This is a genomic window from Azospirillum sp. UENF 112521, assembly GCF_058780665.1.
Genome location: NZ_JBSNCI010000003.1, coordinates 935,001 through 992,671, shown reverse-complemented (window position 1 = coordinate 992,671; position 57,671 = coordinate 935,001). Strand labels below are relative to the sequence as shown.

The 57,671-nt window shown below is 69.4% G+C and carries 45 protein-coding genes and 1 pseudogene (2 of these 46 cut by a window edge); 15 read left to right on the top strand and 31 right to left on the bottom strand.

Features of this window, described 5'->3' with window-relative positions:
- The 3 genes in view from ACWPN8_RS20105 to ACWPN8_RS20095 are tightly spaced (at most 34 nt apart) and all read left to right on the top strand, a layout consistent with a single transcriptional unit that may run on beyond the window.
- On the top strand, positions 1-602 hold the 3' portion of the coding sequence (locus tag ACWPN8_RS20105) for an efflux RND transporter permease subunit (protein ID WP_492242004.1). 2,512 nt of this gene lie to the left of the window's left edge; the window shows 602 of its 3,114 coding nt (coding positions 2,513-3,114); its start codon lies off the left edge, out of view; the stop codon is at positions 600-602.
- 34 nt (positions 603-636) lie between these two features.
- Entirely contained in the window at positions 637-873 is a 237-nt protein-coding gene (locus ACWPN8_RS20100) for a hypothetical protein (protein WP_109451626.1), read from the top strand.
- Entirely contained in the window at positions 870-1,724 is an 855-nt protein-coding gene (locus tag ACWPN8_RS20095; RefSeq protein ID WP_492242003.1) for an SH3 domain-containing protein, read from the top strand. The genes ACWPN8_RS20100 and ACWPN8_RS20095 overlap by 4 nt, the downstream gene beginning before the upstream one ends.
- A gap of 82 nt (positions 1,725-1,806) precedes the next feature.
- Here the strand turns inward: ACWPN8_RS20095 and ACWPN8_RS20090 are convergent, their stop codons facing one another.
- The 21 genes and pseudogenes from ACWPN8_RS20090 to ACWPN8_RS19990 all read right to left on the bottom strand — a co-directional run bounded on the left by ACWPN8_RS20090 (position 1,807) and on the right by ACWPN8_RS19990 (position 32,943).
- The gene (locus ACWPN8_RS20090) at positions 1,807-3,516 is read right to left on the bottom strand and encodes an AMP-binding protein (protein WP_492242002.1); all 1,710 of its coding nucleotides are present in this window, start codon (positions 3,514-3,516) and stop codon (positions 1,807-1,809) included.
- A gap of 376 nt (positions 3,517-3,892) precedes the next feature.
- Positions 3,893-5,080 carry a porin gene (locus ACWPN8_RS20085; RefSeq protein WP_492242001.1) on the bottom strand — a complete coding sequence of 396 codons (1,188 nt, stop codon included), beginning with the start codon at positions 5,078-5,080 and terminating at the stop codon, positions 3,893-3,895.
- A 42-nt stretch (positions 5,081-5,122) separates the two neighbouring features.
- Positions 5,123-5,869 carry a hypothetical protein gene (locus ACWPN8_RS20080; RefSeq protein ID WP_492242000.1) on the bottom strand — a complete coding sequence of 249 codons (747 nt, stop codon included), beginning with the start codon at positions 5,867-5,869 and terminating at the stop codon, positions 5,123-5,125.
- Positions 5,866-6,309: an SET domain-containing protein gene (locus tag ACWPN8_RS20075; RefSeq protein ID WP_492241999.1), complete on the bottom strand. Its 444-nt coding sequence runs from the start codon at positions 6,307-6,309 to the stop codon at positions 5,866-5,868. Before ACWPN8_RS20075 ends, ACWPN8_RS20080 begins: the two co-directional genes overlap by 4 nt.
- A 31-nt stretch (positions 6,310-6,340) precedes the next feature.
- Positions 6,341-7,495 (bottom strand): SDR family oxidoreductase, encoded by a 1,155-nt coding sequence (locus ACWPN8_RS20070; RefSeq protein ID WP_109451740.1) that lies wholly within the window; start codon positions 7,493-7,495, stop codon positions 6,341-6,343.
- A 75-nt stretch (positions 7,496-7,570) separates the two neighbouring features.
- On the bottom strand, positions 7,571-9,244 hold the full coding sequence (locus ACWPN8_RS20065) for an ATP-binding cassette domain-containing protein (RefSeq protein ID WP_109451738.1): 1,674 nt from the start codon (positions 9,242-9,244) through the stop codon (positions 7,571-7,573).
- Positions 9,245-9,251: 7 nt separating this feature from the next.
- Entirely contained in the window at positions 9,252-10,553 is a 1,302-nt protein-coding gene (locus tag ACWPN8_RS20060) for a prohibitin family protein (RefSeq protein WP_109451736.1), read from the bottom strand.
- Position 10,554: 1 nt separating this feature from the next.
- Positions 10,555-12,336: an ATP-binding cassette domain-containing protein gene (locus ACWPN8_RS20055; RefSeq protein WP_492241998.1), complete on the bottom strand. Its 1,782-nt coding sequence runs from the start codon at positions 12,334-12,336 to the stop codon at positions 10,555-10,557.
- Between the two features lie 7 nt (positions 12,337-12,343).
- Positions 12,344-12,676, bottom strand: a complete 333-nt coding sequence (locus tag ACWPN8_RS20050; protein WP_492242110.1) for a substrate-binding periplasmic protein — start codon at positions 12,674-12,676, stop codon at positions 12,344-12,346.
- A gap of 64 nt (positions 12,677-12,740) precedes the next feature.
- A pseudogene (locus ACWPN8_RS20045) lies at positions 12,741-13,097 on the bottom strand (substrate-binding periplasmic protein); the annotation flags it as partial.
- Positions 13,098-13,111: 14 nt separating this feature from the next.
- Positions 13,112-13,282 carry a hypothetical protein gene (locus tag ACWPN8_RS20040; protein WP_199237734.1) on the bottom strand — a complete coding sequence of 57 codons (171 nt, stop codon included), beginning with the start codon at positions 13,280-13,282 and terminating at the stop codon, positions 13,112-13,114.
- 34 nt (positions 13,283-13,316) lie between these two features.
- Complete coding sequence (locus ACWPN8_RS20035; RefSeq protein WP_109051142.1) at positions 13,317-13,820, bottom strand: YcjF family protein; 504 nt, start codon at positions 13,818-13,820, stop codon at positions 13,317-13,319.
- 390 nt (positions 13,821-14,210) lie between these two features.
- The gene (locus tag ACWPN8_RS20030) at positions 14,211-17,534 is read right to left on the bottom strand and encodes a type VI secretion protein IcmF/TssM N-terminal domain-containing protein (protein ID WP_492241997.1); all 3,324 of its coding nucleotides are present in this window, start codon (positions 17,532-17,534) and stop codon (positions 14,211-14,213) included.
- Positions 17,522-18,283, bottom strand: a complete 762-nt coding sequence (locus ACWPN8_RS20025) for a hypothetical protein (protein WP_492241996.1) — start codon at positions 18,281-18,283, stop codon at positions 17,522-17,524. Before ACWPN8_RS20025 ends, ACWPN8_RS20030 begins: the two co-directional genes overlap by 13 nt.
- Positions 18,280-18,756: a hypothetical protein gene (locus ACWPN8_RS20020; RefSeq protein WP_492241995.1), complete on the bottom strand. Its 477-nt coding sequence runs from the start codon at positions 18,754-18,756 to the stop codon at positions 18,280-18,282. Before ACWPN8_RS20020 ends, ACWPN8_RS20025 begins: the two co-directional genes overlap by 4 nt.
- Before the next feature lie 2 nt (positions 18,757-18,758).
- Positions 18,759-19,178 (bottom strand): hypothetical protein, encoded by a 420-nt coding sequence (locus tag ACWPN8_RS20015; protein ID WP_492241994.1) that lies wholly within the window; start codon positions 19,176-19,178, stop codon positions 18,759-18,761.
- A gap of 14 nt (positions 19,179-19,192) precedes the next feature.
- Positions 19,193-22,282 (bottom strand): ABC transporter substrate-binding protein, encoded by a 3,090-nt coding sequence (locus tag ACWPN8_RS20010; protein WP_492241993.1) that lies wholly within the window; start codon positions 22,280-22,282, stop codon positions 19,193-19,195.
- 46 nt (positions 22,283-22,328) lie between these two features.
- Positions 22,329-23,738, bottom strand: coding sequence for an HlyD family type I secretion periplasmic adaptor subunit (locus ACWPN8_RS20005; RefSeq protein ID WP_492241992.1), 1,410 nt, complete (start codon positions 23,736-23,738; stop codon positions 22,329-22,331).
- Complete coding sequence (locus tag ACWPN8_RS20000; RefSeq protein WP_492241991.1) at positions 23,735-25,417, bottom strand: ATP-binding cassette domain-containing protein; 1,683 nt, start codon at positions 25,415-25,417, stop codon at positions 23,735-23,737. The genes ACWPN8_RS20005 and ACWPN8_RS20000 overlap by 4 nt, the downstream gene beginning before the upstream one ends.
- Positions 25,414-26,751, bottom strand: coding sequence for a TolC family protein (locus ACWPN8_RS19995; RefSeq protein WP_492241990.1), 1,338 nt, complete (start codon positions 26,749-26,751; stop codon positions 25,414-25,416). The genes ACWPN8_RS20000 and ACWPN8_RS19995 overlap by 4 nt, the downstream gene beginning before the upstream one ends.
- Positions 26,752-26,973: 222 nt before the next feature.
- Positions 26,974-32,943, bottom strand: coding sequence for an SPM autocatalytic domain-containing protein (locus ACWPN8_RS19990; RefSeq protein ID WP_492241989.1), 5,970 nt, complete (start codon positions 32,941-32,943; stop codon positions 26,974-26,976).
- Positions 32,944-33,245: 302 nt separating this feature from the next.
- Between ACWPN8_RS19990 and ACWPN8_RS19985 the strand changes: the two genes are divergently transcribed.
- The 11 genes from ACWPN8_RS19985 to ACWPN8_RS19935 all read left to right on the top strand — a co-directional run bounded on the left by ACWPN8_RS19985 (position 33,246) and on the right by ACWPN8_RS19935 (position 45,719).
- The gene (locus ACWPN8_RS19985; protein WP_492241988.1) at positions 33,246-34,121 is read left to right on the top strand and encodes an AraC family transcriptional regulator; all 876 of its coding nucleotides are present in this window, start codon (positions 33,246-33,248) and stop codon (positions 34,119-34,121) included.
- Positions 34,122-34,245: 124 nt separating this feature from the next.
- Positions 34,246-37,293, top strand: a complete 3,048-nt coding sequence (locus ACWPN8_RS19980; RefSeq protein WP_492241987.1) for a xanthine dehydrogenase family protein molybdopterin-binding subunit — start codon at positions 34,246-34,248, stop codon at positions 37,291-37,293.
- Positions 37,290-38,126, top strand: coding sequence for an FAD binding domain-containing protein (locus ACWPN8_RS19975; protein WP_492241986.1), 837 nt, complete (start codon positions 37,290-37,292; stop codon positions 38,124-38,126). The genes ACWPN8_RS19980 and ACWPN8_RS19975 overlap by 4 nt, the downstream gene beginning before the upstream one ends.
- Positions 38,114-38,644: a (2Fe-2S)-binding protein gene (locus ACWPN8_RS19970; protein WP_492241985.1), complete on the top strand. Its 531-nt coding sequence runs from the start codon at positions 38,114-38,116 to the stop codon at positions 38,642-38,644. The genes ACWPN8_RS19975 and ACWPN8_RS19970 overlap by 13 nt, the downstream gene beginning before the upstream one ends.
- The gene (locus tag ACWPN8_RS19965) at positions 38,637-40,208 is read left to right on the top strand and encodes an AMP-binding protein (RefSeq protein ID WP_492241984.1); all 1,572 of its coding nucleotides are present in this window, start codon (positions 38,637-38,639) and stop codon (positions 40,206-40,208) included. The genes ACWPN8_RS19970 and ACWPN8_RS19965 overlap by 8 nt, the downstream gene beginning before the upstream one ends.
- A gap of 30 nt (positions 40,209-40,238) precedes the next feature.
- Positions 40,239-41,048 carry an enoyl-CoA hydratase/isomerase family protein gene (locus tag ACWPN8_RS19960; RefSeq protein WP_492241983.1) on the top strand — a complete coding sequence of 270 codons (810 nt, stop codon included), beginning with the start codon at positions 40,239-40,241 and terminating at the stop codon, positions 41,046-41,048.
- Positions 41,049-41,092: 44 nt separating this feature from the next.
- Positions 41,093-42,277 carry an ABC transporter substrate-binding protein gene (locus ACWPN8_RS19955; RefSeq protein ID WP_492241982.1) on the top strand — a complete coding sequence of 395 codons (1,185 nt, stop codon included), beginning with the start codon at positions 41,093-41,095 and terminating at the stop codon, positions 42,275-42,277.
- Between the two features lie 26 nt (positions 42,278-42,303).
- Entirely contained in the window at positions 42,304-43,197 is an 894-nt protein-coding gene (locus ACWPN8_RS19950; RefSeq protein ID WP_492241981.1) for a branched-chain amino acid ABC transporter permease, read from the top strand.
- Complete coding sequence (locus tag ACWPN8_RS19945; RefSeq protein WP_492241980.1) at positions 43,190-44,230, top strand: branched-chain amino acid ABC transporter permease; 1,041 nt, start codon at positions 43,190-43,192, stop codon at positions 44,228-44,230. The genes ACWPN8_RS19950 and ACWPN8_RS19945 overlap by 8 nt, the downstream gene beginning before the upstream one ends.
- Positions 44,227-45,006: an ABC transporter ATP-binding protein gene (locus tag ACWPN8_RS19940; protein ID WP_492241979.1), complete on the top strand. Its 780-nt coding sequence runs from the start codon at positions 44,227-44,229 to the stop codon at positions 45,004-45,006. The genes ACWPN8_RS19945 and ACWPN8_RS19940 overlap by 4 nt, the downstream gene beginning before the upstream one ends.
- A gap of 5 nt (positions 45,007-45,011) precedes the next feature.
- Positions 45,012-45,719, top strand: a complete 708-nt coding sequence (locus tag ACWPN8_RS19935) for an ABC transporter ATP-binding protein (protein ID WP_376962692.1) — start codon at positions 45,012-45,014, stop codon at positions 45,717-45,719.
- Between the two features lie 48 nt (positions 45,720-45,767).
- Here ACWPN8_RS19935 and argE read toward each other — a convergent pair whose 3' ends face one another.
- From argE to ACWPN8_RS19885, 10 genes are all read right to left on the bottom strand, one after another.
- Positions 45,768-46,931, bottom strand: coding sequence for an acetylornithine deacetylase (gene argE / locus ACWPN8_RS19930; protein ID WP_492241978.1), 1,164 nt, complete (start codon positions 46,929-46,931; stop codon positions 45,768-45,770).
- A gap of 30 nt (positions 46,932-46,961) precedes the next feature.
- A complete protein-coding gene (locus ACWPN8_RS19925) occupies positions 46,962-48,359 on the bottom strand; it encodes a formimidoylglutamate deiminase (protein ID WP_492241977.1) in 1,398 nt (465 codons plus the stop codon).
- A 36-nt stretch (positions 48,360-48,395) separates the two neighbouring features.
- Positions 48,396-49,355 carry an agmatinase gene (locus ACWPN8_RS19920; RefSeq protein WP_492241976.1) on the bottom strand — a complete coding sequence of 320 codons (960 nt, stop codon included), beginning with the start codon at positions 49,353-49,355 and terminating at the stop codon, positions 48,396-48,398.
- A gap of 53 nt (positions 49,356-49,408) precedes the next feature.
- The gene (locus ACWPN8_RS19915; RefSeq protein ID WP_109451692.1) at positions 49,409-49,828 is read right to left on the bottom strand and encodes a RidA family protein; all 420 of its coding nucleotides are present in this window, start codon (positions 49,826-49,828) and stop codon (positions 49,409-49,411) included.
- A 109-nt stretch (positions 49,829-49,937) separates the two neighbouring features.
- Positions 49,938-51,608, bottom strand: coding sequence for a dipeptide ABC transporter ATP-binding protein (locus ACWPN8_RS19910; protein WP_492241975.1), 1,671 nt, complete (start codon positions 51,606-51,608; stop codon positions 49,938-49,940).
- Positions 51,509-52,066 (bottom strand): ATP-binding cassette domain-containing protein, encoded by a 558-nt coding sequence (locus tag ACWPN8_RS19905; RefSeq protein ID WP_492241974.1) that lies wholly within the window; start codon positions 52,064-52,066, stop codon positions 51,509-51,511. The genes ACWPN8_RS19910 and ACWPN8_RS19905 overlap by 100 nt, the downstream gene beginning before the upstream one ends.
- 1 nt (position 52,067) lies before the next feature.
- Positions 52,068-52,928, bottom strand: a complete 861-nt coding sequence (locus ACWPN8_RS19900; RefSeq protein ID WP_109451687.1) for an ABC transporter permease — start codon at positions 52,926-52,928, stop codon at positions 52,068-52,070.
- 1 nt (position 52,929) lies between these two features.
- Entirely contained in the window at positions 52,930-53,886 is a 957-nt protein-coding gene (locus ACWPN8_RS19895; RefSeq protein ID WP_098738323.1) for an ABC transporter permease, read from the bottom strand.
- Positions 53,887-53,959: 73 nt separating this feature from the next.
- Positions 53,960-55,462, bottom strand: a complete 1,503-nt coding sequence (locus ACWPN8_RS19890) for an ABC transporter substrate-binding protein (RefSeq protein ID WP_492241973.1) — start codon at positions 55,460-55,462, stop codon at positions 53,960-53,962.
- Between the two features lie 291 nt (positions 55,463-55,753).
- Complete coding sequence (locus ACWPN8_RS19885; protein WP_492241972.1) at positions 55,754-57,163, bottom strand: MmgE/PrpD family protein; 1,410 nt, start codon at positions 57,161-57,163, stop codon at positions 55,754-55,756.
- Positions 57,164-57,329: 166 nt separating this feature from the next.
- On the opposite strand from ACWPN8_RS19885, the gene ACWPN8_RS19880 reads away from it, so the two are divergent.
- Positions 57,330-57,671 carry the beginning of a LysR family transcriptional regulator gene (locus tag ACWPN8_RS19880; RefSeq protein WP_098738325.1) on the top strand. It continues 615 nt past the right edge of the window, so the window shows 342 of its 957 coding nt (coding positions 1-342); it begins with the start codon at positions 57,330-57,332; its stop codon lies off the right edge, out of view.

Genomic DNA, 57,671 nt, shown 5'->3' with positions numbered 1-57,671 from the left:
CCGGCTACAACACGCTGCTGGAGGGCAGCTTCCGCCAGGAGGAGGAAAGCCGTCCGGTGATGGCCGGGCTGTGTGCGGTTTCCATCGCCCTGGTGTTCCTGGTCCTGTACCAGCGCTACCGCTCGGTGGTGCTGAGCCTGATCGTGATGGCGAACATTCCGCTCGCCCTGATCGGCTGTGTCGCCGCCCTGGTCGTTTTCGGCCAGGATCTGAGCCTTGCCGCCATGATCGGCTTCATCGCGGTGACCGGCGTCGCGGTGCGCAACGGCGTGCTCAAGATCAGCCATTTCATCAATCTCGCCCTGCATGAGGGGGTTCCGACCGGCCGGGTGCTGATCATGCGCGGCTGCGAGGAGCGGCTGACGCCGGTGCTGATGACGGCGCTGTCCGCCGGGCTGGCACTGATCCCGCTGCTGTTCTCGTCCGACATGCCGGGGACGGAAATCCTGCATCCGGTGGCGGTCGCCATCTTCGGCGGGCTGATCAGCTCCACCCTGCTGGACACCCTGACCACCCCGGTGCTGTTCCAGTGCTTCGGCCAGGAGGCGCTGGAACGGTTGCGGGTGGTGGCCGAGGGCGACCTCGCCAGCGAGACCTTCTGACCCGAGACCTTCTGACCCGCGAGGAGACAGCATCATGGAGCCGACCTCCCTGACCGTCCTGGTCGTCACCGCGTCGCTGCTTGGCGGCGTCGCCATGGACGTGGGCATGAACACGCTCCAGAACTGGTACGACACCTTTTATCAGGACGCCTTCTGGAGCAGCCGGAAGGTCAGCCCGGAGCTGGAGGCCCAGCTCGCCCGCGAAGAGGCGGAGATCGACCGGCTGATCAGGGCCAGTGACTTTGTGAACGAGGAAAGCGCGAAACCATGAATTCGACCCGTCCGGCTCTTCGTCCGCTTCCCCAGGACGCCTTGGCCCTGGCCGCCTTGGCCCTGTTCCTCCTGGCCTCGCCGCCGACGGCCGGGGCGCAGAGCGCGCGTGACACGCCGCCGGCGCAGGTGACGCCGCTGGACGGGGACTTCGTGGCGACCGCGCGGATCAATGTGCGCGAGCAGCCCTCGGCGAAGGCGGCGCGCATCGAGCTGGTCGATGGCGGAAGCCGCCTGCGGGTGACCGGCAAGGTGGCCGACGCCCCCTGGTACAGCGTGGTGACGCAGAGCGGCCGGACCGGTTTCGTCTCGGCCGACCTGCTGCGCGCGGCTGCTCCGGCGGCCGGCGGCGCCTCCGGCCCGGCAAACGCCCCGGTTCCGGTCTCCACGCCGGTTGCCGCTGCCGCGGCGTCCACTCCCGCGCCGGCACCCGCCGATCCGGCCCTGCTGGAGCGGCTTGACAAACTCCAGGCCCGGCTCGACGAGATCGAGCGGAAGCTGGCGGCGATGCCCGACCTCCAGGCCCTCGCGGAACGCGGTAGCGGAGATGCGTCTCGGATGGAGACGCTGAACGCCACCATCGAGATGGCGAAGGGAATGATGGAGACCCTGTCCGCATTGCAGGAACAGGCATCGACCCGGCTGAGCGCGGAGCGTGAGGAGTTCGGAAAATTCAGCGACCGTCTGAAGTCGGTCGAAGAGGACATGCAGCCGGCCGTCGAGTGGGTCAAGCAGTGGAAGGACAAGGCCCCGCCGCTGGCGGAGGAGGCGAAGGGATGGTTCTCGACCGCCACCGGGGCCGTTTATGGCTGGATCGGCGCCTGGTTGCCATGGGGCGGGCGGGCGTCATGACACCTGTCGCCCCGGCGTTGCCGGCAGGCGCATGAAGCAGGGACTCCCCCGGCCGGCAGGCCGCCGGCCGGGGCAGTGTGCGTCAGGCGGTGCGGTCCTGGGACAGGTTCAGCTCCCCGATCATGGTCTGGCGCATGACGAATTTCTGGATCTTGCCGGTGACGGTCATCGGGAATTCTTCGACGAAGCGGATGTATTTCGGGATCTTGTAATGGGCGATGTTGCCCTGGCAGAAGGCGGTCACCTGCTGTTCGGTAAGCGCCGTTCCCGGCTTCGGCCGGATCCAGGCGCAGAGCTGTTCGCCGTATTGCTGGTCGGGAACGCCGAACACCTGCACGTCGGCGATGTCGGGGTGGGTGTAGAGGAACTCCTCCACCTCGCGGGGATAGATGTTCTCGCCGCCGCGGATCACCAGATCCTTCAGCCGGCCGACGATGTTGCAGTAGCCCTCCCCGTCGATGGTGGCGAGGTCGCCGGTGTGCATCCAGCCGGCTTCGTCGATGGCCCTGGCGGTCTGCTCGGCGTCGCCCCAATAGCCGCGCATCACCGAATAGCCGCGGGTCAGCAGTTCCCCTGGCGTGCCCGGCGGGACGATGCGCCCCTCCGCATCGACGATCTTCACCTCCAGATGCGGCTGGATGCGCCCGACGGTGGAGACGCGCCGTTCGAGCGGATCGTCGGTGGAGCTTTGGAAGCTGACCGGACTGGTCTCGGTCATGCCGTAGGCGATGGTGATCTCGCGCTGGTTCATTTCGGAGACCACGCGCTTCATCACCTCGATCGGGCAGGGCGAGCCGGCCATGATGCCGGTGCGCAGGCTCGACAGGTCGTAGCGCGCGAAGTCGGGATGGTCGAGCAGGGCGATGAACATGGTCGGCACGCCGTGCAGCCCGGTGCAGCGCTCTTCCTGCACCGCGCTCAGCACGGCGACGGGGTCGAAGCCCTCGCCCGGAATCACCATGCAGGCCCGGTGGGTGACGCAGGCGAGGTTGCCCAGCACCATGCCGAAGCAATGATAGAAGGGGACCGGGATGCACAGCCGGTCCTGTTCGGTCAGGCGCATCGCCTCGCCGACGGAAAAGCCGTTGTTCAGGATGTTGTGGTGGGTCAGCGTTGCGCCCTTCGGGCTGCCGGTGGTGCCGCTGGTGAACTGGATGTTCACCGGATCGTCGAATTGCAGGATGCCGGCCAGCCGTCCCAGCTCCGCCACGTCGGCCGGGCGGGCCAGCGCCGGCAGGTCGTCGAAATTCAGCATGCCCGGCGTCTTCTCCGCCCCCAGGCGGATCAGGTGGCGCAAGGTCGGCAGCCGTTGCAGCGACAGGGGCTTGTCGGCGGCCGCCTGCGCCAGTTCCGGCGCCAGCTTGGCCATCATGCCGAGATAGTCGCTGGACTTGAAGGATGGCGACAGGATCAGGGCGGCGCAGCCGACCTTGTTGATGGCGTATTCCAGCTCGTGCAGGCGGTAGGCCGGGTTGATGTTGACCAGGATGAGCCCGGCCTTGGCGGTGGCGAACTGGGTCACCACCCATTCGGCGTTGTTCTGCGACCAGATGCCGATGCGCTCGCCCGGCTTCAGCCCCAGCGCCACCAGCCCCGCCGCCGTCCGGTCGACGGTGCGCTTGAAATCCGCATAGGTCCAGCGGACGTCCTGGTGCCGGACGATCAGGGCGGGCCGGTCGGGGGACAGCGCCGCCATGCGGTCGAGATGCGCGCCGATGGTCTCGCCCAGCAACGGGGTGTTGCTTACACCGTGAACATAGCTCTGGGTCAGCGACGTGGTGTCCGTACTCAAGGCTGCTTTCCTTCCCCGGATGATCAGTGGACCATGGTCTTATGGACCGGCGGTCCTTTATGGGCACCGCCCCCGGCGGGAGCTGTGCGCTCCCCCTACTGAACCCGTGCCGAGGCGGTCTGTCGATCCCCCGTTCGGCTAGTCGGCCCGGTCGACGGGAGACCGAGGCGTCACGCCAGGAAGCGCCTGGGGCGGGATGTGACAAGCCTGAATTTGAGACGGTACAGGAAGCTGTTAAATCCACTTTGATGATGCGAAATGGAAAGACCAGACTTCACTGGTTCCTGCAATCGCGAGGCCCGCGGACCGATGCGTGTTCATGCAACGGTCCGGAGACTTCGGCGGGCCGGCTGCCAGGGAGTGCTCGTCCGGAGCCTCAGAATGCCAGACGGGTGTCCAGCATCAGGATGTGCGCGCGGTCGGTCAGGTCGCCGCCGCTGGCCGCAGCGCCCGACAGGGTCGAGCGGACATAATCATACTCCAGCCCGGTGGTCAGGCCGGGGGCGACGGTCCAGGTGACGCCGCCCTGCCAGACGTCGGCCTTGGCCGGCGTCGTCATGGTCGCCATGTCGTTGCCCAGCGCGCGCATGTAGTTGGCGGCGAACAGCAGCGGGCCGCTGGTGTATTGGGCGCCGACGATCAGGTTCTGCTGGTCGCGCGACTGCGCGGTCCCCTTGGCATAGCCGCTGTCGCCGCTGTAGGCGTAGCTGACGCCGACCTTCGCCGGCCCATAGCCGACATTGACGCCGACATGGAACGAGTTCAGATCCTCGAAGGACTGGCTGGCGATGCCGTCGCTCTGCCGCACCGCCTTGCCGGTCTGGTAGAAGGCGCTGGCCTCCACCGTCACGTCGCCGAAGGCGTTCTGGAAGGCGGCACCCGCTTCGACCACGTCGCGGAAGGCGAGCGCATCGCCCAGCGCATCCACCTTGCGGCGGTTGATCGACGTGTTGGAATCGCCGGTGCGCGGGGTGTAGGACACCGCGGCCTGCAAACCGCCGAAGCTGGGGCTGATGTAGATGAACTTGGTCCCGGTGTCGTAGGACACCAGCGTGCGCAGGCTGGTCGCCGCCAGGGGCAGGGCGGCGTAGGTCGACGAGCCGTGGAGGAACAGGATGCCGTTGCTGTCCGGGCTGCCGGCGATGCCCTCGGTGTTGGGGCCGATCATGCCGTATTCGTCGGACAGCCCGTTGATGACGCCGGCCTGGATGGTGCCGAAGGACCCGTTGGCGAAGAGGAAGGCACGGTCGTTCTCCACCGTCCGGCTCGACACCGAGGGGTCGCCGTTGCCGGAGACCAGACGCAGCCGGGCGCCATAGGTCAGCCCGTTGTCGGTGGTGGCCGACGGGGTGACGGTCAGGCGCAGGCGGTTGGAGAATTCGGTCGAGCGCAGCCCGTCGTCCTGCTTCTGGCTGACATAGGCGCCCTGGAAATAGGCGTCGCCGCCGATGGTCAGGCTGAACTCGGCCTCGGCCAGGGCCGGGGCGGCCTGAAGCGCGACGACAACGGCCGCGGCGGCGGTGCCGGCCAGGGATGCGGTGCGGAGAATGGAGATCTGGGACATCGGGCGCATCGGGATGGTCATTCCGGGAAAGGGCGGCAGGCGTCAGGCCGTCTGGGCAATGGGGAACCAGCGGCGGCCGAACGGGGTGAGGTTGTCGTCGGTCAGGCGGGCAAGGCAGAGGATTTCGACGCTGTCGGCCCAGCGCGGGTTGATGTCGCGGAACTGGGCGACCGCCGGGCTGTCGAGCTTGGCCTCGCTGATGGCGCGGGCCTCCTCCGTCAGGCCGTAGCCCTGCCATTTCCAGTCGACGGTGCCGGTTTCCGCGTCATAATACTGGGCGAAGCATTCGCGGCCGATATGGTCGCGCAAGGCGCGGTCGAGGTCGTCGAGCGTCCGGTCCGCATTGGGCGTGTGGCGGAGGAACAGCATCGGCATGTAGCGGTAGGAGCGGTAGCCGACGGCGCTGTAGCTCCAATACCAGAGCCGCCTCGACCGGTCGGCGCGCGCCCGCCCGACCATTTCGGCGACCATGGAACGCACCAGCCCGTTCGAGCCCCAGAAGCGCCGTTCCAGGATGCAGTGGGCGGTGTGGAAGGCGCCGACGGCGGTGCCGGCGATCTCCGCCTCCTGGCGGTAGACCGTCGCGAAGCCGACCAACTCGCCGGTCTCCGGATCCTCCTGCAGGACGCAGTGGTCGAGGTCGCCTAGCTCCTCGTTGAAATACTCCTCGCCGTACCCCTCGAACCAGACGCTGAGCAGGGCGAACATCACCGCCCGCCGCTCAGGCGTCAGGGCGGCGGGTTCGACGATGCTGGTCCGTAAGGGGTGATGCGACGCGCGCGGCGTCATGCCGGCGCCCCAGGAAAATCGCTGGAGGGCAGATCGCTGGCGGACAGATAGCTGGCTGCACCGGCGTCGCGGACATCGGCGCAAATGTCCTCGTAGTTGCAGGTGATCTCCTCGCCGGCGGCGATGGCGCGGCGGGTGACGAAGACCCGCCAGTCGGCGGGGTCGGCCCGGCCGATGGACGGCTCGTCGTCATGGTTGAGGAAGCGGGCGTCGTCGCCGGGTAGCAGGACGCCGACCCCGTCGATCACGCAGCCGTGGAAATCCACCAGCCGGGAAAGCTGGGGGAACTCGTCCAGCAGCGCGTCGTCGGAGGCGAAGAGGCGGTCGATGCGGGCATCGAACCGCCACACCGGCACGCCGGCCGCGACCGGCTCCTCGGCGAAGAGACCCAGCCCGTGGATCGGGCTGGATGCAAGGCGGGTGGGGATGAGGAGCGGCATGGCGTTTCGTTCCGGCGGACCCGTTGGTGCGTCAGGCGGCGGCGTTGGCGGGAGCCAGCGATTCGTCGAACTCGAAGCTGGCGGCGTCGTCGACGAACTGCTCCTCGACGGTCGTGCGCGGCTGCTGCAGGCAGACGCCGATGTAGTCGGCGAAGCGCGGCGGCGGGGCGAAGCCTTCGGCCAGCAGGCGGCTGTTGTCGAAGGCGATGTCCTGGGCGGTGAAGCGGTGGTACTTGCGGCCACCGGCGGCCATCGTCCGGTGCAGGATGTCGCGCTGCGGGAATGCCAGGCGATAGGCCCGGTCGAAGGGCTTCCAGCCTTCCGGACCCTTCGGGTCGAAGAAGCTGTAGGGGCGGGTGCCCTCATGGCCGTGGTTGGCGAAGGCTTCCTCGAAATCGACCCAGGTGGTCCGGCTGCCGAGGCCGGCGGAGATGTGGTAGAGGTTGTGCTTCAGGTCGGGCTTGCGCAGCAGGTCGTGCAGGCGGGCCGACGCCCAGTCGACGGGGACGATGTCGATGAAACCGTCGGGCGAGCAGGGCAGGATGCCGGTGCGGTCGACCAGACGGAAGAACCAGAAGATGCTGGCGCTGGGACGCACGCCCAGCTGGGTGTGGCCGACGACGATGGACGGGCGGCAGACGACGATCGGCAGGTCGGGGAAGCCGGCGGCCAGGGCGCGCTCGGCGGCGGCCTTGCTGCGGGTGTACTCGACGATGTGGGGCGTGTCGTGGCCGGGGGCCGGGGCCTCGCTCACCATCTCCAGCCACGGCGTCTCGCCGCAGCAGAAGGCGGTGCCGATGTGCAGGAAGCGCTGGAGATGCTTCATCCGGCGGGCGCGGGCGGCGAGCGCCAGCGTGCCGTCGACATTGATCTGCCAGACCGAATGGCGGCTGTCGAAGGAGGTGTCGGCGGCGACATGGACGATGTGGGTCACCGCGTCCAGCCGCGGGTCGGTGCTGGTCGCCAGCGATTGCAGGTCGCCCGGCAGAATCTGGCACAGGCCGGCATAGGCCTCGGCCGTGGCGCGGTCGACGCAGCGCGCGAGGTTGGAGGCGAGGCGGGCGCGGCAGGCGGCCTCGTCGGCGCCGCGGATCAGCAGAAGGCAGTCCGCCGCGGACCCGTTCTGCACGGCGTCGAGGTAGAAGGAACCGCCGAGAAAGCCTGTGCCGCCGGTGAGAAGGATCATGGTGTGCCTCTGTCTCGCGTCTGGGTGATGGGGGCAGGGGAGGGGGATAGGGAGGGGGAAAGGGATGGACCTGTCTCAGGAAGAGACGGGAAGAAGGTCGGGGGCGGGAATGCCGCCCGCGGGAACCGTGGCGATGAGCTGGCGGATGCCGCCGCGGTCGACCTGCAACTGCACGTCGGCCGCGTCGAAATAGGCGTCGTCGTGGGTCACCGCGACCACGGTGATGCCGCGCGCCTTCATCCAGGGAATGATCTCGCGGTAGAACTTGCGCCGGAAATAGGGCGACTGGTCGGCCGCCCATTCGTCCAGCACCAGCACCGGCTTGCGCTCCAGCAGGGCGGCGATCAGGGCGAGCCGCTTCTTCTGGCCCTGCGACAGATCGACGGTGGTGAAGGCGCGGCCGTCGATGGCAACTTTGTCGGACATCTCCAGCAGGTCGAGAAGCTCTTCGGCGAAGCCGTCGTCGAGCGTCGTTGCACCATAGAGCTGGCGGGTCACATGGCTGTCGGAGAAGACCACCGCGAAGCGGTCGCGGTGGGCGGCAAGGCCGTCCGGCCCGACCGTCACGCCGTCGACCGACAGGCTGCCGCGCTGGATCGGATAGAGGCCCAGCAGCATGTGGATCAGCGTGCTCTTGCCGGCACCGTTGTGGCCGGTGATGAAGACGACGCTGCCGCGCTCGACCGTCATGTCAACCGGGCCGACGGTGAAGGAGCCCGTGCCGTCCCTCCCGGCATGGCGGAAGGTGGCGCCCTCCAGCGCGATGGTGGAGAAGGGATCCTCCATGCCGCTGCCGCGGCCCGGAGCGATCGCCTGAGGCGCCGCCTTCAGTTCCGCCTCCACCGCCAGATAGGATCGGGCGGCGGTCTCGGCACTGATGTAGGAGGGGTAGGAGGCGACGATGGTGATGACCGGATAGGCGATGAAGGCGGCGGCATGGCCGGCCAGGATGACCGTGGCGATGTCGGTGTTGGTGACCGCCGGCAGCAGGAAGATGATCCCGGCCAGTGCGGCGTAATAGGTCAGCTCGCTGATGGTGAAATAGTGGCTGTACTCCGCGCCGAAGCGGTGGCGTTCCTTGCGCAGGGCTTCGGCGCAGGAGGTCGCGTCGGCCAGCGCGTTGGCGGCGCGGCGGCGGTTCAGCTTGCATTCGCGCAAGGTCTGCAGGATGTGGTCCGACCGCTCCGACAGGGCGCCTTCGGCCTCGTGGATCGTCTCCGACATCAGTTCCAGCCGGATGACGGAACGTCCGATCAGGATGCCGCCGACCACCAGGAAGCAGAGCACGATCAGCACCGCCGCACCCGACAGGGTGGAGAGATACAGCAGGCACAGCAGGATGGCGGCGACCGACTGGAAGCTGATGACCAGTGTCGGAACCGCCTGGGCCAGCATCTGCAACTCCCCACCCGCCACCTGGGCGAGGCGGGAGGAGCCGACCGCCATCGCGTCCGGCAGGTCGGCGGCCACGGCCCGGCGCAGCAGGTCGACGCGCAGGGTGGCGAGTGCTGCCTGCATGCGCTTGGACGCCGCGTTCATCATCCAGCCCTGGGCGATCCGCCACAGGAAGGCCGACAGCAGGAAGACGATCAGCAGACGTTGCAGCCCCTCCGGATCGTCCAGCGCCAGCAGCGCGTCGTTCAGCGAGGTCAGCAGGGCGAGGTTGAGCGCCGCCGCCAGCACCGCCAGCAGAAGCAGCGGCTGCATGTTGCGCAGCGCCTCGCGTCTCAGAATGCGCCAGAGATCCATCGCCGCCTCACTTCGACTGGATCATGTCGAGGAGCTTGGACGGCGACACCTTCGACAGGATCGGCGCCGAGGCCGCGGTCTTGGAGCCGTCCTTCGCCGGTTCCGGCTTGGCGGCGGGGGCAGGGGCCGCCGGATGCGCGGTTGCCGGCGCGGACTCGCCGCCGGTGTTCAGGCTGGGCATCTGACCGATGGGGGTCTGGCCCGGCGTTCCCTCTCCGCTCAGCGACGGCAGCTGCGAGACCGGCGGCACGGCGGTGCTGGTGGGCACCGAGGTCAGCTTGGCGTTCGGCGATGCCGGCGGCGCGCCCGGCGCGGCGGCGGTTGCGCCCGGTGCCGGCAGGGGGTTCTGGTTGGAGGCGGCGTCGAGGATCAGCGGGAGCCCGCCGCTGGCGGCGTTGCCGATCACGACGATCTTCGCGTTGGGCGAATGGGCCAGCTCCAGCGTCGCCTCGATGCCGCGCCAGCGCAGGTAATTCTCGGTCAGGTTGGCCTGCACGGTTTCCTGGAAGGCGCGGATGCCCTGACCTTCCAGCTGCTTGCGCTGGCTCTCGAACAGCTCGCGCTGGAGGCGGAACTGGTATTCCTGCGCCGCCTGATCCTGCTGAATCTTGCGTTCGATCGACGCCATGATCGCTTCGGGCAGGGCGACGTTGCGGATCAGGATGTCCTGGATCAGCAGATAACCGGTCTTGGTCCGCCCGTCCGGCTTCGGCACATTCTCGGCGCCGATCAGCTGGGCGTACATCACGCGGTCGGCGACCTGCTCGTAGGTCTCCGTCTGCACCCGCAGGCGGCGGTGGGCATAGAGTTCGTCCGCCTTGAAGCGCGACACGATCTCGCGCGAGACGGACCCGACCTCCGGCACCAGCAGGACTTCCAGATACCGCGGGCCGACGTTCTTGTGCAGGGCGGCCAGCATTTCCGCATAGGGGCGGTAGCGGACCGTGATCTCGATGCTGACGTTCAGGCCGTCGTTGGCGATGGCCGAATAGGAGCGGGTGTCCTCCTGCAGGCGCAGGTCGTAGACCTCGATCTTGTCCCAGGGGAAGATGACATGCACGCCTTCGGCGAGCGCCGGACCCATCTGGGTGCCTTCGTGGAACCGCTTCCACAGCACGCCGCCATGGCCGGCGGGGATGAAGACGACGATGGACGGAGCGAAATAGAGGAAGATCAGGATGCCGACCAGCAGCGTGCACAGCAGGGAGCGGCGGTGTTCGTCGTACCAGTGGGCCAGCAGCGCACGCAGGCGCGACTTCGGCTTCGGCAGCGCATCGGCATCGTCGATGGTGAAGGCCTGGTCAGCCATATCACGCGGTCTCCTGCAAGCAAGCCATGGCGGGGTCCGAAGCGGACCCCATGTCGGGTCGGGACGCGGCCGTCGCGGCCGGCATGTCCGTTGACCCGTCGATTGTTTCGGTGTTCGTCGTCTGGCCGCCGGTCATCCGGCCATTGGTCATCCGGATGACGACGTCGCAGACCGACGAGACATCGCCGTCGTGCGACACGAAGATCACGGTGCGGCCGAGAGCCCGCAGCTTGCCGATGATCTCGTTGGTGAAGCGGGTGCGGAATTCGGCATCCTGGTCGGATGTCCATTCGTCGAGGATGACGACCGGCCGGCCCTCCGCCACCGCGACCGCCAGGGCGACGCGGCGGCGCTGCCCCTTCGACAGGTCGCGGTTCAGCAGCCCGTTGCCGGTGTCCGGAACCAGATGGTCGATCTTCAGATAGGCCAGCATCTCGCGGAACAGCTCGGCATCGAAGCCGGGCCCCTGCGGCAGCCGGGTGAACAGGTGATGGTCCTGGAACACGGCGCAGAACAGGTCGCGGTAGGCCTCCAGCCGGTCGGTCTCCACCGGCTGCCCGTCGAGCAGCACCTGACCCTCGTCGGGGCGGAACAGCAGCGGGATGACGCGCAGCAGGGTGGACTTGCCCGACCCGTTGGAGCCGACGATGCCGACCACGCTGCCCGCCGGGATGGTCAGGTCGATGGGACCGATCACGAAGGGTTCCGGCCGCAGCCCGGCACGATAGGCGAAGCTGACGCCGCGCAGCTCGATGCTGGAGAAGCGGCGCGGGGCGCGGGCGGTGCGCGACGGCTCGTATTCCAGGGCCGGCATGGTGCCGAGCAGGGCCGTCAGCTGCGCCGCCGCATCCTCCGCCGCGACATAGTCGGGAACGGCGTTGAGGAACTTCGACAGCGGGCGAGCCAGGAACAGGATGACCGAGGTGACCAGCGGCAGCTCGGACACCGACATCGCGCCCATGCGCGGGAAGATGAAGACGAAGACCGCCGAGAAGCCGATGATGATCGTCGCGATCCAGGAGAACAGCTCGCCCAGATTGCGGCCGTGGCGGCGCTTCAGCTCCTCCCAGCGGGCAACGTCGGCCTCCACCGCCTGGGACAGCTCGTCGCGGCGCGCCTTGCCAAGCTTGACCTCGGCATTGCCGCCGACCAGCTCGGAGAAGCCCTGGAGCATCCGAAGCTCGGACTCCTTGGCGTCGCCAAGCAGCGAGCGGGTCCGCTGCGCCTCGCGCACGTACCAGCCGCCGACCAGCAGTGCGGCCACCAGCAGCAGCGTGGCGCCGACGGTGGAGAGGGTCCACAGGTAGAGGTAGGCGACCGCCGCCACCAGCATCATGTTGGCGGCGATGGACAGGTTGGGCAGCAATGCTGCGATGCGCTCCAGATGGTGGTTGCCGAGATCGAAGGACCGCTTGGCCTGCAAATCCAGGATGTCGGCGTGGCCGCCCAGCGTGACATGGCGGAGGAAGCGCCGCCGCACCTCGGCCAGCGCGCTGAAGGCGGTCGTCAGCGTCAGCGCGACGAAGCGCTTGGCAAACGCGTAGGAGACCAGCAGCGACAGGCAGAAGATCAGGAAGGGGGTGTCCAGCACCTCGCCGCGCATCCAGCCGCTCAGCTCCGCGCTGAGGCTCATCAGGCTGATGAGATTGGCGGTGGCGGCGACGCAGCCGGTGACGACCAGCCGGGTCAGGATGCTGCGGTCGGCAAGGCCGATCAGCGGCAGCAGCGAGGACGGCGGCCGGCTGGGAGGGGGCCGGTTGGAAGAGGAAGTGCGCTTGGCCATCGTCCGGTCACTCCGCCAGCCAGCCGTCGAGGATGCGGGCGATGGTTCCGTTGTCGCGCAGCTTGACGAAGGCGGCTTGCAGCCGTTCCGCCTTTTCCTTGCGCGCCTTGGGCAGGGCGATGTAGCGGGGGATCAGCCCGACCGGCTTGGGCAGCACGCGCACGTCCTTCAGCCGGCCGTCCTGCTTGGCCATGTAGTTCAGCACATGCAGGTCGCCGACGATCACGTCCACCCGGCCGAGGATCAGACGGCGGAAATTCACCACGTTGCTGCTCGACGCCACCTTCTCCAGATATGTCGCCGCATCGAAGTCGGCGGCATAGGAGAAGCCGTCGACCACGCCGATGCGGTAGGAGGTCAGAATCCTCCAGCCGGTCGAAGGTGATGGCGGAGTCCTTGCGCACCATGAACACGGTCGTTCCGGTGCGGAACGGGCCGATCATATTGTACTGCGCGAAGCGGGTCGGCGACGCGATGAACTGGAAGCCGATGTCCGCGCTGTTCTCGTCCATCGACTGGACCACCTCCGTCCAGGACAGCGGGCGATGGACCGGGGTGACGTTGAGTTCCTTCAGCAGCGCGTTGACGATCTCGGTGTCGATGCCGGTGCGGTTGCCGTTGAAGGAGTAATTGTAGGGCGGGAAATGGTCCTCCGACGCGACGGTCCAATATTCGGCTCGGGCCGGAGAGCACAGCACGAGCAGCGCCAGCAGGGCCAGCAGCAGGGCCGGCAATCGCCGAGGCGCGACGGGAGGGAGCATGGTCATGGCTGCGGTCACGCCTTGGCCATCTTCTTGCGGCGGCCGGTGAGCAGGATCATGACGAGGAGGGCGCCGGGCGGCGTCAGAACCACCGCCAGGAAGGCGTAAAGCAGGAAGCCGCCGCGGCGGCCGATCCCCAGAAACCCGACCAGCAGGCAGAGACCGATATAGATCAGCTCGAACACGGCGATGCTTCCTTCTTTGCCCGGCGTTCAGGCGTCAGCCGGCCTTCTGGACCGGCTGCTCGTCCATTTGCGGTGCGGCGGCCGGAGCGTCGGCGGCGGCCTCACCCTTGGCGGCCTCGAACTCCTTGCGGAAATACTCGCGCATCGCATCGATGTCGAAATCCAGCAGCGTGCCGCCGGTCTCGAAATGCTGGGCGAACACCTGGCCCAGGGCCCGGGTCGCCGCCAGCGACAGCGCCGGCATCACCGCCACGCCGAGCGCGGTGCCGATGAAGGGGACGGCCTTGACGGCGGAGCCCAGGACGCTGGAGCTGAGAGCCCCCGGCATGACGCCGCCCAGCAGGGCGCCGACGATGGCGCGGGTCCGCTCCTGCGCAAACTCGACTCCATAGAGCTTGGCAAGCTTGTGGACGAGGTTCAGCTGCGCCGCGCTGACGGCGGCGACGTCGGCGCCCGGAACGGGGATCAGCCCGAAGGCGCCCGAGGCGTAGCTGTGATACTTGATCAGGTCCTGGGCGCGCTTCTTACGGTCTACCATGATCCGAAGCCTTTCTCGGGTCGGAAAGAGTTGATCTGTGGTGGAAGTCACGGCATCAACCACACGTTTCCGTCCAGTTGACACCGCCCGGCCGAGCCTTCCGGTGGAAGCTGGTGGCCGATCGTCAATTGCAGTCACGGCGATTGACAAACGAAAGGCGTTGGCTGCTCGCGGCAGCCATAAAATTAGTTAATGATGATTAGATCGTAAGCTTGGCAGGAAATACCTGCCGGTTGGTCTATATAGGATAGTTTGTTGATACAGTTTTATTGATTAAAAACATGTTAAGTCACTGTTGGGGTTATTAAGATTTTTGGAGGGACATGGATCGGCTTGTCGCGATATGTGACCAAAGATATCATTAGCCTTTCCTGTGATTAGCGCCTCGCTCTACTTTGAAGGGAAACGGGACGGCAGGTCCAAGGCCTTCACCGGCAAGTTCGACCGCGACCCGGCGGCAATTGACGCCGTCATGAACAGGACCGTATCGCGCACCGGTTCGCCGCCGATGGTCTGGGTCGGCAGGACGATGCGCAGCAGGGCGCCGTCGCCGTTCGCGGACGACGCGCGCCCCTTCAACAGCCGCAGCAATGCCCAGGGGCCGCGCTCGACCAGCGTCAGCGTATCGCCGGCCGCGGCTTCCGCTTCGCTCGCCATGGCGTTCTTCGGGCGATAGGGCGAACCGGCGGCCCAGCGGAAGCTGAGGAGCAGCGGTTGCCCCGCTTTCCAGACCAGCGGGTCGGAACCGGCGGACGCGCCGACCGCACTGGTCCCCGACCGCACCGACCAGTCGATGATGTGCTCCGCCCCCAGTTCCTGCGCCCGGTTGGTGCCGTAGCTGAAGCGGACACTGACCGGCGCGGACCGGGAGACCGCATCGAACAGGGGGCGCACCGCCTCCATCTTCTCCAGGAAGGCCGCGACTTCGGGCGTCGCCGTCCTCATGACGGCCGCCCGGTTCTCGTCGAGCTGCTCATAGAAGCGGCGGACATCCTTGGGATCGGCATCCGGCGCGCCGCGGGCAAGGTCGGGGCGGACGAAGGGGAAGCGTCCGGCCAGCGATTGGGAGAATACGGCATCGAGCTTCGCCACCGCCGCCTCGGGAGCAGGCGCCGCAGGCGTCGCCGGTTCCGCGGGAAGGATTGGAAGGGACGGCAATGGCGGCAGCGGGGGCAGCCGGGCCGGCGGGGAAGCCTCGTAGGGCGCAGGCGGCGGGCTGGCGACCGCAACCTGCTTGGGCGGTGCGGCAACGGGCTCGGGAGCCGGCACAGGAGCGGCCACACGAGCAGGCAGTGCGGGGCGCTGCTCGACGACCGCCGCCGCCGGAGCGGGAGCCGCGGGCTTGCTTTCGGAAGCGGCGGCTTTGGCCGGCAGCGGCTCGTCGGCGGGCTTGACCGCCACGGCAGCGACCAATTGCGCCGGCAGGGCGGCGACCGCAGGGTTCAGGGACAGTGCGCCGCCTTCGCCGCTGGTCAGCAGGCGTCCGGCCGACGGGGTGTCGAGCGCCAGCACGGCGGCACGCGCCGCGGTGGCCGCGGTGGACAGCGCCTCGGTGATGCGGTCGGTGGTGTCGCGGCCAGGCAGGTCGGCCATCGCCGCCTTCTGGAGCGCCAGCTTGACGGCATCCGGCAGGCCGCGTGCGGGGTCCTGCAAGGCGGCGGCAATCGGCCAGCCGGCGGCCTCGCTGACGGCATCGACCAGCCGGCCGAGGTCCGCGACATCCTCTGCCGTCGGCGTTTCCGGGGGGGCGCGCAGCCGGTCGGCCATGGCCTGCGCCCGCAGACGCAGGGGATTGCGGGTGTAGAGCTCCTCGGCGAGGGGAGCGGCGAGCTGCACCGATTCCGCCCGCAGGGCGACCGCGATGGTCCTGGCATCCAGGTTGGGAAGATCGGCACCGGCGGCGATGCGCGTGATGAAGCCGTCTGTCGCCGCGATGGGCGGGCGCGGCACGGCGTCGTAGACGCTTTCCGCCAGCGCCAGCAACTCGTCGAACCCGCTGTTGCGGCGGAAACGGTCGTAGCGCTCCAGCGCACCGCGCCGGCCGCCGATGCGGTCGAGCTGGGCGGCAAGCCGGCGGAAGGCCGGCAGATCCTCGACGCGCCGGGGATTGGTGACCGGCGGCAGGTCGGCCAGGGCGGAGCTGGGCAGCAGGGCGTCGCGGATCGGCCGCAGCACCGCCCGGCGCAGGGTGACCGAAGCGAGCCGCCGTTTGTCTTCGTCGACCCCGCTGAACAGCGAGGTCGGCAGCAGCGGCGTCACCAGCCGGTCGCGCTCCATCACCGCGGTCGCGGCGATCACGCGGCCAACCATCGGGCCCACCATCGGTCCATCGGCGAGGGCGTCGCGTGACAGCAGCGCCCGCCGCAAGTCGGCAACCGGTGCAGCCACCGCCGCACTTCCGGCCGACACGCCTGCGAAGCCCTGCCACGCGGCGACCGACAGGACCGTCACGGAGGCGGCCAGCGCGGCCTGCGCGATCCGGCGATGCCGGCGGCCTTGCAGGAAGGCGGCTTCCGACGGGCGTCCATAGCCGGGTTCGGCGAAGGCGCGGCCGGGCAGCAGGTCGCGGGCGAAGGCCGGGCGGCGTCCTCCCGTCGCAGTCGCACAGGCGCCGGTCAGGGCGATGCCGCGCAGCGGGAAGGGTTCGGACGCTTCGTCGCCCCCCAGAGCGCCGTCCAGGAACAGCGCCAGCGGATGGCGCAGCGTCTCCAGCGAGGCCGGGAGAAGCGGCAGGCGCACGCAGGCGGCCCCGGCGGCGGTCACGCCGGCGAGCGCATCGGCCTCCAGGAGGGCGAGGTCGGATTGGATGGAGTCGAAGGCTTCCGCCACGCGGGCGGGCTGGAAAGGCGCCAGCCAGTCATGCGGGCTGGTCCATCCCAGAACGCTGTCCAGCATGGCCGTGGGGATCGTCGCGCAGAGGTCGCCGAAGCCGTCGAGGGACTCCGCGCGCACCACCGCCACATGCACCGGGCAGACCATGCCGAGATCGTCGCGGATCGCGCGCAGCCGCATGCGTAGGGCTTCCGCCCGCTTGGCCAGCGCCCGGCGCGGTGCCTCGCGCTCCGCCGCGGCGCGCAGCTCGTCGGCGCCGACCAGCAGCAGGATGCCGTCCAGCGGTCGGCGCATCGGCCGTTTGCGGATCGCCGCGACCAGCGACGGCCAGGAGGCGTCCAGTTTCGTGCCGTCGGCGGAATCGGCGCCGGCATGCAGGATCGCCGCCCCTTCGCAGAACCACCAGCAGCCGTTCTCGGTGTTGCCGTCCTCCGGCCAGCGCACATGGGTCGAGTCGGTGGCGAGCAGTGCCGGGCCGCCGACGCCGAAGGCGAGGAACCAGGGAATGTCGCCGCGCCGCAGGGGACCGCGCATCTGCCGGGCCAGGATATCCAGCCCTTCATTGTAGGTGCGGGCCAGCGGCGGCTTGCCGGCGGCTGCCTTCGACGGCGGCGGCGCCTCCGCCCGCACATGGAGCGCCGAGGACGGCATGGGCTTGCGCGCCGGAGCCTTGGTGCGGGCCGCGGCCTTGGCGGGCTTGCGTCCGCGGCGCAGCCGGCTGCGCAGCGTCGGCCAGACCGACCGCGCCACCCGATAGAGGATGTAGAGCGGCAATGCCGCCAGCAGGAAGGGCAGATAGGCGAAGACGAAGGACAGGATCCAGCCGATGACCGAACCGATGCTGGAGATCACGAGTTCAATCGTCAGGATCAGTAGGACCATGACTGCCCCATATCCTCGACCGCGGACCGGGCGCCGCGCAGGTCACGCTGGAGATCGTTGACGGCGGTGGACCACAGCAGGTGGGACACCAGCAGGAACAGAGCCGCCACGCCGCCGACCGCCACCCACCAGCGCCGCGCCGACGGCCGGAAGCCGCCGGCCACCGCACCCATCGGCGGATCGTAGGCGCGCCGGCTGGCGAGGCCGGCCTGCGGCTGCTCGGTTCCGCCCTCCCTGCCGGTGACGATCCGGTGCAGCGGGGAGCGCCGCGCCGCCGCCTGGGCATCGTCGGGGAAGCCCAGCGCCAGGGCCGCGAGATAAACCGCGGCAAGCCCGCGGTCGGCCTTGGCGCCCTGGCGGATCAAATCGTCGGCCTGGACGAACAGGGTTTGCAGGGTGGCGTTCGCACCGAACAGGCGTCCGGCGACGACGGCGTCCGCCGGCTTCACCTGGGCAAGCGCCCGGTCCGCCAGCATTGCCATCGCGAAGGCCGCCTTCACCACCGTGCCATGGGCGGCCGGGCCCTGGGCGGTCGCCGAGGCGCTCATGCCGTGGAGCATTGCGACCAGCCGCTCGGCCACCGAACCGGCCGGGGCCTGGTCCTGCGCGCAGGCGGCCAGCAGGTCGGCGTGGAAGGCGCGGAAAAGGGCCAGGACGCCCGGACCGGCGGCACTCGTCGTGACTGCGGCGGTGACGACTGCGGCGGTGGCCGGAGATGCGGAGGGCGAGGGGGCGGGCCGGACGGTCACGGTGCGGTGTCCTTCGGCAGCGGAGCCACGGTGAAGCCGTCGCGTCCCAGCCGGATGTCGAGCGCGCTCACGCCGTCCAGCGACTGGCGGTGAACCCCCGGCATGCCGTAGCGCGCGAAGACGATGGTTGCGGTGGGGGCGGCGGCAAAGGGGGGAAGGCTGCGCAGGATCACGCTCTGGCCGGGCACCAGCTCCCAGGACGCGATGGCGATCCGCCCGGCGGCCTCGCCGTTCAGTGCCGCCCGCTCGCGGAACCAGCCTGCGGCGTCGAGCGAGCCGACCCGGCGCGCCAGGGCGCCGTCGGCCACCCGGACCACGTCGACGGCCACCGGACGCCGTCCGTTGGCCTCGGCATCGGCGACGATGCGAAGCACCGGGGCCGGATCCGTCCCGCCATCCGTGACGGGTTGCCTGGACCCTCCGGCGGCGCAGCCGGCGAGCAGCAGGGCGATTGTCAGAGCCGTGCGCTTCATGGTCAGCCGCCCGCCCCGCCGGCGCAGACATAGCCGGCCGGCGTGTGGCGGTACCAGTTGCCGGCCGCCCCGGTGCAGGGGGTCAGCACCCGGTCGTTCTGCTGCGGGGCGGCCGGTTCTGATGCCGGAGCCGGCGCGGTGCCGTCGGCAGCCCTGCCCGTCACGGGGCGGTTAGCGAGGGCGAAGGACTCCTCGTCCTCCTCGACGATCATGACGTAGCGGGTGCGCTTGGACGGGTAGCGGATGCCGACGTCGTAATCGCCGTCGCCCACCCGCTCCAGGATCGCGGCGGACTTTTCGCTGCCGAAGGGTGCGCAGGCCGACCCGGCGAGCAGGACCGGCAGCAGCGTCGCCGCGGTGATGCATTGGCAAAGGCGGCGGCAGGGGCGGCGGAGGAGGGGCCGGCGGAGGGGGCGTGTCATCGGGATGCTCCTGCTCATGCCGGAACGGTCGCGTGCGGGATGGCGGCGGTGACGACCGCGGCGGCGGCGCCCGCCTCCAGCAGGTCGGGCGGGGTCGGGTCGATGCCGGCGTCGGCCAGCGTCCGGTAGACCGAGCGCCAGACCAGTTCCGGCACGGCGAAGCTGGCCTCGTGGTCCTGGACGCAGAAGAACAGGTTGTACTTGCACAGCCACTGTCCGTTGACGGCGCGGAAGCCGTCATAGCGGACGAAGGGCAGCCCGCCGGTGTCGCTGGGCATCACCCGGTCGGTGGCGCGCAGCGCCGTTGTCAGCAGGCCGCCCATCCGGCCGGGGTCGTGACGCGCATCGGCGAAATATTCCAGCTTCATCGAAACGCGCTCGACCGAGCTGAAATTGACGACGGTGGCTTCCGACACCTTGGCGTTCGGCATCGCGACGATGAAGCCGGCGACATTGCGCACCCGTACCGTCCGCCATGTCATGTCGACCACGACGCCACGGACGACGTCGGTGATCTGGATGCTGTCGCCGATCTGGAACGGCCGCTCGATGTTGAGGATGATGCCGGAGAAGACGTTGGCGATGTTGGCCTGGATGGCGAGGCCGATGACCATGCCGACGAGGCCGGAGGCCGCCAGCAGGCTGGTGATCGGCTGCTTCAGCACGAAGGCGATGATGCCGCAGCCGGCGAAGCCGAAGACGATCAGGGTGGAGAAGCGGCGGACGATGGCCGGGATGCGGCGCTGGGTGCGGATCTCCAGCGGGGTCCAGACGAAGCGTTCCAGCGTGCGGTCGGCCAGGATGGCCGGCACGATCCACCACAGCACGTTGATGCCGTTCACCACCATGGCGATGCCGCTCGCCGGCAGCGAGGCCACCGCCTGGTCCAGCACGATGTTGCCGGCTGACATCAGCAGGAGCGGCCAGGACAGGATGCGCATGAACAGCGTCTGGATCTTCCAGAACTGGCCGCGGTCGCGCCGGTCCATGAAGGCGGCGAAGACCGCTAGAACCGCACTGAAGATGGCGATGTAGACGAAGAAGTCGCGGTGGATGAAGTCGCGCGCCGCAGGTGCGTCCGGCGTCGCCACCACGCCGAAATCGACGCGGGAGAAGTCCGGCTGCGGCCGGCCGAAGCCGACATAGTTGGGATCACCCTCGCTGCTGACGCTGGTGACGTCCTGGGAGATCCAGGCGCGCGACAGCCGCCAGCCCGGCGACGGGGCCAGCACCCGCTTGGCGCGCAGCTGGTCGAGCAGGGTGGAGCTTTCGCTCTCCCCTTCCAGCGCCCGGCGGAAGCGGTCGGCGAGGCTGAGGTCGGCGGCCGACGCGGTTTCCGCCGCGGCCATCGCCTTCAGCTTCTCGACGAAGTCATTGGTGTTCACCAGCGACATGCCGAGCACGTCGGTGACGAACATCACCGTGTTGCGGTTCTGCGTCCGGTGGCGGAAGCTGACGCCGACGGAATGGCTGCCGTAAGGCGGCCGCTGGTCGGAGAAGTTCAGCGAGAAGCGCCCTTCGATCCGGTAGGCGACGTAGGTGGTCACCTCGCCGCGCTCCTCGCGGTAGGGCTTGCCGAGCTCCACCGGCTTGACCGCGTTGGTGAAGACGACGTCGGCCGGGTTGAAGGCGCCGCGGTAGCGGAACCAGATGGTCAGGTTCAGCGTCGCTTCGTTGGCGTCCGGATTGAGGTCGCGGATCTCGTGCAGTTGGACGCCGGTGTAGATGACGTCCGTTTTGTACATGAAGCGGTCGTTGACGTAGAGCGCCCGCCCGCGCTGCACCTCCTCCAGGAAGTTGGAGACGCCGGCCTCGCGGATCGGCTGCAGCTGGGTCAGCGCCGCCACCGGATTCAGGCCGTTGTAGGTCGCCATCATCACCGGCAGCGTCGCCTGCCCGCGGGCGTCGAAGGTCCAGGTTCCGGCAGTCGACTGCACCGCGGTCTCGGCACGGTCATGGCCGGCGATGGCGAGGCGGAGCGCGTCGCCGTCGGGCTTGCCGGCGCCCACGGGTGCCGCGGCGATGGCGCCGGCGATCAGGTCGACGCCGTCGGCGCCCAGCGCCGCCGCCCAGTCGGGCACGGCGTTGAAGCGCTTCACATACTGGCCGTAGAAGCGCTGTGCCCGCTCGTTCGCCGTGTCGAACAGCACCGGCGAGGCGACCAGCAGGCCATGGCCGTAGGCCTCCGGCGTCAGCGCCTTGGGGTTCGCCTGCGTCTGGGCGACGATCTCGGTGCGGAAGGCGGCGGTCGCCATCTCCGAACTGCCGGCGATCAGGTTGCGCACGCCGACGTCGCGCAGGGCGACCACCACGCGCGCGCTGTTCACCGCCGAGCCGATGACGACGATGGCGCCGGTCGGCATCCGCTCCTTCACCGCCTGGGCGAGCGCCGGCAGGGCGCCGGCCCCACCGCGTCCGGGGGCGTAGGTCCACTGGTTGACCAGCTTGGTGCCGAAGCGCTGGAGGATGCTGTCGAACTGGCCGGCAAGCGACGCCGCCTGCTCGCTGTCCTCGCGGATGATGGCGACGGTCGGCTCGCCCACCACGTTGCGGACATAGTTGGCGAGGAAGCGGATTTCGTGGGTGCGGTCGAAGCCGATGCTGAACAGCCATGGACTGGGTGCGCCGTCCGCCGGGCGGACCAGCGGGCGCGGCGCGATCAGCGGGATCTTCTTCTGTGCATAGATGGCGGCGGCGCTGTCGGTGGCGTCCGGCGTGTGGCCGACCACCGCGACGATTGCCGGGTCGTTGGCGATGCGCCGGGCGATCTCCAGCGACTTGCCCTTGTCGCCCTCGTCGTCGAAGGGCCTGACCTCGACCGGGCGTCCGCCGATGCCGCCGGCCGCGTTGATGGTGTCGGCCCGCAGCGCCGCACCCTTGCGCAGCGCCAGCCCGAGCGCCGAGTCCGGTCCGCTCAGCGGTCCCACCACGGCGAGCGCGAGCGGCTCCCCGGCGCGCTCGCCGAGGAAGCCGGCGCGCACCACCAGCGACACCAGAACGGTGACCAGCATCGCCGCCGCCAGGATCAGGGCGAAGCGCGCCTTCTTGGTCATGTGCGACCAGCGCAGCGGCTGCCGGGAACGGGGCTGGAGCGAACTCAGCATCGGGTGGTCCTCGGGAGAGGGAGAAGTCTAGTGATCGCAGCCATCCTCACCGCTCCTGCATCGCGTGCTGTAGGCCGTTGAGGACCGGCGAGAAGACGTAGTCGAGGATCGTGCGGCGCCCGGTCAGGATGCTGCAGGTCACCCGCACGCCGGGGAACAGCTCGTAGGTCTTGCCGCCATAGTCGAAGCGGGTCACCGGCAGCTCGACGCGGACCTTGTAGTAGGACTGTTTGTTGGCATCGAGCAGCGTGTCGGGGCTGATCGTCCGCACCCGCCCCTCGATATGGCCGAAGCGCGAGCCGTCGCTGCCGGCCAGCGTCACCACCACCGGCTGGTCGGTGCGGACATAGCCGATGTCCTGCACCGGCAGGCGGGCGTCCACCACCAGATTGCCGTCGCGCGGCACCAGCTCCACCACCGTCTCGCCGGCCTTGACGACGGCGCCCTTGGTGGAGACGGCCAGCGTCTTGACGATGCCGTCCATCGGCGCCCGCATGCTGGAGCGGTCCAGGCCGTCCTGGTAGCGGGTCAGCCGCTGCGACAGTTCATTGTGGTTGCGCCGCGCCTCGTCCAGCGCGTTGCGGCCCTCTTCCTCGTACTTGCGGCCGATCCACACCAGCTTGCTGCGCGCCTCCGCCAGGGCCGCTTCGGCCTGGGCCAGGGTGGCGCGATCCTCGGCGATGGAGCCGGTGATGCGGGCGTCGTCGCGCAGAAGCTCCAGATGCTTCATGCGGTTGGTGATCTCGCGCTTCAGCAGGCTCTCGCTGATCGACAGCTGTTCGCGGATCAGCCCCTGCGCAACCTGAGAGCCGGAGATGCGGGCGCGGACGGCGGCCATCTGCTGCTCGCGCTGGACGATGTCCTGGCGCTGGATGTCGATGTCGGAGGCCAGCCTGTCGCGCCGGGCGCGGAACAGGTCGCGGGTTTGCGCCACCAGATCCGGCCGATCGCGGGTCAGAGCCTCGGGAAAGTCGATGCCGTCGCGCCGCGTCACTTCGGCCTCCAGCCGGGCGATGTCGGCGGAAAGCGAGCCGAGGCGCAGCCTCAGCTCTTCCAGATCGGCGCGGGTCTTGGTCTGGTCCAGCTCGACCAGCACCTGCCCGGCCTTCACCGAATCGCCTTCCTGCACCAGGATGTCGCGGACGATGCCGCCTTCGAAATGCTGGACCGACTGGTTGTAGGCCAGCGGCACCACGTCGCCGGGCGCGCTGCTGGAGACGTTCAGTTCGGCGATGGAGGCCCAGCCAACCGCGGCCAGGAAGGCGGCGACGCTGACGGCGAACAGCCCGTCGCCGAAGCGGCTTTCGCTCTCCGGCGCCGTGGCGGCGGCGAAGGGCAGCGCCGGTGCCGCTGCCGCACCGCCCAGGTTGAGGCCGGGGGGAATGCCGGAGGCCAGGGCGGAGGGCAGGGTGGGGCTGGCGGCCCGCTTGCGGGTCAGCAGGGGAAGCGGCTTCATGATGCCACCAGTCCGGCCGGGTCACGGCTCATGGCCAAATCCTGCGACTGATCGAGGTCGAGCACCAGGGAGGCGCCCTGGAGGATGCGCGGATCGTGCGAGGCGATGACCACCGTGTGGCCGGCGCGCGCCAGTTCGATCAGCGTGCGGTAGACGACGGCGGTGCCTTCGGCGTCGAGACCGTCGGTCGGCTCGTCGAGCAGGATCAGCCGTCCGCCGACCGCCAGCGCACGGGCGAGCGCCAACCGGCGCCGGTGCCCGACCGGCAGTTCCTGGCCGAAGTTGCGCAGCGGCGTGTCGAGCCCCTGGGCACAGTCGGCCACGGCGCGCTCGGCACCGGCACGGTGCAGGACGGCCTGCAACTCCGTCTCCGACAGGCGCGGGTTGGCGATCAGCAGATTCTCCCGGATGGTCCGGTTGAGGAAGACGGGCTCCTGCGGCAGGTAGCCGGTCTGCTGGCGCCACCAGAGGGGCGCGAATTTGCGGATGTCGACGCCGTCGGCCAGGACAGCCCCCTCCTGCGGGTCGGCAAGCCCGGCGATCAGGCGGATCAGCGTCGATTTGCCCGAGCCGTTCCGCCCCTTCAGCACCAGGATGTTGCCGGCGGGCACCGACAGGGAGAGGCGGCGCAGCAGCGGCGTGACCGCGCCGGCCGGGGTGTAGGTCAGGTCGCGCAGTTCCAGCGTGCCGGCGTAGCGGGGCAGGCTGGTGCCGGTCGGCGGTTCCACCGCCGTGCGGGCGAACTGCTCCAGCCGGCTCTGGGCCTGCCGGGCCATCGCCAGCGATTCCCCGATCTGCGCCAGCCGGGTGAAGGGGGCCAGCGCCCGGCCGACCAGCAGGTTGACGCCGATCAGCGAGCCGACATCCAGCTCGCCGCGCACCACCAGCACGGCACCGGTGGCGATCACCGCGACACCCTGAAGGGCCTGGAGGCTCTGCGCCATCGACTGGGCGCGGCCCTGGCGCATCGACATGCGCTCGCGCAAGGTCCGGAGCGTCTTCGCCGCGCGCTGCCAGTCGCCGAGCAGCGGCTTGGCGCCGCCGAACAGCGCCACCGCGTCGCGGCCGACGATGGCGGAGGTGACGAGCCCCTGCGCATCGGCGCCGGCCTGGGCCAGATCGCGGCCGACCGCCCGCATGTCGGCCTGAGCCAGCAGGCCGGCGGCGATCGACAGCAGGGTGAACAGCACGCAGATCGCCGCCAGCGGCCAGGAGACCAGCGCCACCACGAGGATGAATCCCAGCGCGAAGGGCAGGTCGAACAGCGTCGCCAGATTGGCGGAGCCGAGTGCTGCGTCGATCTGTTCGGGCGCCCGCATCGCCTCGCGCCGGGCGGCGTCGCCCTCCGCCGAGCCGGCGCCGCTGCGCGCGGTCAGCAGGATGCCGAAGGCGCCGGTCGCCAGACGGTCATGCTCGGCACGGCCGATACGGCCGGCGATGCCGAGGCGGACATGGCGGAACAGATGCTCGAAGGCGATGGACAGCACCACCCCGACGGTCAGCGCCGCCAGCGTGGAATCGACGCCGTGCGTCACATACCGGTTCAGCACCAGCATGGTGTAGAAGGAGGAGGCGAGGCCGAGCAGGTTCGCCGCGAGCGACGCCGCGAAGACGCGGGTCGTCAGCCGCAGGTTGGAGCGCAGCCGCAGGAGCAGCAGTCCGATAGCGCCGCCGGTCATTGCTGGTCTCCCTTCCCACGCTTGCGCTTTGTGTCTCTGTTGGCGGGAGGTGCCGGCTCGGCCTTGCCGGAGCCGTCGAACAGGCCGCGCCCCATCGCCGCCAGTTTCGGCATCGGCTTGGTCTGGATGTCGGCGGCAGTCAGGCGCCCCATGGCGGCGAGCAGGCGGTATCCGGCGAGAACCAGTTCGGTCTCCGCCGCGGCGGCATCGCTGCGCGCGTTGATCAGCGTCGTCTCGCCCGACAGGATGTCGATGAGCGACCGCGAGCCCAATTCGCGCTCCGCCCGCGCCACGTCGAGGAAGCCGGCGGCGAGGCTGGCCTGATCGTTCAGCAGCCGCACCTGCGAGCGGGCACTCTCCAGCCGGTTCCAGCTGTTGCGGACGGTTTCCAGAACCGTGCGTTCCTGGTCGGCGAAGTTGGCGTCGGCGGCGCGCAGGTCGGCTTCGGCGAGGCGGACGCTGTTGATCGCAGTCAGGCCGGTGTTCAGAGAGAAAGTGACCTGCAGCTTGAACAGCAGCTCGTCCTGCCGGCCCGGCTGGCCGGCGACGTCGCTCTTGATGTTGCGCTCGACATAGCCTTCCACCCGCGGATAGAGGGTGCGGCCGCGCACCGAGGCCACCGCCTCCTGGGCGGCGGCCGTGGTCAGGGCCAGTTCCTGGAGGCGCGGGTTGTGGCGGCGCGCCTCGTCCACCGCCGCGTCCATCGACTGCGGCAGGGCGGCCTTGGTCATGGCCAGCACTTCGGCGCCGTCCAGCTGGAAGGGCACATGGCCGAAATAGGCCTGGAAGCGGCTGAGCGCCGTCTGCATCGCCTCCTCCGCCGCGACGCGGCGGGCCTGGGCGCCGGCAAGCTGGCTCTTGGCCTGGAGAACGTCGGTGGTGAAGCCGTAGCCCTCCTGAAGCCGGACCTCCTCCAGGCCGGTCTGCCGGCGGATGTTGTCTTCCGACTGGCGGGAGAAGACGAGCAGCCGGTGGGCGCGGACGAGGGTGGCGTAGGCGCTCAATCCTTCCACCAGCAATTCCTGGCGGGTGCGCTCGACGGCGATGTCGGCGCGGACCACGGAGACCTGCGCCCGCCGGATGTCGGCGTTGGTCGCGTCGAAATCCCAGATCAGCTGGGTCGCGCGCACCGACAGCTGCTTGGCGTTCAGGTCGGTGTTGGGAAGGCCGGCCGGCTTGTTGGTGGTCTCCCGCCCGCCATTGGCCGATAGGCTGAGCGTCGGGTACCAGCCGCCATGGCTGATCCGCAGCGCGTTGCGGGCGGACTCGGCCGCAGCCTCCGCCCCCCTCAGCCGGTCATGGGTTTCGGTCGCCTTGCCGATCAGGGAGATCACGTCATCGCGTGGGGACGCAAACACAGGTTGCGCACCCCAGCCGATCAGCGGAAGCAAGACCGCAGCAGAAATGAAGGATTTACGCATGGGGGTCCTGGGGCTCGCCGTCGACCGAAGCTTATGGGCTTGCGACACTGGCGAACATAGCCGACAACCCTTATAGGGCTTTAAGACAAAACAGTGTTCAAATTCCTAATAAATCCTCTAAATCTGACAATTTCATTAGGGGGTCGTGATATGATGCACGCTTTGTGTATCGGTGTTTTGCAAATGGTGCTGATCAAAGACGTGAGGTGCCGCAGTCGAATCCGACAAATGAGAGAAAGTGTCTTGCGGCACAACTGTACCGTCCGCGGGCAAGCCCAGGCCTGACGTCAGCAGAGCTGCGAAATTGGTGCCCGATGCTGCCGCCTGCGGCTGGACCTGAACCTGCGCGGCGGAGGCGGCCTTCACATCGAAGGCCACACCGGCCACCGCATGGCTGCTGCCGTCGGCCATCGTCATGCTGGTGGTGCCGAGGATGCGGCTGCCGGCCAGGGTGGCGTCGCTCGGGCTCGCGGTGGTGGCGATGGAACGGATGCCGGCCTCCGCCAGTCCGCGCAACTCGGCCGCCTGGCTCACGCCGTCGCCATTGATGTCCTGCCAGACCTTCAGGGTGGCGAAGGCCTCGTCGGTCGCGTCCAGGCGGCCGTCATGGTTGCGGTCGAGGGAGGCGAGCGCCTCCAGGCTGCTGTTGAAGCCGCTGCCGAACTGTTCGGAAACCAGTTCGTGCGCGTCGTCGATCCGCCCGTTCCCGTTGCTGTCCTGCACCAGCAGGGCATTGCCGGCCCCGATCCAGCCGGTGCTGTCGGCGACGCCGTCGCCGGTCACGTCGAAATGGACGCCGTCGGACAGCGGGCGCAGCGCCAGCCCGTGGCCGGTCATGTCCAGCACGATGGGGTCGCTGGCGACGGTGGTCAGCTTGATGTTGTCGACGCGCAGGATCGGGTTGACGCTGTTGTCGCCGGTGTCGGAGGTTCCGAATCCCAGCGACAGGGTGCTGTTGGCCGAAACGACCACGCTGAAGCTGCCGCTGGCGCTCGCCTCCTTGGCCAGCAGCGTCACCACGCCGTTGACGCTGACGAAGGCGAAGTCGTGGTACGAGGCGTTGTCGGTGAAGGTGAAGGACCAGTCGAAGGTCAGCGTCGTGTCCTGCGTCACCGTCACGGTCGTGCCGAGCTTCATCGCGTGGCCGGCGGACGGCACCGTCCCGGTGGCCGTGGCGATGGAGCCGTGTGCAAGGCCGAGGAAGTCTTCCAGCTGGGTCGGTGTCTGGCCGCTTGCCGAGGTGAGGGTGGCCTCATGGCCGTCGCCGGTCGTGCCGACGGTGGCACCACCGGTGTAGGTCCAGCCGGTCAGCCCGTCGTCGAAGGTGCCGTTCGGAATCAGCACGCCGGGGTGCAGGGTCACGCTGTCGGTCGCGGTGGAGAAGGCGCTGCCGGCGCTGGTGTCCATCGTCACCTTGGTGCCGGCGGTCCCGCTGGTCTGATCCCAGGCATGGATGGTCAGGGCGCCGCTGATGGTGCCGGGAACCGAGGCGTTGGGCTGGAAATAGAGCCGGTCGGTCGATCGCAGCAACAGGGCGGAATCGCTGTCGTTGACGGTGCCGACGAGGCTCCAGGTCGAACCGCCGTCGGTCGAGAACCACCAATGCCCGTAGACTTCGTTGGTCCCCACCAGCGCGATGCCGGTGACCGCACCGCTGTCGCCATCGGTGACGTTCGCCGGTCCGCTGCCGTTCAGGCCGACCAGCGTCGACACGGCGATGCCCGCGGTTCCCGCCGTGGGCGCCGCGAGGGCCTCGCCTGCAACGGAAAGGGAGAGATCGGTGTCGGCCAGGACCGGGGAGGCGTTCGGCGGCGCCACCGTCACGGCAACGGACGTGCTTGCGGTCAGCGGCCCGCCGGCGCCGCCACCGCCCTGGTCGTCGACCAGGACATGGATGCTGTCGGCGCCGGTGTAGGAGGTCGCGGTGTAGAGAAGCCCGTTGGTGGCGCCCAGCAGGCTGTTGATGGTGGCGAGTGTCGCCCGGATGGTGACGGTGTCCGTGCCGTTGCCGGTGATGACGGCGTCCGTTCCGCCATCGGCGAGCGTCAGCGTCCCGTGCCCGGCGGACAGGGTCACCAGCAGCGGGGTCGAGCCGGCATCGATGTCCGACACCGACAGGCCAGTGACCGCGACCGCCACCCCCTTCACCGTCGACAGCGCCGTGGTGCCGGCGGTGACCTGCGGGGCGTCGTTGACCGGCGTGACGCTGCCGGTCAGGGCGATGGTCTCGGCACTGTAGACCGTGCTCCCGCCGACGCCGTGCGTCAGGTCGACATGGCCGCCCGTGGCGGTGGTGCCGGCGCCCTGTTCGATCAGCCGGACGGTCAGGGCCGGGGCGGTGCCGTTCCAGTCGGCCGATGGCACGAAGCGCAGCCGGTCGGCGGCGGCGACCACCAGGGCCGACCCTTCCGACACCGCGCCCACCGCCGCCCAGGCGGTGCCGGTCCAATATTGCCAGACGCCTTCCGTCGCGGTCGCCGCATTGCCGACGATGGCGATTCCGGCAAAGCCGTTGGCCGACGATCCTCCAACCACGGCGTCGGCCGCGTCGGAGAACAGGCTACCGAACAGGCTGGTGACGGTGGAGCCGGCCGGATCGGCGGTGTCCTCGGCGATGGCCGGCAGGGTTGCCGCGGTGCCGGTGGCGACCGGCGCGTCGTTGACGGCATCGACGCCGCCGGTCAGCGTGACGGTGCCGGCGCTGAAACGGCTGGTTCCGCCGCCCGCGGTCACGGTGACGCGCTCGCCGCTGGTGATCGCGCCCAGCGAATTGTCCGCCAGCCGCACGGTCAGGGCCGGGGTGGTGCCGTTCCAGTCGGCGGCGGGCAGGAAGCGCAGGGCGGTGCCGGCGGCCAGCAGGAGGCCGTTGCCGGCGCTTGCCGCGCCGATGTCGGCCCAGCTGCTTCCGGTCCAATACTGCCACAGCCCCTGCGTCGCCGTAGCGGCATTGCCGACCACCAGCACCCCGGCGAAGGCGTTCGCCGTCGATCCGCCGGCCACGGCATCGGTGGGGTCGGAGAACAGGCCGCCGAACAGGGTGGAAACGGTCGTTCCGGACGGATTGACGGCATCCTCCGCGATGTGTGCCAGCGTCGCCGTCGTCCCGGTGGCGATCGGAGCATCGTTGACGGCGGTCACGCGGGTGTCGAGCTGGATGGCCGACACGCTGTAGGGGGTGATGCCGCCGACGCCGAGGCTCTTCAGATCGACGCGGTCGCCGCTGACGATGGCGCCTGCCGAATCGTCGACCAGACGCACCATCAGGCTGGGGGGCTGCCCGTTCCAGTTTGCGACGGGAAGGAAGCGCAGCATCGTCTCGGCGGACAGCAGCAGCGCGTTGCCGTCCGACGCAGCACCGACGGCGACCCAGCTGCTTCCGTTCCAGTACTGCCATTCGCCCTGGGCGGAGTTGCCGGGATTGGCGACCACGGCGATGCCGGCGAAACCGTCGCCGGTGGCGCCGAACACCGCATCGCTCGGGTCCGAGAACAGTTTGCCGAACAGGGTCGAGACGGAGGCGCCGGCCGGATTGCCGCTGTCCTCCGCCACGGCGTCCAGGACGGCCTGCACGCCGGTCGCCACCGGGGCGCCGTTGACGGAGGTGACGTCGATGGACAGCTTCGCCACATCGGAGGACAGGGGCGTGGTGCCGCCGGTTCCGTCGAGCGTGAACAGCCGGTGCTCGGCACCGCTGAACCCGCCGGTCCACTCGTTCCCGACGGCCCGCAGTTCAAGGGCGGGCGCCTGGCCGGAGGCACCGGCCGCAGGCAGGAAGCGCAGCAGGGCATTGCCCGGCAGCACCAGTGCCGCCGTTTCGGCGACCGATCCGACCGCGCTCCAGTTGGTGCCGTCGACGCTGTACTGCCAGATGCCGAGTTGCGACCCCTGGTTCGCCACCACCGCGACGCCGACCACGCTGCTGCCGGTCTCGCCGGGACGGAACATCGCTTCGATGAGGTGGAAGACGGTGAAGCCGGCGGGAGCGGCGGTTCCCTCGGCAATCGCCAGCGCCTTTGCCATGGCCGCCGCGTCGAAGGATGCCGACAGCGTCGGCGCCGCGGCGTGGTGCTCGGCCGGGACGGTGGGGGTGGCGGGCAGCGTCGGCGTAACGGTCGGCGTGGTGGTGCCAGCGGTGTCGGATGTCGCGTTTTCGACGGCACGGACCACCGACTGCACCGCCCGCTGCTGGCTCTGTGCTGCGACGGCGAAGGCATCGCCGGTACTCAGTGCCTTCGTCACCGAAGGGGCGGAAACGGCCGGCCGCGCGTCCGTCGATGCGGCGGAGTGGGCTGTAGCGTCGCTCGTGGCGGTGCCCTTGTCCACCGTGCCGGGCAGATCGAAGCTAATGGCCTTGGGCGCGGCATCGCTCATCGCCGCCTGCTTTGTCGCCGGCGGGGAGGAGGCGTCCGGTGCCGCCGGCTTTCCATCGGCGGACGCATCGGGCGCGGCCTTGTCGCCGGTGTTCTCCTTGCCGTCGGTCTTCGCATCGCCCTTGTCGCCCGCCTTATCGTCCGCCTTGGCGTCCTTCCCGTCCTTTTCCTGTCCGCCATCGTCCTTCGCCTGGGCGTCCGCCACCTGTTCGGCGGCCTTGCCGTCGGCGCTGTCGCTGTGCTGGGCCCCATCCTTGGCGGCCTGCTTGGTCTCGCCGGCCTCCTTGGCGGCTGCCGCCTTGTCCGGGTTGGCGAGGTCGGCAATCGCCTTGTCCTGCGCCGACACCGGGACTTCGCTGGCCTGGGTGTTCTGCTGGACCGTGTCTGCGGCCTGACGGGCCGCCGCCAGCGCCTGCCCGGCGGGCCGTCCCTCCGCCAGGGCCTGCCCGAGCGCCGCGCTGAAGGCGGCACCCGAGCCGCCGAGGGCCTGGACGGCCTGCTGGACGTTCTGTCCGCTGGCGAGAGCCGTGACCAGCGGATCGGCCTTCACGCCCTTCGCCGTCTCGGCCGACAGGGACGATGCCGCGGCGACGTCCTGGCGCGCCGTGCCCAGGGCGCCGGACGGCTCATGGCCTGTGGACAGGGCGCTGCCCAGGGCCTGTCCAAATCCACCGGCCGCGGCCGGGTCGATGCCGGCGGCCGAGGCGAAGGACTTGACGGTTTCGCCGACATTGCGGCCGGAGGCGAGCGACGCGACCAGCGCGTCCGCCGGCTTCGGCGGCACGACGGCGGCGTTCTGGCTGGCGGTCATCTCCGTCTGTGCCCTGACCGACGCGGCGAGAGCGGCGTCCGGCGATCCTCCCTGCGTCAGGGCATCGTTGAGGACGCTGGCGAAGGCGGCCCCGTTCGCAGCCCCGTTCGCGGCGGTGTGCGCCTCGGCGCTGCCGGAGGACAGGGCGGCGAGCATGCGGGCGCCGTCTGACTGCCCAACCGTGGTGGAGTTGGCCAAGGCCTCGCTGTTGGCACTCGTTTCCTTCGCCGCGGTCACGGCGGCGGTGGAGTCGGTGCCGCTGGACAGCGCGCGTTCCAGCGTGTCGGCGAAGTGGCTGTTCTGCCCGGCCCCCACCGCCTTCACCGCCTCCTGGACGCCGGAGCCGGAGGCCAGGGCGGCGCTCAATTGCTCGGCCGGGGAAAGCGGCGCTGCCGCCGGTGTGACCGTGGGGGATAGCGGTGCGTTCAGGGCCTGCGACAGGGCGGCAATCGGGTCGGCCGCACCCGCCGGCCGGGCGAGCGGGTCCATCACCCCGTTGAACAGGGCGGCGGACAGGTCGGATGCCGTGCCCTTTGCAATCAGCGCGTCCGTTCCGTGTCCCTGCCCTTGCGCCAATGCGCTGGCCACGCGCTGCTCGCCGGTCAGCGAGGCCGCTTCCTGAGTCGCCTGGGCCATCCGCGCGGCAGCACCGGCGGCGATCCGGTTCGCCTGGGCAATGGCCGCATCCGGCGTCGCCTGCGCACCGAGCCCGGCTGCGAAGTCGTGCATCCAACCATCGACGAGCGTGCCCGCAGACGCCTCCGGCAGGCCCTGTCCGGCCAGGGCCGCGGCCATTTTCCCCTGAACGGCTTTCAGCGCGCCCGGGTCGCCGCTGAGCATCACCGCGGCGGCTTCCGAAGCGAGTGCGTCCGGAATGGTCAGGAGCGGGGCGGACGGGGCGTCGGCCTTCAGGGTGTCAGGCATCTGGGACCTTTCGCCGGCGCTGCATTTGCTTGTAGCAATCGCAATAACACAGCGATTCACTGAAGAAAATCTAAACGCCCAGGTAACAGTTTGGATACTGAAGCGGTCTTGCTGCAAAATCGACCGGCACCGGGGACGACCGCCCGCCAATTCTCCGGGCGATGCGGCTCCAGCGACAGAAGCAGGGGGGCGCCCGCATGGAACTGGTAAAGGGGACCGCCGATGATTAGCTTGTAAAGCAAACCATTGAAGAGCATCCCGGCGGCCCTTTGCCGCCGACGGGCAGGAAGGGACCGGAAGCCATGTCGAAAGCGATGCGCATCCATCAGGGAAGCTTCGGCCGCGTCGCCCTGCTGGACATGGACAATGCGCTGATCCATCACGCGCATCCCCACTGCCATGTGCTGATCAAGGCATCCGGCGCCGACACCCGCTTTGCCGTCGGGGAGCAGCTCTATCCGCTGCGCGACGACACCGCGGTGCTGGTCAACAGCTGGGAGGCCCATTCCTATGCCCATCAGCCGGGCGCCCCGCGCACCGTGATCCTGGCGCTGTACATCGAGCCGCGCTGGCTCGGTGCGATGCAGCGGGAACTCAACGCCAGCGGCAATCCCGGCTTCTTCGCGCAATCCTGCGGCGAGCTGACGCCATACATCCGCCGGCTGGCTGACCGCATGGCGGCGGAGCTGCTCTATGACGACCCGTCGGGCGAGCGGATGGAGGAGGCGCTGTTCGACCTGATGATCGCCATCATTGACCGCTTCTCCGAATGGCGGACGCTCGGCGGGACACGCTACGCCGCACCGGTTGCCGGCGATTTCCGCATCCGCCAGGCCATCCTGTTCATGCGGGGAACCCTGGGCGATGAGTTCGACGCCGCCCGCGTCGCCGCCGCCGCCGGCCTGTCGCGCGCCCATATGTTCCGGCTGTTCCAGCAGACGATGGCGATCACCCCGGCGCTCTATTTCAACGTGCTGCGGATGGAGGCGGCCATCGATGCCATGGCCGCCGGGCTGGAGAGCGCCACCGAGGTGTCCGGCCGGCTCGGCTTTTCCGCTCCCAGCCATTTCAGCCGTTTCTTCCGCAACCACCAGGGCGTGACACCCACCGAATACCGCCGCGTCGTCAATCTGGTGGACCGGCCCGGCGGAGGGCGGCCGGAAGCCGGGCATGCATGACGATGGGACACGCGTAAAAATGAGACGCCCATAAAAATGAGACGCTAGGGTAAATCGCGACACTCCACGGTAAAAGCTTCGCTTGGCAAACGGTCTAGTCTCCTCCGGTAACGGGAGGATGACGATGACGGCCACGCAGACCGCCGCCCAGACCATTGACAGCGAAGGCGTTTCGCCGCAGCCGCAGCCGGCCGCGGCGCCGTTCGTCGGCCGCGCGATGCCGCGGGTGGAGGACGCCGCCCTGCTGACCGGCGTCGCCCGCTACGCCGACGATCTGCCGGTGAAGCCCGGCACCCTGCACGCCGCGATCCTGCGCTCACCGCACGCCCACGCCGACCTGCTGGACATCGACACCGCCGCCGCGCTGGCGGTTCCCGGCGTCGCCGCCGTGGTGACCGGGGCCGATGCCAAGCGCCATGCCAGCGCCTTCCTGGTCGGCATCCGTGCGCCGATCGAGCATTGGTGCCTTGCCATCGACCGCGTCCGCCATGTCGGCGAACCGGTGGCGGTGGTGCTGGCCGACAGCCGCTATATCGCGGAGGACGCGCTCGACCGGATCGAGGTGCGCTATCGCCCGCTGCCGCCGGTCACCTCGATTGCCCAGGCGCTGGAAGAGGAATCGGAACCGCTGCATCCGGCGGTGGGCTCCAACCTCGTCAACAGCCGCAGCTTCCGCTATGGCGACCCCGAGGCCGCCTTCGCCCGTGCCGCCCACGCCATGTCGGTCGAGGTCGAGTATCCCCGCAACTCCTGCACTCCGATGGAGTGTTTCGTTGTCCTGGCCGACTATGACGCGGCCGAGGATGCGTACGAGGTGCTGTCGAACTTCTCCGGCCCCTTTGCCGTCCATCCGGTGATGGCGCGCGCGCTGAACGTGCCGGGATCGCGGTTGCGGCTGAAGACGCCGCCCCATTCCGGCGGCAGCTTCGGCAACAAGCAGGCGGTGTTCCCCTATGTCGTGCTGATGGGGCTGTGCGCCCGCGTCGCCGGCCGGCCGGTGAAGTGGGTGGAGGACCGGCTGGAGCATCTGATGGCCGCCACCTCGGCCACCGCGCGCCGCATGCGCATCGATGCGGCGGTGGAGCCGGACGGCCAGGTGCTGGCGCTGCGGATGGAGCAGACCGAGGATTGCGGCGCCTATCTGCGGGCGCCGGAACCGGCCTCGCTCTACCGCAACCACGGCAACCTGACCGGCGCCTACGACATCCCGAACCTGACGGTGACCAACCGCATCGTCGTCACCAACAAGACGCCGACCGGCCTCAACCGCGGCTTCGGCGGCGGGCAGCTCTATTACGGGCTGGAGCGGTTGATGAACCGGGTGGCGGCGGAGCTGGGGCTGGATCCGCTCGACGTCATCCGCCGCAATCTGGTGGCGGCCGAGGCGATGCCCTACCGCACCGCGTCGGGCGGGACGCTCGACAGCGGCGATTACCGCGCGACGCTGGAGCAGGCGGTGCGGGACGGCTCGCTCGACGCGCTGAAGGCCCGGCGCGACGCGCTGCGGGCGGAGGGGCGGCTCTACGGCATCGGCTACGCCGCGGTGGTGGAACCGTCGATCTCCAACATGGGCTACATCACCACGGTCCTGACCGCCGGGGAGCGGCGCAAGGCTGGGCCGAAGAACGGCGCGCAGGCGACCGCCAGCGTCGCCGTCGATCCGACCGGCGGCGTGTCGGTGACGGTGGCCTCCGCCCCCCAGGGGCAGGGTCACCGCACCGTGCTGGCCCAGGTGGTGGCCGACGTCTTCGGCCTGCGGTTCGAGGACATCCGCGTCAACACCGACCTCGACACCGGCAAGGATGCCTGGTCGATCGCGTCGGGCAACTATTCCAGCCGCTTCGCCGGGGCAGTGGCGGGGGCGGCCCAGGTGGCGGCGACCCGGCTGCGCGGCCGCATGGCGGCGTTGGTCGCCGGCCAGCTGAATTGCCGGGCCGACGATGTACGCTTCGCCGGCGGCCGGGTCTTCTCCGACGCCAATCCGGACAACGGCCTGTCCTTCTCCCGTGTCGCCGCCGCCGGCCACTGGTCGCCCGGCACGCTGCCCGACGGGCAGGAGGCGGCGCTGCGCGAGACCGCCTTCTGGACGCCGGAGCCGCTGAAGGCGCCGACCGACGCCGACCACATCAACAGTTCGGCCTGCTATGGCTTCATCTTCGATTTCTGCGGGGTGGAGATCGACCGGACGACCGGGGCAGTGCGGATCGACCGCTACGTCACCATGCACGACGCCGGCCGGCTGCTGAACCCGCTGCTGGTGGAAGGCCAGATCCTGGGCGGCTTCGCCCATGCCGTCGGCACCGCGCTGTACGAGGAATACGCCTATGGCGACGACGGCCGGTTCCTGTCCGGCACCTTCGCCGACTATCTGGTGCCGACCGCCTGCGAGGTCCCGGTTCCCGTCATCCTCCATCGCGAAAGCCCCTCGCCGGTGACGCCGCTCGGCGCCAAGGGGGTGGGGGAGGGGAACTGCATGAGCACCCCGGTCTGCCTCGCCAACGCGGTGGCGGATGCGCTCGGCGGACCGGTGCCGTCCCTGCCGATCACCCCGGCCAAGCTGGCGGCGCTGATCCATCCGCCGGAACCGCCGCGCCCGGCCTCCGCCGCCGGTGCCATGGAAATTCCGTCACCGGCCGCCGGCAAAGCCGCCGCGAAGGGTGGGCGCGGCCTGACCGGGGAGGGCAGCCGCGAGGTGCCGGCGACGCCGGAACAGGTCTGGGCCATCCTGCTCGATCCCAGGGAACTGGCGGCGCTGCTGCCCGGCTGCGAGGCGCTGGACCTTGTCGGTCCCAACGCCTACCGGGCCGAGGTGGTGGTCGGAATCGGACCGGTGAGAGGGCGCTATACCGCGCAGGTTGCGCTGTCCGACCTCGATCCGCCCAAGTCACTGACCCTGACCGGCAGCGGCACCAGCGCACTCGGTTCGGGCAGCGGCGCCGGGCACGTGACGCTGGAGCGCACCGCCACCGGAACCCGCGTCACCTACCGCTACAGCGCGTCGGTCGGCGGCAAGGTCGCCGCGGTCGGCGGGCGGATGCTCGACAGCGCATCGCGCCTGCTGATCGGCCAGTTCTTTGAAAAGCTGGTTGCCCGCGCCGGTGGCGCCGAGGTGCCCGCCGACTCTCCCTCGCTTCTGACGCGCCTGCTGCGTCTTCTGGGGTTTAACCGATGAAGCCCGCACCCTTCGACTATCTGCGGCCGGAAACGGTCGCCGAGGCGCTGGCGGCGCTGGCGGACGGGGGCGACGACGCCCGCGTGATCGCCGGCGGCCAGTCGCTGATGCCGATGCTGAACATGCGGCTGGTTCAGCCGCGCCTGCTGATCGATCTCGGCCGGCTGGAGGAGCTGCGCAGCCTGCGGGCCGAAGACGGTTGGCTGACCGTCGGCGCTGCCGTGACCCAGGCCGAGGTGTTGGCCCGCCCGGCCCTGGCGCGCGAAGTGCCGCTGCTGGCCGCCGCCCTGCCGTGGGTCGGCCATTTCCAGACCCGTAACCGCGGCACACTCTGCGGATCGGTCGCCCATGCCGATCCCAGCGCCGAGACGCCGCTCTGTCTGGTCGCCACCGGCGGCGAGGTGATGCTGCGCAATGCCAAGCGCCGCCGCACCGTCGCCGCCGCCGATTTCTTCGTGGGGCCGCTGACCACGGTGAAGGCGGCGGACGAGATCGTCGAATGCGTCCGCTTTCCGCTGGCCCGCCCCGGCAGCGGCCATGCCTTCCGGGAGCAATCGATGCGGCACGGCGATTTCGCCATCGCCGCCTGCGCCGCCACGGTGGACCGCGACCGCGCCGGCCTTGCCGTCGGCGGGGTGGCGGACCGGCCGACGATGCGCTCCTGGCCGCTGGTCGGCGGCGGGCTGCCGCCGGATCTCGACGAGGCGCTGAACGCCTTCGCCTGGGACCTCGGCGGCGACGACGACCAGCACGCCACCGCCCGCTACCGCCGCGACCTCGTCCGCCGGATCGGCCGCACCGTCCTTGAAGAGGCCCTGTCATGCCGCCGCTGAAATCCACATCCGCGCTGACGGCGGAGGCGCGCCACGCCGTCTCCATCGTCCTGAACGGCACGCCGCGCACCGGCCATGCCCATCCGCGCCTGCTGCTGAGCGATTTCCTGCGCCACGAGCTGGGCGCCCACGGCACCCGCGTCGGCTGCGAGCACGGCGTCTGCGGCGCCTGCACCGTCCGCATCGACGGCGTGGCGGTCCGCGCCTGCCTGACGCTGGCGGTGCAGGCCGACGGCCGGCGCATCGACACCGTCGAAGGACTGTCGCAGGCCAACGAGGGGCGCATGACGGCACTCCAGGAGGCCTTCCGACGGCATCACGCCCTGCAATGCGGCTTCTGCACCGCCGGCATCCTGATGTCGCTGACCGATTACCTGGACCGCAATCCCAAGCCAACCGAAGAGGAGCTACGCGACATGCTGAGCGGCCATCTTTGCCGCTGCACCGGCTATGCCGGCATCATCCGCGCCGTGATGGACGTCGCCGGTGGGACGGTGAGGGAGGTCGCCCATGTTTGACCTCGGCCGCAGCATCCTGGCGAGCGCGGAACGCAGCCCGGACGCGCTCGCCATCGTCGACGGCGACCTGAGGCTGACTTACGCGCAGTGGCTGGAGCGCATCCGCCGGCTGGTCGGCGCCTTCGACCGGCTGGCCCTGCGCCCCGGCGACCGTATCGCCACCGCGTTGCAGAACAATTGGGAAATGGCGACCATCCATTGGGCCTGCCAGCTGGCCGGCATCGCCGTGGTGCCGCTGAACTGGCGGGTGAAGCCCGACGAGCTGGATTACTGCCTGCCCGATGCCGAGGTGCGCGCCCTGTTCTATCAGGAGGTGTCGGCCGATGCCGTCCGGACCTCCGCCGCGGCGCGGGCGCTGCCGCGCATCGCGGTCGGCGATCCGGTCGATCCCGGCGACCGCCGCTTCGCCGATCTGCTGGACGGCGATCCGGCTGCGGCTCAGCCGCGCGCCGCGGCCGAGCATGTCTCGCTGTTCCTCTACACCTCCGGCACCACCGGCAAGCCCAAGGGCGTGCCGCGCCGCCACCGGACGGAGCGTGCCGCCGCCGTCGCCCATGTCGCCCAGAACTGCTACCGCCGGGGCGAGCGGACGCTGGGCGTCATGCCGCTCTACCACACCATGGGGGTGCGCTCGCTGCTGGCGATGGCGCTGGTGGACGGCTGTTTCGTCTGCCTGCCCCGCTTCGACACGGCCCGAGCGCTCGACCTGATCGCGGCGGAGCGGCTGAGCTGCCTCTATCTGGTGCCGACGCTCTACCACGACCTGCTGGCCGACCCGAAATTCTCGGGCACCGACGTGTCGTCGGTGCGAAAGCTGGGCTTCGCCGGGGCGTCGATGACCGACGGCCTGCTGAAGCGGTTGGAGATCGCCTTCCGGCCCGAGCTGTTCGTCAACCATTACGGCTCGTCCGAGATCTACACCTTCACCATCGACCAGAACGCCCCGGCCAAGCCGGGATCGGCCGGCAAGGCGGCGCTGAACCAGCGCATCCGCATCGTCCGTCTCGGCAGCTTCGATCCCGGCGAGCGTGCCGCCATCGGGGAGGAGGGCCAGATCGCCGCCGACCTGTCGGGCGACGAGGCCTTCGAGGGCTATTGGAAGCGGCCGGACGCCGACGCCAAAGCGCTGCACGCCGGCTGGTACTTCACCGGCGACATCGGCTTCCTCGACACCGACGGCGACCTCTTCGTCACCGGCCGGGTCGACGACATGATCATCACCGGCGGCGAGAACGTCTCGCCGGTCGAGATCGAAAGCGTGCTGTCCCTGCATGACGGCGTGCTGGAGGTGGCGGTCGCCGGCCTGCCCGACGAACGCTGGGGCCAGCGGGTCGTCGCCTTCGTCAAGCGCGCCCGCGGCGTCGAGGCCAACGACCTCGACGACCATTGCCGCACCTCCGGCCTCGCCAATTTCAAGCGCCCGCGCGAGTACGTCTTCCTCGACGAAATCCCGAAATCGCCGGTCGGCAAGATCCTGCGCCGCAAGCTGCAGGCCGGCGAGTTCGCCCTTGAGAGCGGCCCTGCCGAACATAGTCCAACCGAACACAGCCAGACCCTGTCCTGAATCCAGTCTTCATCCATGGAGTTTCCGACCGTGACCCCCTACCGTTTCGACAGCACCGACCGCCTGCTCGCCGACCTCGACGGCTTCCGCGTGGAACTGGACGAATCCCTGGAGCGCGCCGACATCGTGCTGCACCGCCCGCCCTTCAACATCGTCAGCATGCTCCAGCGCGACCAGTTCGCCGCCGTGTTCAAGGTGCTGGACCGCGACCCCAAGGTGCGGGTGATCGTGCTGCGCGCCGAGGGCGAGAATTTCTCGTCCGGCGGCAACATCGCCGGCTTCATGGAGAAGTCGGCGGAGCATGTGTCGGAACTGGCGGTCAACATCGCCGCCCCGGAACGCTGCCGCAAGCCGGTGATCGCCCAGGTCCGCGGCTATTGCTTCGGCGTCGGCTTCGAGCTGTCGCTGGCCTGCGATTTCCGCATCGCGTCGGAGACCGCGCAGTTCGCCCTGCCGGAAATGCGCATCGGCATGATCCCCGGTTCCGGCGGTTCCGCCCGCCTGCTGCACATGATCGGCATCTGCCGGACCAAGGACATGGTGATGCGGGCCAAGCGCATTTCGGGCCGGCAGGCGGCCGACTGGGGCTTCGTCACCGAGTGTGTTGCCGACGCCGAACTGGAATCGACGGTCGCGGCCTTGGTGGACGAGCTGCGCGGCTTCTCGCCTCTCGCCCAGCGCACCATCAAGGGCGTGCTGAACAGCGGCAACAACGTTTCGGTCAACGGCGCCATCGAGATCGAGGGGCAGGCCTACGGCCGCCTGCGCGGCTCCGAGGACTTCAAGGAGGGCGTCGCCTCCTTCCACGAGAAGCGCAAGCCGGTCTTCACGGGCGTCTGACCGACGCCTCCAAGCATGGGCAAAACAGGGAGGAACCAAAAATCATGACCAAGACCACGCTTCTCGGTACCGCCGCGCTCGTCCTGCTCGGGCTCGGTGGGGTCGCGTCCGCCGCCGAGCCGATCCGCATCGGGGTGGTGACCCCGCTGTCGGGCACCTACGCCCCCATCGGCCAGCAGGTCCGCTGGGGCCTGGAACTGGCGACGAAGGAGGTCAACGCCGCCGGCGGCATCCTCGGCCGGCAGGTCGAGTTGCTGTTCGAGGACGAGGAGGCCAATCCCGCCGTCGCCACCCAGAAGGCGGAGAAGCTGTTCCAGGTCAACAAGGTCGATTTCCTGACCGGCACCGTCAATTCCGGCTCGACCCTGGCGGTCGGGCAGCTTGCCGAGCGCAACGGCCGGCTGATCGCCACCACCGTCTCCTTCTCCGACGCCATCACCACCGACAAATGCTCGCCCAACGTCTTCCGGGTGAACGCGCGGGCGGGGCAGCAGTCGGCGGCGCTGGCGGAATGGCTGGCCAAGGACAAGCCGAAGGCCAAGGTCTATTATCTCGGCCCCGACTACGAGATGGGCCGCTCCACCGTCGCGGCCTTCAAGGAGGCGGCGGAGAAGACCGGCGCGCAATCGACCGGCGAGGTCTTCGCGCCGCTCGGCAGCAAGGATTACTCGCAGTATTTCGGCCAACTCCGGGCCGCGCGGCCGAGCGTGCTCTACACCTCGACCGCCGGAAACGACACGGTCCGCCTGCTGACGCAGATGAGCGAATACGGGCTGTTGCGCAACCTGACCATCGTCGGCGCGTCGGGCACCGTCACCGCCCAGAACATCGGCGCCATCGGCAAGGCGGCCGACGGCTTCGTCACCGGCGTCGGCTATTCCGCCGAACTCGACACGCCGGAGAACAAGGCGTTCGTCGCCGCCTTCCGCAAGGCCTACGACACCGCGCCCGACCTTTACGGCGCCGACAGCTACGGCCTGATCGGCTTCTTCAAGGCGGCGGTCGAGAAGGCCGGAAGCACCGACACCGACACGCTGCGCAAGGCGATGGAAGGGCTGAGCTGGTCGACGCCGCAGGGCACCAAGACCATGCGGGCCGGCGACCATCAGGCGATCCAGGACATGTATGCCGTGCGGATCGCGGCGGACGGCGGCGGCAACCGCTTCGACGTGGTCGGCACCGTTCCGGGCGACGCCGCCATCGGCCCCGACCAGTGCACCCGCTTCTGAGGACCGTTTCCAGGGAGCCGACGCCCATGGCCGATCTCATCGATTATCTGCAATTCGTCCTGGCGCCGCAGGCGCTGAACGGTCTGTCGCTCGGGGTTGCCGTCGTCCTGATGGCGCTGGGCCTGACCATCATCTTCGGACTGCTGGACGTCATCAACATGGCCCATGGCGAGTTCTACGCCATGGGCGCCTTCCTGGCCCTGACCCTGGCCGGGCTTGGGGTCGGCTTCTGGGCGCTGCTTGTTCTGGTGCCGCTGCTGATGCTGCCCATCGGCTGGCTGGCCGAGCGCTGGCTGATCGCCCGGGTCTTCCACAGCCGCGACCGCCATATCCTGACCCTGCTGCTGACCTTCGGGCTGGGCATGATCATGGAAGACCTGCTGAAGCTGGTCTACGGCCCCAACACCCAGCGGCCCGAGAACCCCATCGAGGGCGGCACCGAGATCCTCGGCATGTTCCTGCCCAACTACCGGCTGTTCCTGATCGGCTTCGGCCTTGCGCTGATCGCCGCGGTCTGGGTCGTGGTCTTCCGCACCGGGTTCGGCGCCATGGTGCGGGCGGCGGCCTTCGACAAGGACATGGCCTCGTCGCTGGGCGTGCCGGTGCGCCGGGTCTATGCCGGCACCTTCGCCTTCGGGGTGGCGCTGGCCGGCCTGTCCGGCGTGCTGCTGGCGCCGATCTATTCGGTGTTCCCGACCATGGGGCGCGACTTCATCCTGATGGCCTTCACCGTGGTGATCGTCGGCGGCATGGGGTCGATCCAGGGCGCGGTGATCGCCGGCCTGCTGCTGACCCAGGTGCAGGCGCTGTCCAGCCTCTACATCTCGCCGGTCTGGTCCGACCCGCTGGTGTTCGGGATCATGGTGCTGGTGCTGATGGTCCGGCCGCAGGGCCTGTTCGGGAGGTTGGGACATGCCTGAAGCCACTCTGCGCTCCCTCTCCGATCCCGGCCGCGCCGGCCCGGCATCGCGATTGTCCCGCCTGGCTCCGGTCCATTGGCTGGCGCTGGCCTTCCTGGTGGCGGCGCTGGGATTCGCCGCCGTCGCCTGGGCGACCGGCAACGGCTTCTACCTGCGTCTGGCGACCGAGGCGTTGATCTTCGCCGGGCTGGCGATGAGCGTCGACCTGCTGCTGGGCTACACCGGCCTGCTGTCGCTCGGGCAGGCGCTGTATTTCGGGCTGGGCGCCTATGTTTCGGCGCTCGTCCTGCGCGATGTCGCCCCCAGCTTCTGGCTGGCGATGGCGGCGGCCCTGCTGGCCGGCGGCGTGGCGGGCCTGATCGGCGGCGTCATCGCCAACCGGGTGAAGGGCGTCTATTTCGCGCTGATCACCTTTGGGTTGGCCCAGGTCGCGGCCAAGTCGGTCTACAACACCCGTGCGCTCGGCGCGTCGGACGGGCTGATCGGCATCCCGCAGGTCAGCATCGGTTTCGGCCCCTTCAGCCTCGACACCGCCGACCCGCTGTCCTTCTTCCTGCTGGTGCTCGGCCTGACCGTCGCGGCCTATGCCGGGCTGGCCTATCTGATGGACGCGCCGTTCGGCCGGACGCTGGCCGCCATCCGCGCCAACGAGAAACGCGTGCCGTTCCTGGGCTTCAACGCTTGGCGCTACAAGCTGGCGGTCTATGTGCTGGCCGCCTGCGTCGCGGCGCTGGCCGGGGCGCTCTACCCGATGCTGCGCGGCTTCGTCTCGCCCGAACTGATGTTCTTCGAGACCTCCGGCAACGCCGTCATCACCGTCATCGTCGGCGGCGTCGGCACGCTGGTCGGGCCGGTGGTGGGCAGCCTGCTGCTGACCGCCCTGCGTTCGGTCGTCGGGTCGTGGACCGAGCATCACCTGATCGTCGTGGGGGTCATCTTCATGCTGTCCGTCATCTTCCTGCGCAAGGGGCTGGTCGGCGCCCTGCTGGCACGGCTGGGCCGTCGCAGCGAACAGGGGAGGGCGACGCCATGACGGCAGCCTCCCTCAAGACGGCGGCCGGTGCGGGCAGCGCCTGTGCATTGGGTGTCCGCGACCTGTCGGTGAATTTCGGCGGGCTCCAGGCGGTGGCGGGCGTCGGCTTCGAGGCCGCCGCCGGGCGGATCACCTCGGTCATCGGTCCCAACGGGGCCGGCAAGAGCACGCTGTTCAACCTGATCAGCGGCGCCATCCGCCCGACCGGCGGCCGGGTCACCCTGGACGGCGCCGACGTCACCGGGCGTTCGCCCGACCGGCTGCTCGCCGCCGGGCTGGCCCGCTCCTTCCAGATCACCAACCTGTTCTTCGAGCTGCCGGTCCTGGAAAATCTGCGGATCGCCGCGCAGGTGCTGGAACGGCCCTGGCACGCGCTGCGTCCGGTCGGCCACAGCCGCCGGGCGCTCGCCAAGGCCGAGGCGCTGCTGGACCGCTTCGGCCTGTCGGCCAAGGCGCGCGAGCTTGCCGGCAACCTGTCCCACGGCGAACAGCGGCGGCTGGAGATCGCGGTCGCGCTGGCCGCCGAACCGCGGGTGCTGCTGCTGGACGAGCCGACCCAGGGCATGAGCCACGGCGACACCGCCGACACCGGCGCGCTGATCCGCTCGCTGGCCGGCGAGCTTACCGTGCTGCTGATCGAACACGACATCGGGCTGGTGATGAGCCTGTCGGACCATGTCGTGGTGATGGCCCAGGGCCGCAAGATCGCCGAGGGGGCGCCCGCGGCGGTGCGCGCCGATCCCGCGGTGCAGGCCGCCTATTTCGGACACGGGTGACAGCCATGCTTTCCATTGAGAACCTGCACGCGCATTACGGCCTCAGCCATGTCCTTCAGGGCGTTTCCCTCCAGGCCGGGCCGGGCGAGGTGGTCGGGCTGTTCGGCCGCAACGGCGTCGGCAAGACCACCATCCTGAAATCCATCGCCGGCTGGGTGCCGGCCAGTTCCGGCACGATCCGTTTCGGCGGCGTCGATCTGGCCGGGCAGACGCCCGACGCCATCGCCCGCCTCGGGCTCGGTCTGGTGCCGGAGGACCGCCGCATCTTCCCCGGCCTCAGCGTCGAGGAGAATTTGCGGTTGGGCCTGCGCCAATGCCCTGGCCGGGCGCGCCGGGAGAACGAGCAGGCAATCGGACAGGCCTTCGCCCGCTTCCCCCGTCTGGCCGAACGGCGGCGGCAACTCGGCACCACCCTGTCCGGTGGCGAGCAACAGATGCTGGCGATGGCCCGCGTGATGGTGGGGACCGCCAAGCTGCTGCTGATCGACGAGCCGACGGAAGGGCTGGCGCCGATGATCGTCGACGAGATCTTCGCGATCATCACCGAGCTGAAGCGGGCGGGATTGACCATCCTGCTGGTGGAACAGAACATCCACCGCGCGCTCGACGTCGCCGACCGCTTCTATGCGGTGGAGCGGGGCCGCATCACGCTGCATGGCGAAGCGGCCTCGTCCGCCGACCGTGCCCGGTTGATGGAGATGGTTGCCGTCTAACCGGGCGGCCCCACCTCCACCGGTGGCCCTATTTCCGGGGGAATGCCGTCAGGTCAGGCGGACCAGCAGGGCATCCAGCATGCGGTCGCAGGCCGCAAGCTGGTCCTCGGCGATGAACTCGTCGGGTTTGTGGGCCTCGCCGATGCTGCCGGGGCCGCACACCACCGTGGGCATCGACAGCCGCTGCTGGAACAGTCCGCCTTCCGTGCCGAAGGAAATCTTGCCGGTGCTGTTGCCGCCGGTCAGCGCCTTGACGAAGGCCACGACCTCGGCGGTGCTGTCGGTGTCGAGCGCCGGATAGCTCGACAGTTCGGCGACGCTCAGCCCGGCGGCCGGGAAATCGGGACGCAGGCGCCGGACGATGGCATCGGCTTCCGCCTGGATGCTGTCCAGCAGCGGACCCACCGGGTCCTGCGGCAGGTGGCGGATTTCGAAATCGAGGCGGCAGCGGTTCGGCACGATGTTCAGCGCCTCCCCACCCTGGATGATTCCGGCATGGATGGTGGTCCAGGGCACGTCGTAGGCATCGTCCTGCGCGCCATCGTCTTTCAACTGATCCTGGATGCGGCGCAGCCCGGTCAGCAGGTCGCTCGCCATGTGGATGGCGTTCAAGCCCTGCGGCGCCAAGCTGGAATGGCATTCGACGCCGTGGCATTCGGCACGCAGGGCGGTCTTGCCCTTGTGGGCGGTGACCACCTGCATGCCGGTCGGCTCGCCGACGATGCAGAAGCGCGGGCGGACCGGCAGTGCGGCCATCATCTCGATCAGCCGGCGGACGCCGAGGCAGCCGACCTCCTCGTCATAGGACAAGGCCAGATGCAGGGGCTGCGACAGGGACCGGCCGGTGGCCTGCTGATTGGCGGCGCGGTCGAACAAAGCAAGGGCGGCGGCGATGAACCCCTTCATGTCGGCAGTGCCGCGGCCGAACAGCTTGCCGTCCCGGCGGGTCAGCCGGAACGGATCGCTGGTCCATGCCTGACCTTCGACCGGGACGACGTCGCTGTGACCGGAGAGCAGGACGCCCGGACGGTCCGCCGGCCCCAGCGTCGCGAACAGGTTGGCCTTGCGCCCGTCGTCGCTCGGCACCAGCCAGGTCGCCACGCCGGCGGCTTCCAGCCTCTCCTGCACCCAGCGGATCAGGTCGAGGTTGCTTTCGCGGCTGACGGTGTTGAAGGCCACCAGCCGTTCCAGAATGTCAATGGTCGCCGTCATCGGAATGTCCCTGTTCGTTCTGGGCGTAGCTCAGGCGGCTTGCAACCGGTCGACGGCACGCCGCCAGCCGGTGCGGATCGCATCGGCATCGACATGCCGGCCGTTTCGGACCACCAGCCGCCCGGCCGCCACCACATCGCGCACGGGATTGCGGGCGCCGGTAAAGACATAGGAGTCGAGCAGCGTGTCGTCGCTGCGGCCGTAGAGACGCGGGTCGTCCGGGTCGAGCACGACCAGATCGGCGCGCTGCCCGGCCTTGAAGCCGCCTGCCGGCTCCGGCTGCCCCAGAGCCTGCGCGCCGCCGGCCACCGCCGCCCGGTAGAGGGCCGCACCGGTCGAACTGTCCGGATGCGGTGCCAGCAGATTGCGCCGCCTTGCGGCCAGCCGTTGCCCGAATTCCAGCAGGCGCAACTCCTCCGCGGCGTCGATGATGACCTGGCTGTCGGACCCGATGCCGAACCGGCCGCCCTGCGCCAGGAAATCGCGCGCCGGGAACAGTCCGTCGCCGAGATCGGCCTCGGTCGTCGGGCAAAGCCCCGCCACTGCCTGCGATGCCGCGATGCCCGCCACTTCGGCGGCGGTGACATGGGTCGCATGGACAAGGCACCAGGACGGCCCGAGCCAGCCGCGGTCGAGCAGCCATTCCACCGGCCGCCGCCCCGACCAGGCGAGACAGGACTCCACCTCCGCCGTCTGCTCGGCAACATGGATGTGGATCGGCGCCGTAGGATCGAGCGCCGCCATGCCGTCCAGCGCCGCCGCCATCGCGTCGGGCGACACCGCGCGCAGGGAATGCAGGGCCAGACCGGTGCGATGCCCGCCGGGCGCGGCGCGGCAGGCCTCGGCGATGGCGAGCAGACGGTCCGGATCGTTGAGGAAGCGCCGCTGGCCCTCGCCCGCCTGCTGTCCGCCGAAACCGCCCTGGGCATAGAGCACCGGCAGGTGGGTCAGCCCGATACCGGCGACATCCGCCGCCGCCAGGATGCGCATCGACATCTCGGCGGCATCGGCATAGGGCCGGCCGTCGGCATCGTGGTGGAGATAGTGGAACTCTGCCACCGACGTGTAGCCGCGCTCCAGCATCTCGGCATAGGCCATTGCCGCCACCGCGTGGAGCCCGTCGGGATCGATGCGGCGGACGAAACCGTACATCACCTCCCGCCAGGTCCAGAAGCTGTCCTCGGCCGGGCCGGCCCGCTCGGTCAGCCCGGCCATCGCCCGCTGGAAGGCGTGGCTGTGCAGGTTGGGCATGCCGGGGATGACCGGCCCGGCGGCCCGCTCCACCCCGGCGGGCGGCGTGTCCAGCCCGGTTTCGATGGCGGCGATCAGCCCCTGGGCGTCGAAGCGCAGCAGCACCCCCGACGCCCAGCCGCCGGCCAGCAGCGCCCGGTCGCAGAAAAGCCAGTCGAGCCGGCGGGCGGCGGTCATCGCTCCATGCTCCCTATTTCCATCACGCGATTGTTTTCACTTGGCGTCGAAATAGCCGGCCTGGATGGTCTTGCCGATCAGGTTGCAGATGATGCGGCCGGCGGTGATCGCGGTGATGCCGTTGAGATCCTTCTTCGGCGTGATCTCGACGATGTCCATGCCGACGACGCGGCCCTTGGCAACCAGCCCGTGGATCAGCGTGCGGATCTGCGGATAGGTGACGCCGCCCGGCGCCGGGCCGTTGACTGCCGGCATGATGGTCGGGTCCATGCCGTCGGCATCGATGGTCAGGTAGTAGCGGCCGCCGTCGGGAATGCGGTCGAGCACCGCCTTCATCCCGATGTCCTGCAACTCCACGTCCGGCACCAGCACCGCGCCGTAGGCAATCGCCGCCTCGACCTCTTCCGGCCGGGCGCTGCCGGCGGAGCGCAGGCCGATCTGGAAGATCTGGCCGATGTGGTCCATCTCGGCGGCGCGGCGGATCGGGCTGGAATAGCCGTTGCGGGCGCCGTTCACGTCGTCGCGCCAGTCGAGATGGGCGTCGATGTGGACCAGCGTGATCGGCCCCTGGTCGTCATAGGCGCGCAGCACCGGGATCGGGATGCCATGGTCGCCGCCGATCACGATGGGCAGCATGCCCTTGGCGAGCATCCGGCGCACCACCGCCTCGGCATTGGCGTAATGCAGGTCGAGGTTGCGGGGATCGGCCTTCACGTCGCCGCAATCCACCACCTTGATGTCCTTGCCGCCCAGCAGCGGGCCGCCGATGTCGAAATCCCAGCGCTCCAGCTTGCGCAGCGCCCGCTCGGTGTAGCGGCGCACCCAGGTCGGGGCGTTGGTCTGGTCGTTGGTCACCTCGTCGATGGAATAGGGATCGCCGTAGGGGATGCCGAGAATGCCGATATGGCCGTCGAGCTGGTCGAGGTCGGTGCAGACCGGGAAATCGAGGAAGCTCTGCAGCTCGCGGCGCGGCGGGTTGGTCAGGCTGGTGCTCATGGTGGCGGTTCTTCTTGTCGGTTGGCTGGACGGTTGGCGGCGGGTCCGGAGCCTCAGGCGTCCGGGATCACCGCGATCGCATCGACCTCGACCACCCATTCCGGGCGGGCGAGCGCGCTGATCACGAGGCCGGTCGACACCGGGTGGACGCCTTTCAGCCACTTGCCGATGGTGCGGTAGACCGGCTCGCGATAGCGCGGGTCGGTGATGTAGACGGTGATCTTGCAGATGTGCTCCAACTGCGAGCCGGCCTCTTCCAGCAGCATCTTGATGTTGGCCATCGCCTGTTCGGTCTGGCCGGCGGCATCGCCGATGGCGACGCTCTCGCTGGTGTCGAGATTCTGGCCGATCTGGCCGCGGACGAACACCATGGTGCCGCGGGCGACCACCGTCTGGCACAGGTCGTTGTCGATCGTCTGCTCGGGATAGGTCTTCTTGGTGTTGAACTGACGGATGCGGGTGTGGACGGTCATGGTGGAAAGTCCCGGCTCGGTTGAGGGTGGGTGATCGAAAGGCAAGGGGACGGCGTCCGGCGCCTCCATTCGGGAGCGCCGGCAGGGTGGCCGGTGGGACGGAACCCGGTCAGTGCCGGGTGTCGCCGTCGGCCAGTTCGGGGAAGACCGCGGCACGTTCGGCCAGCGTCGCCAGCGGGATGTGGCAGGCGATGCGGTGGCCGTCGGCCGTCTCGTGGACGGGCGGGGCCTGCTCGTCGCAGACCGTTCCCAGCTTGCGCGGGCAGCGTCCGGCGAAGACACAGCCCCGCCCGCCGGGGGCGGGGGCCGCATCCTCCAGCAGGATGCGCGGCGCCTCCTGCCCGTCCTCCGCCAGCCGCGGCACGGCGGACAGCAGCGCCTCGGTGTAGGGATGGTAGGGCGGGCGCAGCACGCGGCCGATGGGCCCTTCCTCGCAAATGGTGCCGCCATAGACGACCAGCACGCGGTCGGCGATGTGCGACACAACGGCGATGTCGTGGGTGATGAAGAGATAGGACAGGCCCATCTCGTCGCGCAGCTCGGCCAGCAGATTCAGGATGTTGGCCTGCACCGAGACGTCGAGGGCCGACACCGCCTCGTCGCAGACGACGAAGTCCGGATCGGTGGCGAGCGCGCGGGCGATGTTGACGCGCTGGCGCTCGCCGCCGCTCAGCTCGTGCGGATAGCGGTCGGCATAGGCGGCCGGCAGCCCGACGCGGGTCAGCAGACTGGCGACGGTTTTGCGCCGCTCCTCCGCATCCGCCCGGCCGGCCAGAACCAGGGGCCGATCCATCGCCGCCCCAACCGTCTTGCGCGGGTTCAGCGACGCGGCGGAGTTCTGGAAGACCAGTTGGGCGCGCCGGCGCAGGGTCTGGTCGCCGCGCCTGACCTGCTCCGTCAGGTCGGCGCCGTCGAACGTCACGGTGCCGGCGCTGGGTTCGGTCAGCGCCAGCAGGGCGCGGCCGATGGTGCTCTTGCCGCTGCCGCTCTCGCCGACCACCCCGACAACCTCGCCGCGGCTGACGGTGAAGGACACATCCTCCACAGCCACGGTGCCGGCCCGGCGCAGCCAGGGCAGGATGGACCGGCTGGCGCCATAGATCTTGCGCAGATGATCGACCTCCACCAGCGGGGCGGAGCGCGGCTGCGCCGCTTTCGGGCCGCGGGCTTTGCCGGCATCCTCGTCCGGCCAGGGCGTGCCGGCCAGCGCGTCGGCCTTCCAGCAGCGCACGCCGTCCCCGCCACCGTCGGTCAGCATCGCCTGCGGCTGGCTGCGGCAGATCTCCTCGGCGAAGGGGCAGCGCGGAGCGAAGACGCAGGCGGCGGGCGCCCCGGACAGCTTGGCGACGGTGCCGGGGATCGACGGCAGCCGGTGGCGGCGCTCGGCGGTGATGCGCGGCAGGGCGGCGACCAGACCCTTGGCATAGGGATGGGCCGGGCGGGACAGCACGCGGCCGGTCGCCCCCGTCTCCACCACCACGCCGCCATAGAGGACGGTGACGGTCTGGCAGATGCGGTTGACGATGCCGAGATTGTGGGAGACGAACAGCGCGCTCAGCCGGTGGCTGTCGCACAGCTTCGCCAGCAGGTCGATGATGCGGGCCTCGACCGTCACGTCCAGCGCCGTGGTCGGCTCGTCGAGGATCAGCAGCTTCGGTTCGCAGCCGAGCGCGGTGGCGATCAGCGCCCGCTGCTGCATGCCGCCCGACAGCTCGTGCGGGTAGGCGGCGGCGACCCGGCGCGGATCGCGGATGCCGACTTCGGCCAGCAGATCCTGCACCCGTGCGGCGGCCTGCCGGGGGAGAGGCCCTTGTGCTGGATCAGCGGTTCGGCGATCTGGTGGCCGACGGTCAGCGCCGGGTTCAGCGAGGTGAAGGGATCCTGGAAGACGGCGGCGATGCGGTCGCCGCGCAAGGCCCGGCGTTCGGACGGCGACAGGCGGCGCAGATCGATGCCGTCGAACAGGATCTCGCCGGAGTCCACCCGGCCGCCGCCGCCCAGCAGGTCGAGGATCGCCATGGCGACGGTGCTCTTGCCCGATCCGGACTCGCCGACCAGACCCATCACCTCGCCGGGGCGGATGGCGAAGCTGACGTCGCTGGCGGCGCGCAGCGTGCCGCGGGCATTGCCGTAGCTGATGGTCAGGCCGCGGACATCCAGCAGCGGCGCCGGTTCTGGCGCGGTCGCCGGGCTGACCACCGGCGGAACCGCCGGACGGGCTTGCGGAGCGGTCATCATCTCAGTGCGCTCCCGTGTTGCGCGGGTCGAGGAGGGCACGCAGCCCGTCGCCCAGCAGGTTGATGCCGATCACCGCGGTCGCCAGCGCGAAGCCGGGGCAGAGTGCGATCCACGGCGCCTGTTCCACGAAGGGGCGCGCCTCGCTGATCATCAGGCCCCAGTCGGAGGAGGGCGGCTGCGCCCCCATGCCGATGAAACTGAGCGAGGCGCCGAGCAGGATGGCGAAGACCACGCGCAGGCTGGCTTCCACCACCAGCGGCGGCCAGATGTTCGGCAGGATCTCGTGGAACAGGATGTAGGCGGCGCTTTCCCCGCGCAGGCGGGCGGCGGTGATGAACTCCTCCTGCATCAGCTCCAGCGTGATGGCGCGGGTCAGGCGGACCACCTGCGGCACATAGACGATGCCGATGGCGACGATGGCCTTCCACTGCGCCGGCGGGGTGACCGCCAGAACCAGGATGCCCAGCAGGATCGGCGGGAAGGACATCAGCACGTCCATGGCCCGCATGATCGCCTCGCCGGTGCGCCCGCCCTTGTAGCCGGCGATCAGCCCCAGCGGCACGCCGGCCAGCAGGCTCAGCGCCGTGGCGGCGACGCCCATCACCAGCGAGCTGCCGGTGCCGACCAGGGTGCGGCTGAACACGTCGCGGCCGAACTCGTCGGTGCCGAACCAGAATTCGGCTCCCGGCGGCTGCAGCCGGCTCATGATGTTCATCTCATCATAAGGGTAGGGGGCGATCCAGGAGCCGGCGACGGCGGCCACCACCAGCGGGGCCAGCAGGACGATGCCGACGAGGAGAGAGACGGGCAGGGACGGCAGATGCCGGCGTGGAACCGATTGGACGGGAGTCGCGTCGGTCATCTCAGGAGGCCCTCATGCCGTGGCGGATCTTCGGGTTCACGAAGGCGTAGAGCAGGTCGGCGGTCAGGTTGGCGAGGCAGTAGGCGGCGGACACGATCAGGATCGTCGCCTGGATCAGCGGCAGGTCGTGGCGCTGGATGGCGAACAGCAGCAGCCGGCCCATGCCGGGATAGGAGAAGATCGTCTCAATCACCACGACGCCGCCCAGGATCAGGCCGAAATCGATGGCCAGCACGGTGATGGTCGGCAACAACGCGTTCTTCAGCGCGTGGCGCAGGATCACCACCGATTCCGGCATGCCCTTGGCGCGGGCGAACTTGACGTAGTTGGTCTGCAGCACGTCGATCATGCTGGAACGGGTCAGCCGGGCGATGCGGGCCAGCAGCATCAGCACCAGCGTCACGACCGGCAGCACCAGATGCGAGGCCCAGGGCAGGAAGCCGTCGGCGATCGGGGCGTAGCCGCCGGTGGGCAGCAGCTTCATGTAGCTGCCGAAGACCAGCACCAGCACGATGGCCCAGAAGAAGTCCGGCACGGCGATGCCGAGATAGGAGACGCCGGAAACCAGCTGGTCGGTCAGCTTGCCGCGCCGCACCGCCGCCAGGACGCCGAGCCCGATGCCGACCACCGCGACCACGAACAGAGCCACCACGGCCAGCACCAGCGAGCGGGCCAGCGCCTCCATCAGGATTGGGCCGATGGGCTGTTCCAGCACCAGCGAGCGGCCGAGGTCGCCCCGCAGGATGCCGGCGGCCCAATGCCCGTACTGGACGATCAGCGGCTGGTCGAGGCCAAGCTTGACCGCGATGGCGTCCACCACCTCCTTCGAGGCGAACTGGCCGGCGATCATCGAGGCGACATCGCCCGGCATCGCCTGCGTCACCAGGAAGATCAGGACCGACATCACGGCCAGGACCAGCGCCAGATAGACGAGACGGGTCAGTGTGTAGGCGAACATGGCAGCATCCCCTGCGGGAAGAGGAGGGGACCGGCCTCAGGCAGCCGGCCCCCGAACGACCCCCAAAACGACCTCAGTCGACCGACACGTCGCGCAGGTCGAGGAACATCATCGGGTGCGAATGGAACCCGTGGACCTTGGCGCTCAGACCGTTGATATGGTTGATGACGTAGGGGATGACGCCCGGCAAATCCTCCACCGCCAGCGCCTGGACCTGGGTATAGAGCGCCTTGGCCTCATCCTCGCTCTTGGCCTGGCGGGCGCCGTCCAGCAGCGTGTCCATCTTCGGGTTGGAATAGCTCCACAGCGCGGTGTTCCACGATCCGCGCGAGTGGTACCAGGGATAGACCGACGTATCGATGGTCGGGCGGCTGAAGAAGCCGTCGATGTAGAAGCCGGCCTTGCCCTCGATGTCTTTCAGGAAGACGTCGAATGGGACGCGCTGGACATTGACGGTGATGCCGGCCGGCTTCAGCAGCTCGCGCACGGCGAGGCCGAGACGTTCGCGGGTGGCGCGGCCGGCCGGCGTGTGCAGCGTGACCTCGAAGCCGTTGGGATAGCCGGCCTCGGCCAGCAGCTTCTTCGCGCCGGCCGGGTCGCCCTTGGCGATCTTCAGGTCCTTGTTGTAGTAGGGATGGCTCGGCGGGATCGGCGAGTGGGTCGGCGTGCCGTTGCCGAACAGCGCGATCTGGGTGATGGCCTGCTTGTCGAGTGCCATCGCCACCGCCTTGCGCACGCGCGGGTCATCGAAGGGCTTCACCGTGTTGTTCATGATGACGCCGTCCCAGGTCGAGGTCGGGACGGAATCGATCTTCAGCTTCGGGTCGCCCTTGACCTTCTCGATGGCCTCCAGCGGAAGGTTCCACACCAGATCCAGTTCGCCGGTGGTCAGCGCCGCCACCTGGGCCGCCGATTCCGGCAGGATGCGGACGATCACCTCGTCCAGCTTCGGCAGGCCCGGCTCGAAGTAGTTGGCGTTGCGCTTCAGGACGATGCGGTCGCCGGGGGCGAAGGACACGAACTCGAACGGGCCGGTGCCGACCGGCTTGGAAGCCAGCGTGTCGATGGCGTCGCGCGGCACGATGCGCGCCTGACGCTCGCCGAACAGTTCGGCGAAGCCGGCATAGGGGCTTTTCAGCTGGAACTGGACGGTCAGCGGGTCCAGCGCCTTCATCGACTCCACGATCTCGAAATTGACGCGGGCGGTCGAGCCGGTCGCCTTGTCCTGGATGCGGGCGATGGTGGCGACGACGTCCTCGGCCTCCAGCTCGCGGCCGTTGTGGAACTTCACACCCTTGCGCAGATGGAAGGTCCAGGTCTTCAGGTCGTCGCTGCGCTCCCAGCGTTCGGCCAGATCGGGCTTCACCGTCATGTCATGGCCGATGACGGTCAGGCCGTTGAAGATCAGATAGGCGGCAACATACTCCTGGCCGCCCTTCATCTTGGCTGGATCCAGCGTGTTCAGGTTGGAGTCCACCGAGACCTTGAGCGTGCCTGCGGCCTGGACCGACATCGCCGTCCCGGACAGGAGGATCGCCGAGAGCACAGCCCGTGCCACCAAACGTCGCATCATCATGAAAGCCCCTCTGTTTGCCGGCCCTTGCGGCGGACCTTGGTTCCTGCTTGGCCAAAACGGTCTCACAGGGCCGCGGCCGGAGGAAAGGATGCCGGAAGGGCGACGAACCGGGCAAGGAACGGGCTAAGATTTGGGCAAAGGGCCGGGGCGGGCAAAATTTGTGCAGCGCACTCCCGGAGAAATCCCTGGTTTCCTTATGTTTTTTCCGGGATGGTTCGTCGGATCAGCATGATGAAAATACGGGCCGCTCCCAGCGGAGCGGCCGGGCAGCATGATCGATATTCATCGACATCATGAGCAGGCGCCATGGTGCGTGGGGTCGAACAGGCGCGACAGGCTGCCTTCGGCCTCGAGCCGGTACAATTTTCGATGGAGGCTCTCCGCTGTTTCGGCCCCGACGGCGCGGGCGGCGCAGGTGCGGAATTTGGCCGCACGCTCCGTCACCGACAACGGACGGGCCATCGTGCCGCGTGCCGAGGCGCAGAAGCGTGTGTGGCGCTCTCCCGTCCTTGTCTCGACGCTCACCTCCGCGCCCTCGGGGGCGGTGCGGGCGCGGTCGGGATCGGCGTTCCAGTCCGGATCGGCCGCCATGGAGACGCATCCGATGGCGTGGCGCAGATCCGGGTCGGTGAGCGTCGCATCGTCCAACTGCTCCAGCGTCAGCGTTCCGTACAGCATCGCGCAGGCGACGGCGAAGGGCAGGCTGAAGCGGGCCTCCCCCGGTGTCGCCGGACACTGATAGGTCAGGTTGGCGGCCACCACCGGCGGGACGCGGCAATGGACGCTCCGGATGTCCTGCGGTTTCAGGCGATGCTCCGCCATCAGGTCCCGCACGGCGTCGATGGCGGCGTGGGCGGACAGGCAGACCGGATAGAGCTTGGTGTCGATGCCGGGATCGAGCAGGCGCCAGCGCCGGCCGAGCCCACCCAGGGCGGCCGGATCGAAGCGGCCCGCCGCCATCAGCGCTGCGAAGCCGCGCGGATCCTCCACCACCCCATGGGGCACGGTCAGGCCCCGCGCGGCCAGCCGGGCGGCGCGCACGCCGTTCGCTGCGGCCTGCGCCGCCAGCAGCGGCTTGGCTGCGGTGCCGAAGCAGGCACGCAGACCGCCGGTTCCGCAGAGGGCGAAAGCGATGGCGTCCGCCGCCGTCCGGCCGTCCAGTCCAAGCGCCTTGGCGCTGGCGGCCGCAGCGCCGATGGTGCCGAATAGTGCTGTGGTCCACCAGCCGTCATGGTACACGCCGTTGCCGACCGCCTCCGCCAGCGCATATTGCGCTTCCGCACCGGCGACGACGGCGGTGAGCAGATCGCGTCCCGTTCCCCCGGCCTCCTCGACCATCGCCAGCGCTGTCGGCACCAAGACGGCGGAGCCGTGGACGAAGCCGGCATAGCTGTTGTCGTCGAAATCCAGCGCATGGGCGGCTGCGACATTGGCGAAGGTGGCCCCCTCGGCGCACAGGCGGCCTCCGGCCAGCAACTGCGATGGCCCGGCGGCATAGCTCGCAAGCGCCTCGTCGGCCGCCAGCCGGGCAGACGCTTCGCCGGTGCCGGCCAGCGCGACCCCAAGCGTGTCGACGATGCAGTCCAGCGCCACCGCGGCGACCGCGTCAGGCACATCGCTGCGGCGCAATCCGGCCACCCAATCGCCGATCCGCCGGGCTGCGGCGATTGGCGGAGTGGGGTCGTCGAAGGGAGATGTCATGGCAGGAGCCCCGGCGTGATTGCAGACAGGCGATGAGGCTGCCGCGGAAACCTGTGCTCCGGTCAGTTGGAAAAATTTCTTTCATGGTCGGGATGAGCTGCATTCATGCCCGGAGCCAACATAAGATAGTATGCAATTATCCCGAACCGTCGCAGATCGGAGCCCCATGCATCACCGAGACTTTGACCTGGGATCCCTGGAGGTCTTCGTCGCCGTCGCCGAACTGGGCAGCATGACCCGCGCCGCCGGCCGGCTCGGGCTGACCCAATCGGCCGTCTCTCATGTGGTGCGCCAACTGGAAACCGCCTTCGCCACCCAACTGCTCGACCGCAGCATCAGGCCGATGGCGCTGACGGCGGCAGGGCAGCGGCTTTGGCACTGGAGCAACCGCATCCTGACCGATGCGCGGCAATTGCCGGCGGCAATCGGCGGCACGGATGGCGCCTTCATGCCGGAACTGCGCATCGGCTGTATCGACACGCTGGCGGCGCCGTTCATTCCGCGGCTG

What these genes read in the sequence shown, in the direction of transcription:
- ACWPN8_RS20100 (WP_109451626.1), top strand. Translation starts at nt 637, where the DNA reads ATGGAGCCGACCTCCCTGACCGTCCTGGTCGTCACCGCGTCGCTGCTT.
- ACWPN8_RS20095 (WP_492242003.1), top strand. Translation starts at nt 870, where the DNA reads ATGAATTCGACCCGTCCGGCTCTTCGTCCGCTTCCCCAGGACGCCTTG.
- ACWPN8_RS20085 (WP_492242001.1), bottom strand. Translation starts at nt 5,080, where the DNA reads ATGTCCCAGATCTCCATTCTCCGCACCGCATCCCTGGCCGGCACCGCC.
- ACWPN8_RS20080 (WP_492242000.1), bottom strand. Translation starts at nt 5,869, where the DNA reads ATGACGCCGCGCGCGTCGCATCACCCCTTACGGACCAGCATCGTCGAA.
- ACWPN8_RS20075 (WP_492241999.1), bottom strand. Translation starts at nt 6,309, where the DNA reads ATGCCGCTCCTCATCCCCACCCGCCTTGCATCCAGCCCGATCCACGGG.
- ACWPN8_RS20070 (WP_109451740.1), bottom strand. Translation starts at nt 7,495, where the DNA reads ATGATCCTTCTCACCGGCGGCACAGGCTTTCTCGGCGGTTCCTTCTAC.
- ACWPN8_RS20065 (WP_109451738.1), bottom strand. Translation starts at nt 9,244, where the DNA reads ATGGATCTCTGGCGCATTCTGAGACGCGAGGCGCTGCGCAACATGCAG.
- ACWPN8_RS20060 (WP_109451736.1), bottom strand. Translation starts at nt 10,553, where the DNA reads ATGGCTGACCAGGCCTTCACCATCGACGATGCCGATGCGCTGCCGAAG.
- ACWPN8_RS20055 (WP_492241998.1), bottom strand. Translation starts at nt 12,336, where the DNA reads ATGGCCAAGCGCACTTCCTCTTCCAACCGGCCCCCTCCCAGCCGGCCG.
- ACWPN8_RS20035 (WP_109051142.1), bottom strand. Translation starts at nt 13,820, where the DNA reads ATGGTAGACCGTAAGAAGCGCGCCCAGGACCTGATCAAGTATCACAGC.
- ACWPN8_RS20030 (WP_492241997.1), bottom strand. Translation starts at nt 17,534, where the DNA reads ATGGTCCTACTGATCCTGACGATTGAACTCGTGATCTCCAGCATCGGT.
- ACWPN8_RS20020 (WP_492241995.1), bottom strand. Translation starts at nt 18,756, where the DNA reads ATGAAGCGCACGGCTCTGACAATCGCCCTGCTGCTCGCCGGCTGCGCC.
- ACWPN8_RS20015 (WP_492241994.1), bottom strand. Translation starts at nt 19,178, where the DNA reads ATGACACGCCCCCTCCGCCGGCCCCTCCTCCGCCGCCCCTGCCGCCGC.
- ACWPN8_RS20010 (WP_492241993.1), bottom strand. Translation starts at nt 22,282, where the DNA reads ATGCTGAGTTCGCTCCAGCCCCGTTCCCGGCAGCCGCTGCGCTGGTCG.
- ACWPN8_RS20005 (WP_492241992.1), bottom strand. Translation starts at nt 23,738, where the DNA reads ATGAAGCCGCTTCCCCTGCTGACCCGCAAGCGGGCCGCCAGCCCCACC.
- ACWPN8_RS20000 (WP_492241991.1), bottom strand. Translation starts at nt 25,417, where the DNA reads ATGACCGGCGGCGCTATCGGACTGCTGCTCCTGCGGCTGCGCTCCAAC.
- ACWPN8_RS19990 (WP_492241989.1), bottom strand. Translation starts at nt 32,943, where the DNA reads ATGCCTGACACCCTGAAGGCCGACGCCCCGTCCGCCCCGCTCCTGACC.
- ACWPN8_RS19985 (WP_492241988.1), top strand. Translation starts at nt 33,246, where the DNA reads ATGTCGAAAGCGATGCGCATCCATCAGGGAAGCTTCGGCCGCGTCGCC.
- ACWPN8_RS19980 (WP_492241987.1), top strand. Translation starts at nt 34,246, where the DNA reads ATGACGGCCACGCAGACCGCCGCCCAGACCATTGACAGCGAAGGCGTT.
- ACWPN8_RS19975 (WP_492241986.1), top strand. Translation starts at nt 37,290, where the DNA reads ATGAAGCCCGCACCCTTCGACTATCTGCGGCCGGAAACGGTCGCCGAG.
- ACWPN8_RS19970 (WP_492241985.1), top strand. Translation starts at nt 38,114, where the DNA reads ATGCCGCCGCTGAAATCCACATCCGCGCTGACGGCGGAGGCGCGCCAC.
- ACWPN8_RS19965 (WP_492241984.1), top strand. Translation starts at nt 38,637, where the DNA reads ATGTTTGACCTCGGCCGCAGCATCCTGGCGAGCGCGGAACGCAGCCCG.
- ACWPN8_RS19955 (WP_492241982.1), top strand. Translation starts at nt 41,093, where the DNA reads ATGACCAAGACCACGCTTCTCGGTACCGCCGCGCTCGTCCTGCTCGGG.
- ACWPN8_RS19950 (WP_492241981.1), top strand. Translation starts at nt 42,304, where the DNA reads ATGGCCGATCTCATCGATTATCTGCAATTCGTCCTGGCGCCGCAGGCG.
- ACWPN8_RS19945 (WP_492241980.1), top strand. Translation starts at nt 43,190, where the DNA reads ATGCCTGAAGCCACTCTGCGCTCCCTCTCCGATCCCGGCCGCGCCGGC.
- ACWPN8_RS19940 (WP_492241979.1), top strand. Translation starts at nt 44,227, where the DNA reads ATGACGGCAGCCTCCCTCAAGACGGCGGCCGGTGCGGGCAGCGCCTGT.
- ACWPN8_RS19935 (WP_376962692.1), top strand. Translation starts at nt 45,012, where the DNA reads ATGCTTTCCATTGAGAACCTGCACGCGCATTACGGCCTCAGCCATGTC.
- argE (WP_492241978.1), bottom strand. Translation starts at nt 46,931, where the DNA reads ATGACGGCGACCATTGACATTCTGGAACGGCTGGTGGCCTTCAACACC.
- ACWPN8_RS19925 (WP_492241977.1), bottom strand. Translation starts at nt 48,359, where the DNA reads ATGACCGCCGCCCGCCGGCTCGACTGGCTTTTCTGCGACCGGGCGCTG.
- ACWPN8_RS19920 (WP_492241976.1), bottom strand. Translation starts at nt 49,355, where the DNA reads ATGAGCACCAGCCTGACCAACCCGCCGCGCCGCGAGCTGCAGAGCTTC.
- ACWPN8_RS19915 (WP_109451692.1), bottom strand. Translation starts at nt 49,828, where the DNA reads ATGACCGTCCACACCCGCATCCGTCAGTTCAACACCAAGAAGACCTAT.
- ACWPN8_RS19905 (WP_492241974.1), bottom strand. Translation starts at nt 52,066, where the DNA reads ATGATGACCGCTCCGCAAGCCCGTCCGGCGGTTCCGCCGGTGGTCAGC.
- ACWPN8_RS19900 (WP_109451687.1), bottom strand. Translation starts at nt 52,928, where the DNA reads ATGACCGACGCGACTCCCGTCCAATCGGTTCCACGCCGGCATCTGCCG.
- ACWPN8_RS19895 (WP_098738323.1), bottom strand. Translation starts at nt 53,886, where the DNA reads ATGTTCGCCTACACACTGACCCGTCTCGTCTATCTGGCGCTGGTCCTG.
- ACWPN8_RS19890 (WP_492241973.1), bottom strand. Translation starts at nt 55,462, where the DNA reads ATGATGATGCGACGTTTGGTGGCACGGGCTGTGCTCTCGGCGATCCTC.
- ACWPN8_RS19885 (WP_492241972.1), bottom strand. Translation starts at nt 57,163, where the DNA reads ATGACATCTCCCTTCGACGACCCCACTCCGCCAATCGCCGCAGCCCGG.